Genomic DNA, 40,537 nt, shown 5'->3' with positions numbered 1-40,537 from the left:
GGGGTTTCCCCATGTGAGAGTAGGGCACCGCCGGGTTACCAAATAAAAATCTAAATATAAATCTATCTAAGACAGATAAAATTAAATTAAGTAAAAACAGAATTAAAATTAAAAAAATTAGATAAAGAAAAAATAACCCCAGTTGAAAAACTAGGGTTTTTGTTTTTTCCTAAAAATCAGAATATTTGAATTCTTTGTAAGGTTGTTGTATTGCTGTAAAAAATTTCTCTAGATTAACCATACTTTGATAGATAAATGTAATTATTCCTAAATCTATAAATATATTCTAATATTTTTAAAGTAATTAATAACCTATATGTATTTTGTTCGTACTCTTTACTATTTAGGACATTGCTATAAATTTATAACAGGATACATTGTAATTATGTTATAAAGGTACATTGCTTTTATATGAAAAGTTATATCAAATTATTAATAACTTGTTACATAATACTGGAGCTTTAACTTTCTTCTTAATAGTTTATTCTAATGATATTCTTATATTAGAAAAGTTAGTAAGACATAAGGTGTCGTTTTGAATAGTGATATTTGTGAAAACTAATGATATTAATCGGAAAGAAAGAAAAACAAGAATAAATATGCGTTGGCTTTGTTGTTAGACTAGACATTAAATTATATTTAAATTTTTAGGTGAGTTTAGTTTCTATTATGAATAGTAATAGGGTAAAGATAAAATATAATTTTAATACTCATCTATAATTTCAGATATTGTATTTATTTTGGATTTATTATTTAAATTTGCTCTTCAAAGAATACTAAAATTAGTATAGGGGATTATACCTATTATCTCTACATTCTTTAATGATGTATTTATCTTAATATATCTCCTATATTAAGATAAATTTTCTGTAAATTTTTTTCAAAAAAGTATATTTATGATTAATCTTGTATAATGGACATTATAGTTAGGTTTTGCTTAATTATAGTTATGATAAAGCCCGATTAGATTCAATCGGGCTATTTATTCTAAAATTTCTGAGATAGGCTAAATTTGATATTTCTACCTGTTCCAGAAGCCAATTCGCCTAGATAAGGGTTGTATGCTCGATTGAATAAATTATCCACTGTAATCTTAATATTCATACCTTTAATTTTTGCAGGGCTCCAAGAAAGGAATAGGTTATGTAGGCTATATCCTCTTGAAGCTGGCAATGACCAATATTTTGCTTCAGGGTCACCAGATAATGGTGATCGATCTTGTCTTCTTACAAACTCAGCACGCCAGCCAGCTGTAAAATTATATTTGGGAATATTAAAACCTAAAGCAGTAGTTGCTTTTCTAGGGGGTATTTCTGCAATCCATGTTGAGGTTTTACCCCATGGGTTTCTTGGTGAGGTGTCACGTTTTCCTTTTACATAAGAATATGTTATCTCACCAAATAAATAAGTAGATTGGTAATAAGCTTCTAACTCTGCACCTTGAATAACATAACCTGGCAAATTACGATAATTTCCAATGATTTTAGGACAAACATGATTGGTATCTGCAGCATTGCCTACACAATTAACTCCTCTGGTTTTAAATATTTCATTCTTGCCGCGATTGTAAAAATAAGTAGTTCTAAATTGAAAAACATCATTTTCCTGAAATAGATGATTGAGAGTAATAATTCCACCCACTCTCGTTTGATTAATCATTTCTTTTTCTAAATTTAAAGAGGTTGCTGTTACAGGCCCAGAAGATTGCTTATATTGCGTCTCATATTGTTCATCAATAACAGGTGCACGCCAAGTTCTACTAAAATTTGTAAATAAACTTAAATAATGGTTTACATCATACTTAAGACCTAAATAATAAGACCAGCCATTATAATTTTTCTGACTATAATTCTGCCCCACAGATATATCATTATATTGTGGTGCAAAATTTTTCTGCCCTATATTATTGATATGGTCATAACGCACTCCTGTGCTAAAAATTATATTCTTCCATGTTATTTGATCTTGTAAATAAAGTGCCTGTGTATATTGACGTCCAGAAGGCATATAATAAGGTTGAAAATAGCCATAATTATAGTCCTCTTTTTTCACTTTACTTTTATCGTACATTAAAGTATTTCTTGTGTTTTTTAACCATTGCAAACCAAATAGTAGTTCATGCCGAGTACTTTTGATATTAAAAGTACTTGTGTTATTTATATCAAAAGTAAGATCTGAATAAGTTATCCAGCTTTGATTACCGAGTGTACCCAGAAATACAGGAGGGGCTTTTTCGGGGCGAGTATCATTTTGTGTGGTTTTACTGTAGCTGAACTGAGTAGATAAGTTAATCCATGGGTTATTTTCAGGTAGATAGTTGTATTTTAATGTGTAATTTTTATCTTTTTGATCTCGATAAACCAGTTTACGTTTCCAAGCAATATCAGCACCATAACGCATTATATCACCCGAACTTGGTTTAGGTAGGATATCTCTTTTTGCTGCGAAAGGCTCCCAGCCTTTATGAATACCATAAACACTCGATAATGTGAGTAAATGCTCGGGTGAAATTTGCCAATTTACTTTTATTAATCCGGTTTTTTGATTATTTTTTGAAAAAAGAATTTTGCTATTATCGGGTCTTTTATAATCGCCAGCATTTCTTACAGAACCAAATAATAATAAATCAATATTTTTTTGTTCATTTTGTAAAACTAGTGCAGTACTATAAGTTTTTTGGTTATTATTGCTATTATTTCCATACTTTAAAAAACCACCTATTTTCTGGTTTTCTTGCAAGAAATCCCTAGCAGCCTTAGTTTCAAATTTTACTGTTCCAGCAAAACCACCATTACCATATTGAGGAGAATAATTTCCTTTGTCTACTGTTACTCTTCTTAATAATTCAGGCTCAATAAAAATAGAACCCTGTTGGTATTTTTCAAAACTTTTTGTAGCCCCATCTAACTGCACTCTAACATCTTCAGCGTCACCCATTCCATTAATATTTAATGTTTGCCCACCAGGACGAAATCCGCCAGCCATATTCACACCTGGTAAGATATTAATTAAGTTTGCTGCATTATCAGCTTGTTGTTGTTCGATATTTTTCTGTTTTAATACTGAACGACCAGGTAGTTTATTACTATCATCATTAGTGTTCACAATAATAGGTAATAACTCCTCTCTATTAGAATTAGAAGAATTTTGTTTTGCGGTTACATTTAGTTGAATACCTACAAGGGTAACTAATAAAAAGATACGTTTATTAATTAAAATATTCATATATACCCTTAAATCTTAATGATAATTATTTATATTTATTCTAAGTTTAACGATGATAAAAGCAAGATATTTTTACTTATATAAATTAATTGTAAGATGCAGATTTTTTATAGCCAAATACAACACTCTTTTCAAACAACAAGTCATCGAATTTTATATTCAAAATGGTAAAAATTATTCACTCATCAGTAAACATTTTCAACTTGACAGTAGAACATTGCGACATTGGATTAACCAGTTTAATCATAGTAGAATCAATTGGTTAGCTGTGTTGGGTAAGAAGCGAAATTACTCACTTAAATTTAAACTTAACGTGATACAAACGGTTAAAAACGGGCAATTTTTGTAGAAACTTCCTGTTTATACTTTTAGTTCTTCACTTTTTCTCACATTTTCGACAGCTTGATCAGTCTCAACACGTTGCATAAAAGCCGAAAGTTGTGTTAAGTGGCTGAAATCTATACCCACTGCTCGACACCAATTGAGCATAATGTAAAGATAGGCATCTGCAACGGAAATATCTTCTCCAAAATAAATGTGACTTTCTAAATGCTCATTTGCGACTGCAAGTTGATCTAAAATTTGCTCTACTGCTTGTTGGCGAATAGTGTGTGCAAGTGTTTCGTTATCTTTTGCATAGTTTGGCAAACGGAACAGAGGCACAAATGATTTATGCACATCGGAATTAAAAAATGCTAACCAGCGAGCTGCTTTGGCTTTATCACGTACGGTTTTGCTACCAAATAATTTTGAATTAGGATAAAGTTCATCTAAATAGTGCAAAATCGCTTGGTTCTGCGAAAGAACTAAATCGCCATCAACTAATACAGGTACTGCCCCGCGTGGATTCAATGATAAAAATTCAGGTGATTTAATTAACTCACGAGTGACAGGTTCAAATTCATAATCAGCATTTTCACGTATTTTTACCCACTCTAATGCCACATGTGGAACAAATGAACACGCACCAATTAAACCATATAATTTCATAAAATACTCCTGTTGGTTTATGATCTATTGATGGAATTATACTGTTTTATACGTGGAATATCTAACTTATTAAAATTGCTTCTTACTATTGTTTAATCGTAAAGTGAACTAATATTATAACAATTTAGATACTTTGATATGTTTTTTAGAGTAATGCTCTGGATATTGATGTCAATTGAAAGATAAATTTTCTATGTTATAGATATAATTTTATAATAGAATAAAGTTCCTAATTGGCTTGAATGCCAAAAAATTTAAAACAGTTATTGTAAGGCTTTGATAATAAAAAAGCGTGGAAATTTTAAAATCCACGCTTTTTTATCTTCTAGAAGGATTATTTTCCGATAACGTCTAATCCGCCCATATATGGACGTAGCTCTTCTGGCACGGTAATTGAACCATCGGCATTTTGATAGTTTTCAAGTACAGCCACTAAAGTACGACCAACCGCTAAGCCTGAACCATTTAATGTGTGCACTAAGCGAGTTTTCTTATCGCCTTTTGCTTTACAGCGAGCTTGCATACGGCGAGCTTGGAAATCCCACATATTTGAGCAAGAAGAAATTTCTCGATAAGTATTTTGTGCAGGCAGCCAAACTTCTAAATCGTAAGTTTTGCAAGAACCAAAGCCCATATCGCCTGTGCAAAGTAAAACTTTACGGTATGGTAAATTTAATAATTGCAATACTTTTTCCGCATGACCTGTTAATTCTTCAAGTGCTTCCATTGATTTATCTGGATCAACGATTTGTACCATTTCTACTTTATCAAATTGGTGCATACGAATTAAACCACGAGTATCACGACCGTAAGAGCCAGCTTCAGAACGGAAACATGGCGTATGTGCGGTCATTTTTATTGGTAATTCTGCTTCATCAATAATTACATCACGCACTAAATTAGTGACGGGCACTTCTGCGGTTGGAATTAATGCGTAAGGTTGTTCGCCTTCTAAGGCTAAAGTATGGAATAAATCTTCCCCGAATTTTGGTAATTGCCCTGTACCATAAAGTGTTGCGTGATTTACTAAATAAGGCACATAGGTTTCTAAATAGCCGTGTTGTTCAGTATGAAGATCTAACATGAATTGTGCCAATGCGCGGTGCATTTTAGCGATTTGACCTTTCATTACGGCAAAACGCGCACCAGCTAATTTAGCCCCAGCAGCAAAATCTAAGCCATTTGCTTCTTCACCCAAAGTGATATGATCTTTCACTTCAAAATCAAATGTATGCGGTGTACCCCAACGTAAGATTTCTTTATTTTCTGTGTCATCTTTGCCTAATGGCACTTCGTCTGCGGGTAGATTTGGAATACTTAATGCAATTTGATTGATTTCTGCAAGTACCGCATCTAATTGTGCTTTTGCTTCAGTCAATTGATTGCCCATATCATCCATTTCTGCCAATAATGGTGCGATATCTTCACCACGCACTTTAGCAGCACCAATGGCTTTGGAACGAGCATTACGTTCCGCTTGTAAGTTTTCGGTAGTGACTTGTAAGTTTTTGCGCTGATCTTCTAACGCGGTGAGTTTTTCCGTATCAAGCATAAAGTTGCGTTTTACTTTTAATTTTTCTGCGACTTCTGCTAAATTATTACGGAGTAAATTTGGATCGATCATAGAATTTCCTTACTTTTTTCGTTGAAATGAAAACAATCTTATTCTAGCGTGCTTTCTTCAAATAAACCAGTTTAAAAGCCAACGTATAAAAATAAAGAAAAATTGACCGCACTTTGTATTAGAATCCACGCCCCATTTAGTTAGTGGTGATGCTGATGCCGTTGATATGGTAAAAATTGAGCGTAAGGCGACAGATTCTGCGTATCATGAATTTACAAAAATTCTTACTTCATCCGCTCAATTAGTGGCTTTTTTAAATCAATCTGATTTTGTGAAAGCGAGAGCTAAAGTTGAAAATGAAACTGTTCAGCAAATTGCCTCACATTTTAAGTTTTCTCAAGAAAATAATCTTAATCAATTAATTCTATCCTCTTTTGATCGTAAAGAAGAGGATCAACTTTTTGTGGAATACATTCGTTATGTGAATAATCAAGCGCGCCAAACATTAAATAATGAATTGATTACAAAATGGAAATCGTTATTTGAAAAAAGAAAAATTACGGATTAAAGATGAGCTTTATGAATACCTCAAGAAAAAATCACAAGAATAGTAGAAAGCCGACAAATGTCGGCTTTTTTGTTGCACTGTTTTTAGTGTTACACCACAGGTTTTTGTCGATAAAACAATAAGCCTGGTAAAGCTAATCCAAATACTATTGCGCCTAGGATAAAACTGGTATTAATAAAGGAGCTAATCATCTGTTCAAATAAAGCATCAGAAAAGCCAAAATGATGAATTTGTACCATTGAAATCATTGCTTTATAAGCATGAACACCGGGGATCATGGGGATAATTGCGGCAACGGTGAAGGCTTTGGGATGGGCTAAATAACGATGGGAAAGATGCACGCCTAAAAATCCAATCACACAAGTGGCAAAGAATGTAGCAAATACAATAGGCATATTAATATGCAGTAATAATGTGCGTGTAACATGCCCAAGTGCGGCTAAAATTGCACAATATTTTAAGGCTTTGGGCGGCACATTAAATACTAAAGCAAAGCCCACCGCTGGAATCGCAGCACATAGCATATCATCGAGTAATTTCAAGATAAATATTGTGATGTCTGATAACATTTTAATGCCCCCAAGTTGTAATATGTAATAGGCTTAAAGCGAATACAATACCAAGACATGCGCCAAAAGTGAGAACAGTCGCAATCGTCCAACGGCCTAATCCCATATTCACATAACCTTTTAATATATCCGCCAAAGAATTAATCAGAGGAAACCCTGGCACAAGTAATAACACACTAGACGCTAAAGCAATTTGAGGATCGTTACCTAAGTTATATTTTAAGCTCACGCCAGAAATCAGAGAGGCGACGAAAGAGGTGATGGAAAAGACGATAAGGGGATTATAGTGCCGTTTAGAAAATTCTTGTCGCACAAACATGGCAATGGCGGCTGCCACAAAGGTAATGCTACAAATTATCCAGTCTCCGCCAGATAAATGGGCGAATGCTGCACAAGATAAGCCAATCATGAATACAACTAACCATCGGTTATATTTAAGCGGTTTTAATTGATCCAGTTTTCTTTGTACGATCTCTAACTCATACAAATGATGCTCAACGGCAATCACAATGCGTTGAACATCAGTAACCATTTGCATATTAATGCCTTTATCTGTATTTTTTCGTGCGGTAGTAATGCAATGATTATCTGATAAGGTCGTCAGCACAACTGCATTTGCCGTAAGCGCACATTCTACACTTTCTACGCCAAGTGCTACGCCTAAACGCTGTGCCATTTGCACCACCACGGTACTTTCTGCCCCATGTTGTAACAAGAGCAGTGCCGTTTGTACGCACACGCGAGTCACCGCCCGTTGATATTCGTGTTCCATATCTTTCTTCTCTATCAAAATATACCTAGAAAGAATTATAAAAATCTTTTCTAAAAAATGCGCAAAAAAAGAACCGCACTTATGATCCAAGTCAAAAGTGCGGTTCAATTTGGCGGAGTTTTTTATGATTAAAGTTTGACGACTTTCGCCTGTTTTATCATATTATCGCCCACTTCAAGAATAGTGATTAGCAAACCATCAATTTCGCAAATCGTGCCTTCATCGGGTATTTCCTCTAAGTGTTCTAAGATTAAACCATTAAAAGTACGAGCATCTTCTGTATCTAATTCCCAGTTAAACATTTTGTTGAGATCGCGTAGATTAGCGGAGCCATCGATAATCATTGAACCATCAGACTGTTGAATTACTTCTTTGTCAATGCTTGGGGCGGTGGAAGTGGTAAAATCCCCAACAATTTCTTCCAAAATATCTTCCAACGTCACAAGCCCTTTAATATCGCCGTATTCATCTACAACTAAGCCAATTCGCTCTTTATTTGTACGGAAATTTGCAAGTTGCGTTTTTAATGGCGTGCTTTCAGGAATGAAATACACTTCATCTGCGGCACGAATTAAGGTTTCTTTGGTAAATTCATTTTTTTCAAGCAGTAAGCGGAATGCTTCACGCACGCGCAAAATGCCAAGCACTTGTTCATCAAGGCTGCCTTTGTAAAGCACCACGCGGTTATGTGCAGCATGATTGAGCTGGCGCATAATAGCTCGCCAATCATCATCAATATTTATACCGCCGATTTCGTTGCGGGGAACCATAATGTCATCAACAGTGACTGTCTCCATATCCAAAATAGACAGCAACATTTGTGGATGTTGTTCATTTGGTGTTGCTTCGCCTGCTTCTGACACAATACTACGCAGTTCTTCACTACTAATTACTTGTTTTTGCATATCAAGTTTTAACCCTACTATTTGCATCAAGGATTTAGTAAAAATATTCATTAACCAAACGAGCGGATAAAAGATTTTAAGCAATGAAGTTAAAATATGACTTGAAAAAAAACTCACTTTTTCTGCGTGCATTGCAGCCACCGTTTTGGGGAATATTTCAGAAAATACAAGCATTACGAAAGTGAGCAAACCCGTTGCAATCGCCACGCCAGCATCGCCATATAAACGCATACCAATTACTGTTGCAATTGCAGATGCGCTGATATTCACAAGGTTATTAAAAATAAGAATAAAACTTAACAAAGTATCTGGCTTTTCTAGCAGTTTTTCCGCTTTTTTCGCGCCTTTATTGCCTTGTTCAGATAGAAAACGAAGACGATATTTATTGAGGGAGAGTAGTCCAGTTTCAGAACCAGAAAAATAGGCTGATAAAACTAAACAGATAATAAGAATAATAAATAAAGTACTAAGGGGAATGCTATCCAAGGGAAAATCCTTTTGTTCGTTAATCAACAAAAAGTGCGGTCATTTTTCACCGCACTTTTTACCTGTTATTTGATTTTGCTAAATCAAATAGCTGCTCAAATAGCCAAGAGTGGGCAGAATAATACCTGAAATTGGCTAAATAATCATTCTTTTTCCTTATCTCCTATGCTTTCTTCATGAAATTGCCTACTCAAAAATCCATTTTCATTTGAAATGATGAAAAACGCCTAAATTTCGGTATAATCAGCACAATTTTTTAAGAAAAACAGGATTGTTAGCCATGTTTGAGAATTTATCGGATCGCCTTTCCAAAACCTTACGTAATATCACAGGAAAAGGCCGTTTAACGGAAGATAATATTAAAGAAACCTTGCGCGAAGTGCGTATGGCATTACTTGAAGCCGATGTTGCCTTGCCTGTGGTGCGTGAATTTATCGCAAAAGTAAAAGAAAGCGCGCTTGGGGAAGAAGTCAATAAAAGTTTAACGCCAGGGCAAGAGTTCTTAAAAATCGTTCAGCGTGAGCTTGAAAAAGCCATGGGCGAAGCCAATGAAAGTTTAAATCTTGCAACCCAACCACCAGCAGTTATCTTAATGGCAGGTTTACAAGGTGCGGGTAAAACCACCAGCGTGGGTAAATTGGCAAAATTCTTGCGTGAACGCCATAAAAAGAAAGTGTTAGTGGTGTCTGCTGACGTATATCGCCCTGCTGCGATTAAGCAACTTGAAACCTTGGCTCAATCCGTTGGCGTGGATTTTTTTCCATCGGATGTTAAACAAAACCCCGTTGATATTGCTAAAGAGGCACTTGCTGATGCAAAACTGAAATTCTACGATGTGTTGATTGTGGATACGGCAGGTCGCCTACACGTTGATACAGAAATGATGGACGAAATCAAGCAAGTCCATGCTGCATTAAATCCAATCGAAACCCTTTTCACTGTTGATGCGATGACTGGTCAAGATGCGGCAAATACAGCAAAAGCCTTTAATGAAGCATTGCCTCTTACAGGGGTTATTTTGACGAAAGTGGACGGTGATGCGCGCGGTGGTGCGGCGTTATCGATTCGTCAAATCACAGGTAAACCAATTAAATTCTTGGGTGTGGGTGAGAAAACGGAGGCACTTGAGCCGTTCCATCCTGATCGTGTTGCTTCCCGTATTTTGGGCATGGGCGATGTGCTTTCATTGATTGAGGATCTTGAACGTTCTGTTGATCGTGAAAAAGCGGAAAAAATGGCGCAGAAATTCAAGAAAGGCGATGATTTCACTTTAGATGATTTCCGCGAACAGCTGATCGAAATGAAAAAAATGGGTGGCATGATGTCTATGCTTGAGAAATTACCAGGTGCAAAAAATTTGCCTGAGCACGTTAAAAATCAAGTGGATGACAAAATGTTTGTCAAAATGGAAGCGATCATTAACTCCATGACCCTAAAAGAACGTGCCAACCCAGATATTATCAAAGGATCTCGCCGTCGTCGTATTGCATTAGGTTCTGGCACTCAAGTGCAAGATGTCAATAAATTACTTAAACAATTCGATGAAATGCAACGTATGATGAAGAAAATGCGTAAAGGCGGCATGGCTAAAATGATGCGTGGAATGCAAGGCTTAATGGGCGGAGGCTTAGGCGGTTTAGGCGGAATGTTTAAACGATAATTTCAGAAGATAAAAGTGCGGTTAAAAAAGAAATATTTTTACCGCACTTTTGTGTTTTATGAATTATAGCTAATTTATAAATTATTCTAATTAACGACGTTGCTGTTATGGAAACTATATTTAATTTTCTCTTTTAAGTATGTGAAAAAATTAATTAATGTTTACGATGATATTAATTTAGATAGAAAAGGAGAGCCGAACGTTAATTTTTCAGGCAATCTTTTCTATCCAGCCAAAGCCCGTTGCAAACTTTGCGTCCAAGCGGTTCTAAATGCGGCATCTTTGGCAAAAAGTTTGTATAGCTCTAATTCATCCCTATGGCGTTCGCTCATCACATCGCGCAAAATGGCTTGGAAAGCCAATTCACGGGTATGAATATCCGGGTTATTTTGATATTTCTGCTCAAAGTCTTTATGGCTGCGGATGCGCTCGGTAATATTGATAAATTTTACCCGTTGCTCATCCGGCGTTGCGCTCCAATCTTGAAACCATCTTTCGTTAAATACACGAATAATTTCATCAATCGGATCTTTTTCTTTATCTTCACCATGCGTACCGCGCGGATTGGGGTTTTGCGGGTCAAGCTCTGTTTCTTCATCATCTAATTTAATGCTGTAATTCAGCTTGGTGCGCGCCAAGCCGTAAGAGCTTAAATCCACTGCATCTAAAATTTCATCAAATTCATCCATCGGGTCTTGTACTTTTAATTTGGGTACTAAGAATTTGAGGAACCAATAGAGCTTTTCCCAAGCGATATTTTCAAAATTGATGATGGAGGCCATTTGCCCGTAAATTTTTAAAAACTGTTTTGCCTTGATTTTAAAATCAACTTTTTCATTTCGATCCAAATCCAATTCCAATTCATCATCAAAACGTTGGACAGCCACATCAATCATACTGCTTAATTGCTGTGCGTCTTTATTGGCAAAATAGCCTTCAGTAAAATCGTTGACCTCCGCTTGTTCGTACACGCCGGTTTCATCCAACCGGTCTTTCAAATCATGCAAGACATTGACATCGGTTGCCTGCGACAACGAAGTAGAAGTATAAAACGGCTCAAATGCCTGCTGAATATCTTCAACGCTGTTAAAAAAGTCCAATACAAACAAATCTTCCGTGCGTTTACTCAACTTATTCGCACTGCGATTCAAACGAGATAAAGCCTGCACGCAAAGCACGCCGGAGAGTTTCTTATCCACATACATGGCACACAATTTCGGCTGATCGAAACCGGTCAGATATTTATTGGCGACCACCAGCAAACGATATTCATCTTGATCGAAATACTCTTTGGTTTCGCTTTCTGCAAAGCCGTTCATTTCCGCTTCGGTGTATTCGACACCGTCAACCACTTTACTGCCTGAAAACGCAATCGCAATTTTAAACGGATTACCCCGCCCGGCCAGCAAATGTTTTAACGCCTGAAAATAGCGGATGGCGGTTTCAATATTTTGCGTTACCACCATTCCCTTGGCTTTGCCTTTGAGTTTTTTACGGTTGAAAACTTGGTAAATAAAATGATCCAGCATTATCTCCGCTTTAGTATCAATCGTTTGTTGCGAACGCTCCACATAGGCTTTCAGACGGCTTTGAGCCTTTTTACTATCAAACTCCGGATTATCTTCAATCGACTTAGTGATCTCATAAAAACTTTTATAGGTGGTGTAATTGGCGATTACATCCAAAATAAAGCCTTCTTCAATCGCCTGCTTCATAGAATAAAGGTGGAACGGCTTAAACTTGCCATCCGCCTGTTTTTCGCCGAATTTTTCCAAAGTGCTGTTTTTCGGTGTGGCGGTGAAAGCAAAATACGACGCATTGCCGTGCATTTTGCGGGATTGCATGGTTTGTAAAATCAAATCTTGCACATCTTCAGCATCAAGGTCTTCCGTTTTGCCGATGGCCCGGTTCATATTGTCGTGTGCCGAACCTGATTGTGAGCTGTGTGCCTCATCAATAATCACCGCAAATTGTTTGTCGCCTAAATCAGCAATGCCATCGACAATAAACGGGAATTTTTGAATCGTGGTAATAATGATTTTTTTGCCCTGCTCAAGCGATTGGCGCAACTCTGCCGAACTCAACGCCGGCGCAACAATGTTTTTAACTTCTGAAAAATCTTTGATATTGTCGCGCAGTTGCTTATCCAACAAACGACGGTCGGTTACGACAATCACCGAATCAAAAATCGGGCGGTCTGCCTCTCTACCGTTTGCCGCCTTTTCATTGCGCGGATATGCCTCAATCAACTGATACGCCAGCCAAGTAATGGAATTAGACTTGCCCGAACCGGCAGAATGTTGAATCAAATAACGTTTACCCACGCCATGTTCACTGACATCAGCAATCAAACGGCGGACCACATCTAATTGGTGATAGCGAGGGAAAAAGAGGGTACGTTTATCCAACGGATCTTTGGTTGAACCGTCTAAGCGCATAAAATGCTGAATAATGTTGGCAAGGCTTGCTTTGCCGAACACCTCTTGCCATAAATACGCCGTGCGGTGTCCATTGGGATTGGGCGGATTACCCTTACCGCAGTTGTTGCCCAAGTTAAACGGCAAGAAAAACGTAGCAGGCCCCGCCAATTTGGTGGTCATATAAGCTTCTTCCGTATCTAAGGCAAAATGCGCCAAACAACGCCCGAAATGGAACAACGTTTGGCTTAAATCACGGTTGAGGTATTGTTTTTGCGCATCAATGGCTGTCTGACCTGTCCAATGGTTTTTCAGCTCAAGGGCAATAATCGGCAAGCCATTGGCAAACAGCACCATATCCACCGTTTCATTGCTTGAGGCAGAATAAGGCACTTGACGCATACAGCTAAACAAATTCTGTTCAAAACGCTGCTTGACCTTTTCGCCGCTGCTGGCAAGCGGAACGGGGTAGAGCAAATCAAAATGGGCGCTATCAATATCCAAGCCTTTTTTCAGCAGGTGCAACACGCCGTTTTTCTTTATTTGGCGGTCTAATCGCTCCAAAATTTTACGCTGCCAGTCGTTTGGGTTGAGTTGTTGAAAACGGGCAAGTTCTGCCTCTTGGCTGGTTTGCAGGAATTGCCAAAACAGACGTGTGTCGATGGCAAACTGCGCATCAAAATCCTGTGAAAATGCCAGTTTAAAACCATGATGGCGCGGCAGGTATTCAGCCTTCGGCTCGCCCAGCTTATTTTCCATGTTTTCACGCCAAGTGCCAGTTAAGGCTTTTTCGATGGCAATTTCTAAATCTTTTTCCTTAGTTCCTGAAACCATTTTTCACCCTTTTGTGAATTTTTTAAATTTATTCATTACGCCCAAGTTGTCGCGCCGATATTCAAAATCCATCGGATTTTTTGACCGCACTTTTCACACCTATACCCGCACCTTGCCGGTCACCACATCGTTAATCAACACGCTTTTATATTCTTTCAGCTTTTCAATATGGGCTGTTTTTAATGCGATTGCTCGATCAATTTTAGAGGTTTGTTTATCTAGGTAGTCGGCAATTTTTTGCTGTTCTAAATATGGAGGAATAGGTAGTAATAATTCTGCAAAATCAGAATAGCGAAAATCTGTTGAACGCTCTCTAATTCCTTTAGCTAAGGAGCTAATAAATCCTGATAATGCAAGATTTCTTAAGTAATAAGCGTAAAAATAGACATCGATTTTTTGTTTATCATGAGGCAAACAAACGGAATAAACTGGTGTTGCTTTACCATCTGAATCAGAAATACCAATTGCCCCTGCAAAAGCATCCATAGCGTGAATAACTAAATCACCTTTTCTAATTCCTTGGTAGCCGTGTTCTTTTAGCGCATTTGTAAATCCTTCAGTTCTTCGATTAGCTCTCAGAGTTACTTGCCCATCCCTAAAACAAGTAACAATTTGGTCTTCCTCATTCACTTTTCTTTCTATTTTCTTGAAAATGAATTTTGAACGTTGCACATCCCAATGCTCCGGCACTTGCCCTATCCATTCCACGCCGGAATCTTTTAACGGCACATCAGGGTTTAAGCCTCGGGTTACGGCATTTTGAATCAGGATCTGCTTGTGCTCTTTCAACAGGGCAATCTGCTTTTCCGCCAAATCCACCGCCTGATCGATTTTAGCGGTTTTATCGTCTAGGAATTGTGCGATTTTTTGTTGTTCGGAGAGAGGTGGAATAACCAAAATACTGTCTGAAATATGCCCATAGTTAATCGTTTGTCTTACACCTGAACCTAATAATTTCATATATGCAACATCGTATCTATGTAATAAATACGAAAAGTATTTTTTATTAATTATTTGTTTTTCTTTTAAAACAATGTAACCGGCACTTACAACAACGTCTATTTCTGATAAAGCAATTCTCAAACTAATTAGGTCATAATTTAAGTTTAAAGGATTTATTAAAAACTCGCCTTTTAACACCTCTTGATATGAACGTTTTGTTGCCTCTGTTACTTTATCATCCGATTTTTCAATAACTTTACCAAAACTAATGGCTCCACAATTAAGAGACAGGCTTTGCTTATGTTTTTTTTCAACAAATAATTGTTTCAAGCGTTTTAACTCCCAATGGCTCGGTACCTCCCCTAGCCAATCCACACCTGAATCTTTGTAACGCTCGTATCGTCTCATTTGCAAAAAATCCTTAAAATATGACCGCTCTTATTGATGCAATTTGTTGTCCGTTTAACTATAAAAAAACTTGCTTATTTCATGCCAAATCTTGCTTAAAAGATAAAAATCATTATTTTTCAGCAAGTTAAGCATTGTCAATTTCCTTGCTTAGCAAGCGATAAACCTTGCTTAATCTTTTCTAAAAGCATATTTGGCATTGGGGTCACGCTGTTTTACACTTTGTCTTTCAATAATACCTTGCTGAATAAAGGCATTTAAATACGCTCGGATCGAATTCTGATTGATTTTTGTATAGTCAACTAATTCTGACAATATCGCCGTACCATTTGTAAATAGATAAAGCAAAATGGCTTTTTGGGTGTCGTTGTAGTTTGTCCATTCTTTTTCAATCTGCAGCATAGTGGCTGTAGATACCGTTTTTTCATGTGCGGTAACACGGTTGCGCAATGTTAGATAAACATTGTTGTTTTGTTCTCTATATTCAGGCTTTGCCAATAATGATTTTTCCATTGACTCATAAATACGGGAAACGCCTTCATTAAGCTGACGGACATACCCAAGATCCTCTAAAACTCGTGCTATACGTGGATTCCGAGCGAATCGTTCCGTTTTAATATTTTCAATGGTGACTTGAGCAGGGAGAGGGCCACTATTACTAATTTCAAGACGATCGTCGAAATGTTTAATATAAATAACATTACCTTGAACATTGTAAGAACGATGACAAAGCGCATTTACAACACCTTCTAACCAAGCTTCTTCAGGATATTCCGGTACTTTGATAAATTTTCCCTGATTGACATCAAGAAAGTAATAATCCCTTAAAGAGGCTCTTAAAAAATAGGTCAGCTCCTCAATTAGCTTTGGAATATTATTTTCAAAACGTTGGTCTTTTATCACATTATGCTCAGTACCGACTTTCGCTACTGTACCTTCATAACGAACATAGCGGACTGATGCTGAAGGAATGTAACGTTCCGGCATGGTAGAAAAGAGTAAAATGGCTGATTTTTTAAACTGATAACAACCTTCCTTTTTGGTTAATAAATTTCGCTTGTATAATAAATCTAAGATATTATCGGAGGTAAAATTAACTTTCTTTTTATATAGCTCTAATAATTCTTGATCTAAATCTTCTTCATTAAAATCAGGAACTATTTCATCTTCAAATAGACGGATATTTTTATCATATTCAAGATTTTTGATTTGTTCTCTGGTGAGAGGGCCTCGATTACTATCTGCTACACGTAAGAACACATTTTCATTGTCTTTGCGACAATAAATACGCTCTAAATCTTGCTCTACGTGGAATAAGAAAACTAATTTTCCATCAACCAGAATTTCTTCCAGTCCAATCCGACAAGGCGGTGCAATAAAATCGAAAACCAATTTCCGATAATCATCTAATTTATCGCCAAGGCTATTCAAGTCTTGGATTTCGCCATTATCTGCCACACCAAAAGCCAAAACTCCGCCATCAGCATTGAGCATTCCAACTAATTCTTCAGCTATTTTAGTTGGCTTGATGTCTTTTTCTCCTAGTCCTTTGCGCTCAAAATATTGGTTTTCCGGCTGCATCTCTAAATAATTTTTTGTGATAATGCCGTTAATTTTAGAAAGCGGTTCTGTCATTATTATTCCTTGCTTATTTCATGCCAAATCTTGCTTAAAAGGTAAAATTCATTATTTTTCAATGTGTTATATATTTTGAATTTCCTTACTTAAGACCTATTAAAACTTGCTTAATAGTTTGTTTTTTATTAAGCCTCTAGAATTTCACTAATCAAGCCGTCAGCCTGTTTTTCTAACGCCAAAATATCTTGGGCAACTTCTGCAAGGCTGCGTAATGGTTTGTGGCGGTAGAAGTATTTGTTGAAGCTGATTTCATAGCCGATTTTTACGCTTTCCATATTCAGCCATGCTTCGCTGATGTGCGCTTGCACTTCGGCTTTGAAATAGTCGTGGATATTTTGTTTGAGCGGTATGGATTCGCTGTCGCGCAAGTCGCTGCTCGTTTCATATAGGATATATTCGCCTGCTTTGCCGGTGGCGTAATAGCCAAAGTCTGCCAGCTCGTCGGCTTGGCATTGGTAGCGTTGGCAAAGGGCGTCCAATTCGTTTGGTTTGAGCTTGAGTGTTTTGGCAATCACTTTGGCTGAATTTTCGTCGTACCAACTTACGGCATTGAAAACGGCCTTTTTCTCTGTGGCAGAAAGGGGGATTTTTTCGGCTTTCAGACGGCATTCCACGGCTTGTTTGAATTGGTTGAAATCGTCAAATTGTTGTTCGCCGAAATGTTCGAGCAAGGTTGATGCCGTCTGAAAAAGTGCGGCGGCTTTTTCCCAGGTTTTGACGTCCAGCAGCTTGGTCTTGTTTTTGTTGTTTAAGGCTATGCCCTGCGCTTCGCACCAAGCGGTAATTTCTTGCTCGGTTTGGGCTAAAAATCCGGCGTTGTAAATTTGTTCGCCATATTGCCGATAAAGATATTGCATCGGCTCAAACAAAGCCTTGTCAAACCGTAAAGGCGAGATATTTTCGGCGGTAAATTGGGCAGAACGGCGATCCGGGCGTTCGATGGTGACTTTGTAATAGCCGAAATCTTGATTGTCAAAAATCTGCGAAGCCAGGCCGACTGCTTCATTTTGGCTGTCGGTTTCGCGCGCTTTGGCAGTGAAATCAAGATAGTTTTGGGTAATTTCGGCGATATGTTCAGGTACAAATTCGCAGTTTTTATCGCCAAGGTTTTTACGCAATTTGCGGAATAAGAGGCTGGCATCAATGAGCTGAACTTTGCCTTTGCGTGCTTCAGGTTTGTTGTTGGACAGCAACCAAATATAAGTGGTAATACCTGTGTTATAAAACAGGTTGTTAGGCAGCTGTACGATGGCTTCGAGCAAATCTTTTTCAATAATATGGCGACGAATGTTGCTTTCTCCTGAACCTGCATCGCCGGTAAACAGGCTTGAGCCGTTATGCACGGAGGCCACTCGGCTGCCGATTTTGTTGTCATTCGGCGATTTCATTTTGCTGACCATTTCCATTAGGAATAGCAGCTGTCCATCGCTGGAGCGTGGGGTAGCATCAAGGGTTTCTACATTGCCCCAGTAATCTGGTAAGGTAACTTTAAAGCGACTGTCGATAACCTCATTGCCGTCTTTGATATAGGCTTGATCTTTGCTCCAGCTTTTGCCATATGGCGGGTTGGAAAGCATAAAGTCAAAGTGATTACCTTGGAAGCTATCTGTAGCAAGGGTTGAGCCGACTTTGATGTTTTCGGGATTATCACCTTTAATCATCATGTCAGATTTACAAATGGCATAGGTTTCATCATTGGTTTCTTTACCAAACAAAAAGATGGAACGCTCGCCTTGTGATTCAGATAGCGGATATTTTTGCTCAATAAAGTTTTGCGACTCGGTCAGCATGCCACCGCTGCCGCAAGCTGGGTCGTAAATCGTAATAATGGCCGGAATTTGGTCTTTGAGCGGATCAAAGACTAAATGCGTCATCAGCTCGATCACTTCGCGTGGGGTAAAGTGTTCGCCAGCTTCTTCGTTATTTTCTTCGTTAAATTTACGAATCAGTTCTTCAAATACATAGCCCATGCCCAGATTGGTCAGCGCTGGTAATTTGTTGCCCTCAGGGTCTTGTTGTTCTTTAGGGGTAAGATTGATATAGGGCGATACAAATTTTTCCAACACGCTCAGCAAAACATTTTTATGGGACATATGGCGGATTTGTTCACGCAGCTTGAAGCAGTTGATGATTTCATGAATGTTGGTGCTGAAACCATCAAGATATTCTTCAAAATTGGCCAGCATATACTGCGGCGTATTGCTGGCGGTTTGATAGAGGGATTTTAATGTCCATTTTGAGGTGTTATAAAAAACATGACCGGTAATTTTTTTAAGGGGAAGGTCATCCAATTCGGTGAATGCCAATTCTTCTTTTTGAAAACGCATTTCTTCCAATACGGCATCTTTGCTTGGCTCAAGTAAAGTATCCAAACGACGAAGCACAAACATCGGTAAAATCACATCACGATATTTACCGCGCACATACACATCGCGCAGACAATCGTCTGCAATACTCCAAATAAAAGAAACCAGTTTGTTATGAACAGAATGCTCCATATTTGTTCCCACTTAATATTATGAAATTTTTTGGGTATTGTTGCTTATTTTTAATGGGCATTCAATTTTTTCTTTTATTAAAGGAAGCTAATTGTTATTAGTTATGATTGTAGGATCTTATAGAGAAGAAAGCGTGCGGTAAAAAAGAAATATTTTTACCGCACTTTTGTATTTTATGCTGGATTATCTATATCTTTAAATTCTACGTCAAAGCCATATTCTTTCGCCAACCATTCGCCTAATGCCTTGATGCCATAGCGTTCTGTTGCGTGATGACCTGCAGAGAAGAAATGCAATCCTTGCTCACGGGCAGAATGGATTGTTTGTTCTGACACTTCCCCTGTAATAAATGCGTCGCAGCCTTGTTCTGCAGCAAGATCAATATAACCTTGTCCGCCACCAGTGCAGATGCCAATTTTTCGGATTAAGTGCGGTCCGTTTTCAATGCAAATTAACGGTTTTCGATTTAACACTTTTTCTATTTTTTCTGCAAAGTCTTTACCTGTCATCGGTTCTTTTAATTCGCCCCAAACAGGAATACTCACAGTGCCTTTTTCTAATGGTTGTAAATTTTCAATGTCGAGCAGTTTGGCTAATTGTGCATTGTTACCTAATTCTGGGTGCACATCTAATGGCAAATGATAGCCATATAAATTAATGTCGTTCACTAAAAGGGCTTTAATTCGCTTGCCTTTCATTCCTCGGATACAAGGGGTTTCACTTTTCCAAAAATAGCCATGATGAACTAAAATAGCATCAGCATTTTGGCTGATTGCGTAATCAATTAAAGCCTGACTCGCCGTTACGCCAGTAATGATTTTTTTGATTTCTGTTTTACCTTCGACTTGTAAGCCGTTGGGTGCATAGTCATTGATTTTATCAGAAGAAAGTTTTTGATTAATGAGTTGTTCAAGTTCGAGATTATTCATAATGGATCGTTGATTGGAAAAAGTCGGGATATGGTACAAAATTCCCAAAAAAATGGCTAGTGCGAAAGGAGTGGGGGAATGCACTAGCCAAGTTTCATTACTATTAAATTACTATCTAGTATCTAAAACAGAATTCATTATATATATAAATTTATAGCGATCAAGGGGAAATAAGAAATTTTTTATTTAAAGTGCGGTTTAAATTCCTTGTGTTTTTTACCGCACTTTTCCTCTTAAATTTCCCTTGAAATCTTTCTTTTTATTCTTATATCTGTGACGTTCAATTTTTATCTTTATGAAGGAAAAAATTATGTCACAAAATCAAGAAACTCGCGGCTTCCAATCTGAAGTCAAACAACTACTCCAATTAATGATTCATTCTTTGTACTCTAACAAAGAAATTTTCTTACGTGAATTGATTTCTAATGCTTCTGATGCGGCAGATAAATTACGCTTTAAAGCACTTTCCAACCCTGCTTTATATGAAGGCGATGGCGACTTGCGTGTGCGTGTTAGCTTTGATGCGGATAAAGGCACTATCACAATTAGCGATAACGGCATTGGTATGACTCGTGAGCAAGTCATCGATCATTTGGGGACGATTGCAAAATCAGGAACAAAAGAATTTTTAACCGCACTTGGCCAAGATCAAGCAAAAAATAGCCAGCTTATTGGGCAGTTTGGTGTGGGTTTTTATTCTGCTTTTATTGTGGCAGATAAAGTGACTGTAAAAACTAGAGCGGCTGGCGAAGAGGCGGATAAAGCTGTGCTTTGGGAATCTGCGGGCGAAGGCGAATATTCTGTGGCGGATATTGAGAAAAAATCTCGTGGTACAGATGTGATTTTACATTTACGTGAAGATGAAAAAGAATTTTTAAATGAATGGCGTTTGCGTGAAATTATTGGTAAATATTCTGACCATATTGGCTTGCCAGTGGAAATGCTGACGAAAGAATACGATGATGAGGGCAAAGAGTGCGGCGAAAAATGGGAAAAAATCAATAAATCTGATGCCCTTTGGACGCGTTCTAAAAATGATGTTTCCGATGAGGAATACAAAGCGTTTTACAAACACTTAAGCCATGATTTTGTTGATCCTGTGACTTGGGCGCATAACAAAGTGGAAGGAAATCAAGCATATACTAGTTTGCTTTATGTACCAGCTAAAGCACCTTGGGATTTATTTAATCGCGAACATAAACACGGCTTAAAACTTTATGTTCAACGTGTATTTATTATGGATGATGCTGAGCAATTTATGCCGAATTATCTACGTTTTATGCGTGGTTTAATCGATAGTAATGACTTGCCATTAAATGTATCTCGTGAAATTTTACAGGATAACAAAATTACGGCTGCACTACGCAAAGCATTAACTAAGCGTTCATTACAAATGCTAGAAAAATTAGCAAAAGATGATGCAGAAAAATATCTTAAATTCTGGAAAGAGTTTGGTTTAGTCTTAAAAGAAGGCCCTGCAGAAGATTTTGCTAACAAAGAAACTATCGCAAAGTTATTGCGTTTTGCTTCGACACATAATGATGGTAGTGAGCAAACTGTCTCTTTAGAAGATTACATCTTGCGTATGAAAGAGGGGCAAAAAGCTATCTATTACATTACAGCGGATAGTTATGTTGCAGCGAAAAATAGCCCACACTTGGAATTATTCAATAAAAAAGGCATTGAGGTTTTATTACTTTCCGATCGTATTGATGAATGGATGTTAAGCTATTTAACTGAATTTGACGGTAAACAATTACAAAGTATCACGAAAGCAGATTTGGATTTAGGCGATTTAGCGGATAAAGAATCTGAAACACAAAAACAACAAGATAAAGCCTTTGGTAGTTTTATTGAGCGTGTGAAAAACTTGCTTGGCGAACGTGTGAAAACGGTGCGTTTAACTCACAATTTAACGGATACACCAGCGGTGGTTTCTACGGATAACGATCAAATGACGACCCAAATGGCGAAATTGTTTGCAGCCGCAGGGCAACCTGTACCAGAAGTAAAATACACATTTGAACTGAATCCAGAACACTATTTAGTGAAAAAAGTGGCTGATATTGCAGATGAAACTGAATTTGCTGATTGGGTGGAACTGTTGCTTGAACAAGCTATGTTAGCAGAGCGCGGATCTTTGGAAAATCCAGCTGCGTTTATTAAACGTATCAATAAGTTGTTAGGTTAATTCATTTGAGATGAAGTAGTATAAGGGTTAAAATCCTCAGTCTGATTAGATTGAGGATTTTTCTTTTTTAGGTGAAATATGATTACAGTTTACGGCATTAAAAATTGCGATACAGTGAAGAAAGCGTTGAAATGGCTGGCGGATCACAATATCGAACACAAACTTCACGACTACCGTGTTGATGGGTTAGATTTGAATTTTTTAACCCAAGCGGAAACTCAATTTGGCTGGGATGTGTTAGTGAATAAACGCAGTACAACTTGGCGTAATTTGGATGAGCAAGTTAAAAATTCCCTTGATAAAACCACCGCACTTTCCGTGTTGGCTGAGAATCCAACTTTAATTAAACGCCCAATTATTTTACAAGATGAAAAGGCATTAATTGGCTTTAATGAAAAGGAATATCAGGCTGTTTTTGCTTAAAGTGCGGTTATTTTCTTAGGAGTTTTTATGAGAGAAAAAGTGGTTTCGTTGGCACAAGATTTAATTCGTCGCCCGTCTATTAGCCCGAATGACGAAGGCTGTCAGCAAATTATTGCCGAACGTTTAGAAAAGCTAGGTTTTCAAATTGAATGGATGCCTTTTAATGACACGTTGAATTTGTGGGCAAAACACGGAACGAGCGAGCCAGTTATTGCTTTTGCAGGTCATACGGATGTTGTGCCTACTGGCGATGAAAATCAATGGTCGTCTCCGCCGTTTTCTGCGGAGATTATTGATGGCATGCTTTATGGGCGTGGTGCGGCGGATATGAAAGGCTCCCTTGCAGCAATGATTGTGGCGGCAGAAGAATACGTAAAAGCAAATCCTAATCATAAAGGCACCATTGCATTATTGATTACCTCTGATGAAGAGGCTGCCGCAAAAGATGGAACTATACGCGTGGTTGAGACGTTAATGGCGCGTGATGAAAAAATTACTTATTGTATGGTTGGAGAGCCATCGAGTGCTAAAAACTTAGGCGATGTTGTCAAAAATGGTCGCCGCGGCTCAATTACAGGAAATCTCTATATTAAAGGTATTCAAGGACACGTAGCCTATCCGCATTTAGCTGAAAACCCAATCCATAAAGCAGCCCCATTCTTGCAAGAATTAACGACTTACCAATGGGATAAAGGCAATGAATTTTTCCCGCCAACAAGCCTACAAATTGCTAACATTCACGCGGGTACGGGAAGTAATAATGTAATTCCTGCTGAATTATATATTCAGTTTAATTTGCGTTATTGCACAGAAGTCACGGATGAAATCATTAAGCAAAAAGTCGCTGAAATGCTAGAAAAACACAATTTGAAATATCGTATTGAATGGAATTTATCAGGCAAACCCTTTTTAACAAAACCAGGTAAATTATTAGATTCGATAACCTCCGCTATTGAGGAAACCATAGGCATAACGCCAAAGGCTGAAACAGGTGGTGGCACGTCAGACGGTCGTTTTATTGCATTGATGGGCGCAGAAGTAGTGGAATTTGGTCCGTTAAATTCAACCATTCATAAAGTCAATGAATGTGTCAGTATAGAAGATCTTGGCAAGTGCGGTGAAATTTATCACAAAATGTTAGTGAATTTATTGGATAGCTAAAATGAAATTAACCCTAGAAATGCTTACAGGAAAGTCTCGTGAGCATTTAGTCAATTTACCCACAACTCATTCATCAAATCATTTTTTGCAAACACAAGCTATGCAAGCATTTCAAGCTTTGCAACAAAGTGCGGCAAAAAATGGCTTTAATTTACAGCCTGCGAGCAGTTTTCGTGATTTTGAACGCCAAAAACTTATTTGGAACAGTAAATTTAAGGGCGAGCGAAAAGTACACGATGATGCAGGAAAGGCATTAGATTTGAACCAATTAGATGACTGGCAAAAATGTCAGGCGATTTTACGTTGGTCTGCATTGCCGGGGGCGAGCCGTCATCATTGGGGAACGGAAGTGGATATTTTTGATCCTGATCTTTTGCCACAAGGGCAATCTTTACAACTGGAGCCTTGGGAATATGAAAAAGGCGGCTACTTCTTTGAATTGAGTGAATTTCTTGCCGAAAATTTACCGCACTTTGATTTTGCTTTGCCTTTTATGAATATGCAGTCCAATAAGAAAGTGGGGCGGGAGCCTTGGCATATCAGTTATTTGCCGTTAGCTGAATTGGCAAGCCAGCAATTTTCTCCAGAGATTTTGCAACAGGCGTGGAAAGGGGAAAATATTTTAGGCGCAGACTGTTTAATATCACATCTTGAACAAATTTTTTCCGAATATATTGTTTAAGAATAAGCCTTATCGTGAAGATAAGGCTTTATTGTTAAGCGTAAAAAAGCCCTTTTCTATGTAAATAAACAGGCAAATTATCGCCAATAGATAAATCGGGAGAAATAACGTTCTCAATCCATATTGCGTAGCCATTAATTTCAATTTGAATGGAGGTAATTTTTCCTTTAAATTCAATTTGTTTTATTTGTCCATTAAAAAGTGCGGTTGGATTTTCTGATGTTTTAAACAGGCTAAATTGTTCTGGACGAAGCAAAATCCTACCTTGATTTTGTGAGATTGATTTATTTTTTATAGGAATATTGCCTAATTGGCATTGAGCGGTATTTTCATCGAGTAGATTTGCAGGCAAAACAATACTTTCCCCCATAAATTTTGCTGTTTCAAGATGATTAGGCGACCAATAAAGGGTGCGTGGCGTATCGATTTGTAAAATTTTACCTTGCTGAATAATGGCGATTTTATCAGCGTAGCGTAAGGATTCATCACGGTCGTGAGTAACGAAAATTGCGGAAGCACCGCTTTGGCGAAGTGCTTGGAGCATCTCTTGGCGAATTTGTTGGCGAAGATGCTCGTCTAAGGCACTGAAAGGCTCGTCTAATAAAATCAGTTCTGGATTAGGGGCTAAAGCACGCGCCAATGCTACGCGTTGTTGTTGTCCGCCTGAAAGTTGATGTGGAAAGCGATCCGCCAGTTCAAAAATACCCGTTAGTTGCATTATTTGTTCAATCCGCGTTTTTTCTTCGCTATTTTTTCCTTTGCCGTTGCCTAATCCGTAAGCAATGTTGCGATAGACATTTAAGTGAGGAAAAAGTACGCCCTCTTGCACCACATAACCGAGATGACGTTGTTGCGTTGGAAGATTAAAATTCTCGCCAAAAATTAACCGCTCTTTTAGCCAAATTTCGCCAGTATTGGGGTGTTCAAATCCTGCAATGGCACGTAATAATGTAGTTTTGCCACAGCCTGAAGCACCAAGTAAAAAGAGGATTTCTCCGCGTTGTAAGCTGAATGAAATATCGTGCAGAACTTGTTGTTCATTAAAAAATTTATTGAGATTTTTAACGGTTAATAACGGATTATTTATCATTTTATTTAAACGCATATTTTTTCAATAAAAATACAGGAATACCCGAAAAAAGAACGAGCATTAACGCATAAGGGGTGGCGGCAGCATATTGCGCATCGCTGGTATGTTCCCACACAGCAATGGATAAGGTTTTAATATCATTTGATGTGAGCAAAAGCGTCGCGGTAAGCTCTTTCATTAAATTCAAAAAAACCAAAGCAAATGCGGCGGCCACACCTGGTAATATGGCTGGTAGCGTCAAGGTGCGAAAAATATAGAAAGGGCTTCGCCCAAGACTTTGTCCGACTTTTTCAATTTGATCGGAAAGTTGCTCTAAAGACGCTCTTAATGTAGTTTGTGCCATTGGCAAATAGAGCATAAAGTAGGCAATGATAATCACAAAAAAGGTTTGATATAGGTCGTTAGCGTAATGGATGGAAAAATAGACTAATGATAAGGCAATGACTAAGCCTGGCACAGCGTGTAATAGATATGGCAAGCGGTCGATCCAAATCGTTAAATAACTACGGTAACGAACAGCTGCCCAAACTAATGGCAAGGCACACATTACGGTAAGCAATGCGCCTAAGCCTGAAATGATAAATGAATTGCTGAATGCCGATAAAAATTCTGAAAAATCACCCGCACTTTCGAGTGAAGTTCCCACAATAAGCCAGTAAATTAACATAATCACAGGCACGCCAATGCTTAAAATGAATATGCTAGAGAAAAATCCGAAGGTTAAACATTGTTTTCCAAAGGAAAGTGTTTTTACGAGATAAGGACGCGTAACACCTTTTCCACTGTGGTAAAGGGTTTGTTTTCCACGAAAGAAAATTTCCCCAAAAACAATAAGTATACAAATCGCCATTAAAACGGCGGATAATAATGCAGCAGTGCTGTTGTTAAAAGACATTTCATATTCTTGGAAAATGGCAGTGGTAAAGGTTTGATAATTTAAAATTGACACTGCACCAAATTCGACCAACATATGTAAAGCAATTAGTAAGATACTACTACCAATGGCGGGTTTAAGTTGCGGGAAAATAGCATACCAAAAGGTATACACAGGGCTTTTACCAAGCGAAAGGCTTACTTCTTCAAGAGAACGATCAAGTCTTTTTAATATAGCGGAAACGGGCAAATAAGCCAAAGGAAATGAACTTAATGTCATAATACCAATTGTTCCCCAAAAACCCTCAACGCGGAATGTGAGGCTGATCCAAGTAAAACAACTTACAAAGGCGGGAATACAAAGGGGTAACGTCATCGCCACTTCAAAAAAAGCTTTACCGAAAAAGCGATAACGTTCAAGTAAAAAAGCACAAAGCGTGCCAAGTGAAATAGCTCCGATAGTTACACAAACCATTAAAAGCATTGTATTGCTTAATAATTCAGCCATTCGAGGGCGAAACAATAGCTCAACACTTCGCGTTAATCCCACTTCTGTCGCACGAAAAATGACATACAGAAACGGCAAACATAACGGAAGCCCGATTAAGATGATAAGTAAAGTGAGCCAGAATGGCGGTCTGCGAGGCAAAGTTAAATCCTTTTAGGAATGTGAACCTTTCAGTTCACGCACGCAAGCGGTTAATTTTGTTAGAGAATTGTAAACGCGTGCGTGAATTTTTTCAAATACACGCACGCAATATTTGGATTATTTCAATCCAGCTTCTTCAATTAATTTGATCGCATGTTCTTTATCTTGAGCTGTTGTTGCGGACACCACTGGTGCTTCTAATTTTTCATAAGGTTCAAGATTAAATGGCGAAACCACATCAGCACGTAACGGATATTCTGCACGCGCTGCCACTAATGCCTCTTGACCTTTTTTACTCGCTAAGAAATCAACAAATTTTTGTGCTTCAGCTTGATTTTTAGAAGCTTTCAATACTGCTGCACCTGAATAGCTAACTAACGCACCTGGATCTTGGTGGCGAACAAAATAAAGACGGCTTTTTAGGTTTTCCACGCCTTTTTCTTTTGCTAGGTTATACCAATAATAGTTATTGATTAACGCAGCAGGTACTTCGCCATTTTCAACCGCTTGTAATGCCACACTATTTTTAGCGTAAAGTTTTCCGTTCTCTTTTAAACCTTTTAACCAATTAAGCGCAACTTTGTCCCCTTTCATTTTGCTTAACGCAACAACTTGCTCTAAGAACGCGCCAGAAGTTGATACATAACCGATTTTGCCTTTCCATTTTGGTGTTGCATAATCAAGCACTGATTTTTCCATATCTTTTTCAGATAATTTAGTGTGATCGTAAACCACTACGCGAGAACGGCCACTTAATGCAATCCAGTCTTTTTTCGGTGCAAGTGGTACGCCTTTTTGTGCGGTTTGTTGAATGGTTTGTTCTGAAATTGGTGCTAAAAGCCCTGCTTCAGAAAGATCGGCAAAAGTCGCTGTTTGTTCAGTATAGAAAACATCGGCTGGTGTTTTATCGCCTTCTTCTTTTAATTGACCTGCAAGTTGCTCACTTTTCCCGCTATTTAGCGTAACTTTAATGCCTGTTTCCTGTTCAAAGGCTTTTGCCACAGCCGTAGCGGCTTCTTTGTGCTGACCATTATAAACGGTAATATCAGCAAAACTATTAGCAGAAAAAGCAAGTGCTGCCGCAAGGGTAGCAAGTTTGAAATGTTTAAATTGCATTGAAAAGCTCCTTATGTTGAGTGCAAATTATTCAGTTCAGCCTGAATTGTGGCTATTCTATGCCTAATTTTATTTAAATGCAAATAGTTCTCAATTTAAATTGATATTTAGATGAAAAACAAAACGGTACATTAAACGAACCATACATAGATTATAGGTTTACAGGCTGGATATAGCCTAATCTTGTTAATACATCACAAAGTGCATTAAACAACTCAGTGCAATCATAAGTTTCATCAATCAATTTATCATTGTTATTCATATCTTGATATTTATTTTGAATTAAATAGCCTTGTAATGCTGATTTCAACTCAGCTTTAGTTGTCGGTTTTTCCATTTGAGACATCATATAAAGATGCGGTTTATTCAAATCTTCTACGTCGCCGTTATACATATTTCCAGCACCAATATACTGATTTGCGCCTTCTACCAATGTTTTTACATATTGAGTAAAGCGTTTCGGTATGTAAGTTTTGTTATCTTCAAAGGAATAAATTGAATTGAAAAAAGCATTGAAGAAATAAGAGAAAAAGGCGGAACAATTATTCCGCCTTAATTTATTTAATCTATCATTTTAATAGTTATCATTTTTATCTATAATATAAAAACCAAGTTAATTACTAGGAGATAAAAATGGCAAAAGATGAAGTAGGGCATAATTTTCTTGCACGTTTGGGTAAAACGCGTTTGCGTCCAGGCGGTAAAAAAGCGACAGATTGGTTAATTGCTAATGGCGATTTTAGCCAAGATAAAAAAGTGTTAGAGGTTGCCTGTAATATGGGGACGACTGCAATTGGATTGGCGAAACAATTTGGTTGTCATATTGAAGGTGTTGATTTAGATGAAAATGCGTTAGCAAAAGCACAAGCAAATATTGAAGCAAATGGCTTGCAAGAAAAAATTCATGTACAGCGTGCGAATGCGATGAAGTTGCCTTTCGAGGATGAAAGTTTTGATATTGTCATCAATGAAGCGATGCTCACAATGTTACCCGTGGAAGCGAAGAAAAAAGCCATTGCAGAATATTTTCGAGTGTTAAAACCCAATGGTTTATTGCTTACTCACGATGTTATGCTGGTGGGGAATGATCATCAAACTATTCTAGAAAATATGCGCAAAGCGATTAATGTGACTGTCACGCCATTAACGAAAGATGGATGGAAAGGCATATTCCAAGAAAGTGGCTTTAGATATGTTGATACTTTCTCTGGTGAGATGACATTACTTTCTCCAAAAGGAATGATTTATGATGAAGGAATTTTCGGTACGTTAAAAATCATCCGTAATGCGATGAAAGCGGAAAATCGTGAGCAATTTAAAAGAATGTTCAAAACCTTTAATGATCCTGAACATAAATTACATTTTATTGCTGTATGTAGCCAAAAATAATATAAAAACGAACCGCACTTTGATTTGCACCTTAATGAGTAAGCTTATTTGTTTAGTTTTGGGGTGCAGATCATTTATATTAATTTATTTATACGATAGTTAAATTAATATTTAATTCTCTAATGCCATTCTGTGCAGATTCAACAAGATTTTTGTCGCAAATTATGTGATCAAAATTTGTTAGTGGACAAATATGGAATGTCGCCACTTTCTCATATTTTGATGAATCTGATACTAAAATTCGTTTTATTTTTTCTAGTTCACTTGCTGTATTTGGTGGTGATTTACCAGAAATTATTCAGGATTCTACTGCTGTAACGCCACAATCGACTTATGGTGCACAAAAAGCAATGAGTGAATTACTTATTAATGACTATACAAGAAAAGGTTTTGTTGATGGTCTCTGTGTTCGCCTGCTCACAATTTGTATCCGTCCAGGAAAACCAAATAAAGCGACTTCTTCCTTTGTAAGTAGCATTATTCGAGAACCTTTACATGGTGAAACTTCAATCTGCCCAGTTGCTGAAAAAATGGCGTTCAGTTTTATCAAATTTCTAGGTAAGAAAAAGGAAGAATGGGCATTAGCCATTACGGGCTATGTCGTGAGTATTCCTATTGTCTTACCGATTTTACTTATTTTCATCAAAGCTATTCTTGATTTGGGGAAATGATGGTTCTGTAATAGATCTCATTTTTCCACTAGGGATTTTGGCATTAATTATGGGATATGTTCAAGTTCAGAATAAAACATTATAGCGATAAAAACGCAGTGCGGGAGAATAGTCTCCCGTCTTTTCTTGCAGATAAAACAATATTTGACTAACTTTCTTTTTCTCAATATTTTATCTTCATTTATCTTCTTTATTACAAATATGCAACTTGACAAATACACTGCCAAAAAAATTGTTAAACGTGCAATGAAGATCATTCATCACTCTGTAAATGTAATGGATCACGACGGTGTGATCATTGCGTCGGGAAATTCAACGCGTTTGAATCAACGGCACACAGGAGCGGTGTTGGCGTTGCGGGAAAATCGTGTGGTAGAGATTGATCAAGCGTTGGCACAAAAATGGAATTTTGAAGCGCAACCAGGGATTAATTTACCGATTCATTATTTAGGCAAAAATATTGGAGTGGTGGGGATTTCTGGTGAGCCAACTCAGGTGAAACAATATGCCGAACTAGTGAAAATGACCGCAGAACTTATTGTGGAACAACAGGCTTTACTCGAACAAGAAAGCTGGCATCGTCGTTACAAAGAAGAATTTATTTTGCAATTATTACATTGCAATTTGAATTGGAAAAAGATGGAACAGCAGGCGAAATTTTTTTCTTTTGATTTAAATAAATCTCGTGTGGTTGTATTGATTAAGTTACTTAATCCAGCCCTGGATAATTTACAGCATCTGATCAATTATTTGGAACAGTCTGAATTTGCACAGGATGTGGCAATTTTGTCCCTTGATCAGGTTGTGGTCTTAAAGACTTGGCAAAACTCCACCGTACTTTCTGCTCAAATGAAAACGCTTTTACCTGCAGATTATTCAAAACAAGATTATAAAATTGCTGTAGGCGCTTGTCTAAATCTACCGCTTTTTGAGCAGCTTCCCTTGTCTTTTCAAAGTGCGCAAAGCACGCTTTCTTATGGATTAAAACATCATCCACGCAAAGGTATTTATGTGTTTGATGAGAATCGATTGCCTGTGTTACTTGCTGGATTATCCCATTCTTGGCAAGGGAACGAATTGATAAAACCCCTTTCTCCCCTTTTCTCAGAAGAAAATGCGATACTTTATAAAACCCTTCAACAATATTTTTTATCAAATTGTGATCTTTATCTCACTGCGGAAAAATTATTTGTTCACCCGAATACTTTGCGTTATCGATTGAACAAAATAGAGCAAATAACTGGCTTATTTTTCAATAAGATAGATGATAAATTAACGCTCTATCTCGGAACGTTGTTAGAACATTGAGGTTGTATAACTTTACAAAGTTTGATGATTTTTAACCGCACTTTTTGTTTGCTCTAATAAAGCATTTTCCCTATAAAACAGAAATAATCTCCTTGGTTTTAATTTTTATAGGAGAGAAAAAATGACAACAGTCTCAGCAATAGGTGCGTTGGTGGCTTTAATCGTTGCTATCTTCCTCATTTTGAAAAAAGTCTCACCAGCTTATGGTATGTTGGTGGGAGCTTTGGTTGGAGGCTTAATTGGTGGTGCGGATTTATCGCAAACAGTGAGCCTAATGATCGGTGGCGCACAGGGTATTACTACTGCGGTTATGCGTATCTTAGCTGCTGGTGTGTTGGCAGGCGTGCTGATTGAATCGGGTGCAGCAAATTCCATCGCGGAAACCATTACTAATAAATTGGGTGAAACTCGAGCTTTACTCGCCTTGGCACTAGCGACGATGATTTTAACTGCGGTGGGTGTGTTCGTGGATGTGGCAGTGATTACTGTTTCACCAATTGCTTTAGCGTTATCGCGTCGCAGCGATTTATCGAAAGCTGCAATTTTGCTCGCCATGATTGGCGGTGGTAAAGCTGGTAATATTATGTCGCCAAACCCAAATGCCATTGCGGCAGCAGATACTTTTCATTTGCCACTCACTTCCGTGATGATGGCTGGTATAATTCCCGCGCTATTTGGTTTGATTCTCACCTACTTCTTAGCAAAACGCTTAATCAACAAAGGTTCTAAAGTGACTGACAAAGAGGTAATCGTGCTTGAAACGCAAAATTTACCTTCATTTCTGACCGCACTTGTCGCACCTTTAGTGGCAATTTTGCTATTGGCACTTCGTCCATTGTTTGATATTAAAGTTGATCCATTAATTGCATTGCCGTTAGGTGGTTTGATTGGTGCGCTTTGTATGGGCAAACTTCGCAATATAAATAGTTATGCTATCAATGGATTGAGTAAAATGACACCCGTGGCAATTATGTTACTTGGTACAGGCGCGCTTGCTGGCATCATTGCTAATTCTGGTTTAAAAGAAGTATTGATTCAAGGTTTGGAACATTCAGGTTTGCCATCATACATTCTTGCACCAATTTCAGGGGTGTTGATGTCTTTAGCGACAGCTTCTACCACGGCAGGTACTGCGGTGGCATCCAATGTGTTCAGTAGTACCTTGTTAGAACTTGGTGTTAGCAGTCTTGCTGGTGCAGCAATGATTCATGCAGGGGCGACCGTATTTGATCATATGCCACATGGTTCTTTCTTCCATGCTACAGGCGGTAGTGTGAATATGGATATCAAAGAACGTTTAAAACTTATTCCTTATGAAAGTGCGGTCGGTTTGATGATGACCATCGTTTCTACCTTAATTTTTGGCGTATTTAAATTCTAGGAGTTGTTATGAAATTTGTGATTGCACCTGATTCTTTTAAAGAAAGTTTGACCGCACTTGAAGTCGCTACCGCCATTGAAACAGGCTTCAAACGTGTATTCCCCGATGCGGACTATGTAAAATTGCCAATGGCAGATGGGGGCGAAGGTACAGTTCAATCCCTTGTGGATGCCACGCAAGGCAAGCTCATTGAATGTGAAGTCACCGCGCCTTTGGGTGACAAAGTGAAAAGTTTCTTCGGTTTATCGGGAGATGGAAAAACCGCGATTATCGAAATGGCAGCAGCTTCTGGTTTACATCTTGTTCCGACTGAAAAACGCAATCCCTTGCTTACCACCAGTTACGGCACAGGGGAGTTGATTAAACTGGCATTAGATTTAGGCGTGGAGAGTTTCATTCTTGGCATTGGCGGTAGCGCAACCAACGATGGTGGTGTAGGAATGTTGCAAGCACTAGGGATGCAATGTTTAGATTCGCAAGATAAGCCTATCGGTTTTGGTGGAGCAGAGCTAGCAAATATTGTGAAGATTGACGTTCAACAATTAGATCCACGTTTGCAACAAGTTCACATTGAAGTAGCGTGCGATGTGAATAATCCGCTCTGTGGTGAATGTGGCGCATCTGCCATTTTTGGACCACAAAAAGGCGCAACGCCTGAAATGGTGAAACAACTTGATGCTGCACTTTCGCATTTTGCTGAAATTGCCGAACGCGATTGCGGTAAACAAATTCGTGATCAGGCTGGCGCAGGTGCTGCTGGTGGTATGGGTGGTGGCTTGCTATTATTACCAAGCGTACAACTGAAAGCAGGCATACAAATTGTGTTAGACCGGTTACATTTAATTGACTATGTAAAAGATGCTGATGTAGTGATTACGGGTGAAGGGCGAATAGATGCACAAAGTATTATGGGTAAAACGCCAATTGGTGTGGCGCGTACGGCAAAACAGTTCAATAAGCCAGTGATCGCCATCGCAGGGTGTTTGCGTGAAGATTATGATGTGGTGTTTGATCACGGTATTGATGCGGTGTTCCCTATTATTCACCAACTTGGCGATTTATCGGATATTCTCAAACAAGGCGAACAAAATTTAATTTCTACCGCTCAAAATGTGGCGAGAGTACTGGCATTTAAATTTCATTAAGAAATAAGGCTTGTTTTAAATTCGAGCCTTATTCCATGATTATTTATTTTGTGATGTTGAATAATTTCTCGCACCAAAAATCGCAGTGCCAATGCGTACCATTGTAGAACCGCATTTTATTGCGCTCGGCATATCATCCGTCATTCCCATAGAAAGTGTATCAATTTGTTGATTGGGTAAGGCTTGTTTAAGTTGTTCAAATAGGTCTGACATTTTTCTGAACACGGCTTCTTGTTCAGCAATTTTATCGGTTGGTGCGGGTATTGCCATTAAGCCACGTAGGCATAAGTGCGGTAAATTTTCGATGTGTTTTGCTAGTGTTAGCATTTCCTCAGGTTGAATACCTGATTTACTTTCTTCATCGCTGATATTAATCTGAATTAATACATTCAATGGAGCCTTGTTGGTCGGTCGTTGTTCATTTAAACGATCTGCAATTTTTGCTCGATCAAGCGTTTGCATCCAATCAAAATGTTCTGCAACGAGACGGGTTTTATTTGATTGTAATGGGCCGATAAAATGCCATTCAAGGTTTATATTTTGAGACTCAAAATATTGGATCTTTTCTACCCCCTCTTGCACGTAATTTTCCCCAAAAGCCGTTTGTCCCGCTTGATAAGCCGAAAGAATAGCAGAAATAGGTTTGGTCTTAGATACGGCAAGTAATTTTACGGTATTTTGATTGCGATTTTTTTCTTTACAAGCCGTTTCAATTTTTTGCTGAATTAGGTTGAGATTATGCTGGATATTCATAGGTTTTCCTTTATAAAAAAGTGCGGTTAGTTTACACGAAATTTATTGACTAAGAAAATTTCTGAAAAATTTGTCACTTTCTGTTTGACAAGCTCGGGAAATTTCGGTATTTCTTTACGCATTCATTTTTCAAGATAAAACACAATGAAAAATAACCGCACTTTATCCGTAATCATTAGCACGATTACCGCCATTATGATGACCATTATTATGATTAATGGTGCGGGTTAGTGCAGCAAAAACAAGATACAGAAAACCCGCGATTCAACTGAATAGCGGGTTTTTTTATAAATTTAAAAACACAATATCTAGGAGAACCAATTATGCGCGTACTTAAATTTGGCGGCACTTCGCTTGCAAATCCGGAACGTTTTTCCCAAGCGGCGAAATTGATCGAGCAAGCTCATTTAGAAGAGCAGGCTGCAGGTGTTTTATCAGCACCAGCCAAAATAACCAACCATCTCGTCGCCCTTTCTGAAAAAGCTGCATTAAATCAATCAACCGATACGCATTTCAACGAAGCAATCGAAATTTTCTATAACATCATTAATGGCTTACATGCCGAAAATAATCAATTCGACTTAAATGGCACCAAGGCACTTATTGATGCTGAATTTGCTCAAATCAAAGGATTATTAGAAGAAATTCGTCAGGCAGGAAAAGTAGAAGATGCAGTTAAAGCGACCATTGATTGCCGTGGGGAAAAACTTTCTATTGCAATGATGAAAGCTTGGTTTGAAGCACGTGGCTATAGCGTACATATTGTGGATCCAGTCAAGCAATTATTAGCAAAAGGCGGTTATCTTGAGTCTTCAGTTGAAATTGAAGAATCAACAAAACGTGTTGATGCAGCAAGTATTGCAAAAGATAAAGTGGTGCTGATGGCAGGTTTTACTGCGGGTAATGAAAAAGGCGAGTTGGTATTGCTCGGTCGTAATGGCTCAGACTATTCTGCCGCCTGTTTAGCCGCTTGTTTAGGCGCAAGTGTATGCGAAATTTGGACCGATGTGGACGGCGTTTATACTTGCGATCCGCGTTTAGTGCCTGATGCACGTTTATTACCAACGCTTTCTTATCGTGAAGCGATGGAACTCTCTTATTTCGGTGCGAAAGTGATTCATCCTCGTACGATTGGGCCATTGTTGCCACAAAATATTCCTTGTGTCATTAAAAATACAGGAAATCCTTCTGCGCCAGGTTCGATTATTGATGGCAATGTGAAATCAGAAAGTTTGCAAGTTAAAGGTATCACTAACTTAGACAATTTGGCGATGTTTAATGTGTCAGGCCCCGGTATGCAAGGTATGGTAGGCATGGCATCTCGCGTATTTTCAGCCATGTCAGGCGCAGGCATTTCAGTTATTTTAATTACTCAGTCTTCGTCTGAATATAGTATTAGTTTCTGTGTGCCTGTGAAATCTGCAGAAGTAGCGAAAACCGTACTAGAAACGGAGTTTGCTAATGAATTAAATGAACATCAATTAGAATCAATTGAAGTGATTAAAGATTTATCCATTATTTCTGTTGTGGGCGATGGAATGAAGCAAGCGAAAGGCATTGCTGCTCGTTTCTTCTCGGCATTAGCGCAGGCAAACATTAGCATTGTGGCGATTGCACAAGGATCTAGCGAACGTTCAATTTCTGCGGTTGTGCCGCAAAATAAAGCCATTGAAGCGGTGAAGGCTACCCATCAGGCGCTTTTCAATAATAAAAAAGTCGTGGATATGTTTTTAGTGGGCGTTGGTGGAGTAGGCGGAGAATTAATAGAGCAGGTAAAGCGTCAAAAGGAGTATCTAGCAAAGAAGAATGTTGAAATTCGAGTTTGTGCTATTGCGAATTCCAACCGTATGTTGCTTGATGAAAATGGATTAAATTTAGAGGATTGGAAAAACGATTTAGAAAATGCGACTCAGCCATCAGATTTTGATGTATTGCTTTCTTTCATTAAATTACATCATGTGGTGAATCCAGTATTTGTAGATTGTACTTCAGCCGAATCTGTAGCAGGGCTTTATGCTCGTGCGTTAAAAGAAGGTTTCCATGTGGTTACGCCAAACAAAAAAGCGAATACACGAGAATTAGTTTATTACAATGAGTTACGCCAAAATGCCCAAGCAAGCCAGCATAAATTTTTATATGAAACCAATGTAGGTGCGGGCTTGCCAGTTATTGAAAATCTCCAAAACTTACTTGCAGCAGGTGATGAGCTTGAATATTTTGAAGGGATTTTATCTGGCTCGCTTTCCTTTATTTTTGGTAAGTTGGAAGAAGGACTTTCTCTTTCAGAAGTAACCGCACTTGCGCGTGAAAAAGGCTTTACTGAGCCAGATCCTCGAGATGATCTTTCTGGACAAGATGTAGCGCGCAAATTATTAATTCTTGCTCGTGAAGCGGGAATTGAACTTGAACTTTCAGATGTTGAAGTTGAAGGTGTATTGCCGAAAGGCTTCTCTGAAGGAAAATCTGCAGATGAGTTTATGGCAATGTTGCCACAGCTTGACAAGGAGTTTAAAACTCGCGTTGCCACAGCTAAAGCAGAAGGCAAAGTATTGCGTTATGTTGGAAAAATTAGTGAAGGAAAATGCAAAGTATCCATCGTTGCGGTAGATCTGAATAATCCACTTTATAAAGTGAAAGATGGTGAAAATGCCTTGGCATTTTATACTCGTTATTATCAACCGATTCCACTTTTATTACGTGGTTATGGCGCAGGTAATGCAGTTACTGCGGCAGGTATCTTTGCAGATATTTTAAGAACATTACAACATTAATAAGGATTTCCAATGTTAAGAATTTACGCTCCTGCATCTAGCGCGAATATTAGCGTAGGTTTCGATACTTTAGGTGCTGCGATCTCTCCTATTGATGGTTCTTTGTTAGGCGATGTGGTTCAAATAGAATCTATTTCAAGTGGTTTTGAGTTAGAAAGTGCGGGCTATTTTGTTCGTAAATTACCGAAAGAACCACAAAAAAATATTGTTTACCAAGCTTATGTGCTATTTAGCGAGCAATTAAAATTACGCGGAGCAAATGTTAAACCTTTACGTTTAACGCTCGAAAAAAATATGCCTATTGGCTCTGGTTTAGGCTCTAGTGCTTGTTCTATTGTTGCTGCATTAGTGGCATTAAATCAGTTTCATAATGAACCTTTTTCGAAAATGGAATTGCTTGAAATGATGGGAGAATTGGAAGGTCGTATTTCTGGTTCAATCCATTATGATAACGTCGCACCTTGCTATCTTGGCGGTGTGCAATTTATGGTGCAATCGCTCGGCAATATTTGTCAAAAATTGCCATTTTTTGATAATTGGTATTGGGTGTTAGCCTATCCAGGGATTGAAGTTTCTACTGCTGAAGCTCGTGCAATTTTACCGAAAAGCTATACTCGACAAAACGTGATTGCCCATGGTCGTCATTTAGGTGGCTTTGTGCATGCTTGCCATACCCATCAGGAAAATCTTGCCGCGATTATGATGAAAGATGTCATTGCCGAGCCTTATCGTGAATCTCTGTTACCTAATTTTGCTGAAGTAAAACAAGCTACTCGAGACTTAGGCACACTTGCCACAGGTATTTCAGGCTCAGGGCCAACTATTTTCTCTATTGCCCCTGATTTACAAACTGCAATTAAACTTTCAAGTTATTTAGAAAGCCATTATTTACAAAATAATGAAGGTTTTGTGCATGTATGTAAAGTTGATAACGAAGGCACAAGAGAAATTAAATAAGTTAATTTAAATAGATGAAATCAGATTAAAAACGGATTAAATATGAATTTATACAATATCAAACACCCAGAAGAACAAGTCACTTTTTCTCAGGCTGTTCGTCAAGGTCTTGGGTGGGATCAAGGTCTATTCTTTCCAGAAGTTATTCCTAAACTTAATAACATTAATGAATTACTTGAATTGCCTCTTGTTGAGCGTAGTCAAAAAATTCTAGGTGCATTAATTGATGGCGAGTTACCACAAGCAACGTTAGATGCAATGGTAAAAAATGCGTTTACTTTCACTGCACCGTTAGAAAAAGTGGAAGATAATATTTATGCACTTGAATTATTTCACGGTCCAACGCTAGCATTTAAAGATTTTGGTGGGCGTTTTATGGCACAGGCACTTGCTGCGGTACGTGGCGATGGCAAAATTACTATTTTAACGGCAACCTCAGGCGATACTGGAGCCGCTGTAGCACATGCGTTTTATGGATTAGAAAATATTAATGTAGTTATCCTTTATCCAAAAGGCAAAATTAGCCCATTACAAGAAAAGCTATTCTGTACTTTAGGTGGGAATATTCGTACTGTTGCGATTAACGCTGATTTCGATGCGTGTCAGGCTTTGGTTAAGCAAGCCTTTGATGATGTTGAATTGCGCCAAGCTATCGGGCTGAACTCTGCAAATTCTATTAATATCAGCCGTTTATTAGCTCAAGTTTGTTATTACTTTGAGGCTGTCGCACAATTGCCAAAAGAAAAACGTGATAATGTCGTGGTTTCTGTGCCAAGTGGTAATTTTGGTAACTTAACGGCGGGATTAATTGCAAAAACCTTAGGCTTGCCGATAAAACGCTTTGTCGCCTCAACAAACGCAAATGATACTGTGCCACGTTATTTGAAATCGGGTAATTGGGATCCTAAAACGACAGTTGCAACCCTTTCTAATGCAATGGATGTAAGTCGCCCAAACAATTGGCCGAGAGTGGAAGAATTGTTTAAACGAAATGGTTGGGATTTAACTGATTTAGGTTCGGGGATGCTAAGTGATAGCGAAACAGAAGATACCTTAAAAGCGATGCAGTCGAAAGGTTATTTATGTGAACCTCACGGTGCGATAGCTTATCAGGTGTTGAAAGAGCAACTTAAAGCGAGTGAAACAGGAATCTTCTTGTGTACGGCGCATCCTGCGAAATTTAAAGAATCCGTAGAACGTATTCTTGGTATTCAGCTTCCATTACCTGAAACACTGGATAAACATAATCAGCTACCATTGCTTTCAGATGAAATGGATAATGATTTTGCACAACTACGGGCTTACTTATTGAAGTCATAAAGTGCGGTAAATTTTTATTGTGTTTTGGATAGCATCTGATTTTCAGGTGCTATTTTATTTTTAGAAAATAGGGTATAGAGATAAAAAAATAAGGATATATTAACTAATTAATTTTACATTAATAGAAAGAATAGCTATTTATCAATAAGACAGTGATTTGAAAAAGTAGTATTAAATTTAGGCAATAAAAAAATACCTTTTCGGTGATTACTTTATTTTTAAGTGGTGGGTCGTGAAGGATTCGAACCTTCG

At 38.1% G+C, this 40,537-nt stretch carries 29 protein-coding genes, 2 pseudogenes and 1 other annotated feature; of the genes and pseudogenes, 15 read left to right on the top strand and 16 right to left on the bottom strand.

Going from position 1 to position 40,537, the window contains the following annotated elements:
* Positions 1–987: 987 nt before the first annotated feature.
* Positions 988–3,225 (bottom strand): TonB-dependent hemoglobin/transferrin/lactoferrin family receptor, encoded by a 2,238-nt coding sequence (locus HMPREF2644_RS03035; RefSeq protein WP_011271889.1) that lies wholly within the window; start codon positions 3,223–3,225, stop codon positions 988–990.
* Positions 3,226–3,334: 109 nt separating this feature from the next.
* On the opposite strand from HMPREF2644_RS03035, the pseudogene HMPREF2644_RS03030 reads away from it, so the two are divergent.
* Positions 3,335–3,568, top strand: a pseudogene (locus HMPREF2644_RS03030) (helix-turn-helix domain-containing protein); the annotation flags it as partial.
* Positions 3,569–3,585: 17 nt separating this feature from the next.
* Here the strand turns inward: HMPREF2644_RS03030 and HMPREF2644_RS03025 are convergent.
* Together HMPREF2644_RS03025 and serS are read right to left on the bottom strand one after the other, a co-directional pair.
* Entirely contained in the window at positions 3,586–4,215 is a 630-nt protein-coding gene (locus HMPREF2644_RS03025) for a glutathione S-transferase family protein (RefSeq protein ID WP_005654237.1), read from the bottom strand.
* A 334-nt stretch (positions 4,216–4,549) separates the two neighbouring features.
* Positions 4,550–5,839 (bottom strand): serine--tRNA ligase, encoded by a 1,290-nt coding sequence (gene serS, locus HMPREF2644_RS03020; RefSeq protein WP_011271887.1) that lies wholly within the window; start codon positions 5,837–5,839, stop codon positions 4,550–4,552.
* Between the two features lie 166 nt (positions 5,840–6,005).
* Between serS and HMPREF2644_RS03015 the strand changes: the two genes are divergently transcribed.
* A complete protein-coding gene (locus HMPREF2644_RS03015; protein WP_011271886.1) occupies positions 6,006–6,347 on the top strand; it encodes a hypothetical protein in 342 nt (113 codons plus the stop codon).
* A gap of 89 nt (positions 6,348–6,436) precedes the next feature.
* Here the strand turns inward: HMPREF2644_RS03015 and HMPREF2644_RS03010 are convergent, their stop codons facing one another.
* From HMPREF2644_RS03010 to HMPREF2644_RS03000, 3 genes are all read right to left on the bottom strand, one after another.
* Positions 6,437–6,916 (bottom strand): threonine/serine exporter family protein, encoded by a 480-nt coding sequence (locus HMPREF2644_RS03010; RefSeq protein WP_011271885.1) that lies wholly within the window; start codon positions 6,914–6,916, stop codon positions 6,437–6,439.
* 1 nt (position 6,917) lies between these two features.
* Entirely contained in the window at positions 6,918–7,688 is a 771-nt protein-coding gene (locus HMPREF2644_RS03005) for a threonine/serine exporter family protein (RefSeq protein ID WP_013525480.1), read from the bottom strand.
* 128 nt (positions 7,689–7,816) lie between these two features.
* Positions 7,817–9,079: an HlyC/CorC family transporter gene (locus tag HMPREF2644_RS03000; protein ID WP_032828395.1), complete on the bottom strand. Its 1,263-nt coding sequence runs from the start codon at positions 9,077–9,079 to the stop codon at positions 7,817–7,819.
* A 280-nt stretch (positions 9,080–9,359) separates the two neighbouring features.
* On the opposite strand from HMPREF2644_RS03000, the gene ffh reads away from it, so the two are divergent.
* Positions 9,360–10,739 (top strand): signal recognition particle protein, encoded by a 1,380-nt coding sequence (gene ffh, locus HMPREF2644_RS02995; protein ID WP_011271882.1) that lies wholly within the window; start codon positions 9,360–9,362, stop codon positions 10,737–10,739.
* 224 nt (positions 10,740–10,963) lie between these two features.
* Here ffh and HMPREF2644_RS02990 read toward each other — a convergent pair whose 3' ends face one another.
* The 5 genes from HMPREF2644_RS02990 to HMPREF2644_RS02970 all read right to left on the bottom strand — a co-directional run bounded on the left by HMPREF2644_RS02990 (position 10,964) and on the right by HMPREF2644_RS02970 (position 20,405).
* The gene (locus HMPREF2644_RS02990; protein ID WP_011271881.1) at positions 10,964–13,990 is read right to left on the bottom strand and encodes a type I restriction endonuclease subunit R; all 3,027 of its coding nucleotides are present in this window, start codon (positions 13,988–13,990) and stop codon (positions 10,964–10,966) included.
* A 99-nt stretch (positions 13,991–14,089) separates the two neighbouring features.
* Positions 14,090–15,340, bottom strand: a complete 1,251-nt coding sequence (locus HMPREF2644_RS02985; RefSeq protein ID WP_011271880.1) for a restriction endonuclease subunit S — start codon at positions 15,338–15,340, stop codon at positions 14,090–14,092.
* A gap of 171 nt (positions 15,341–15,511) precedes the next feature.
* Complete coding sequence (locus HMPREF2644_RS02980) at positions 15,512–16,975, bottom strand: ATP-binding protein (RefSeq protein ID WP_005687643.1); 1,464 nt, start codon at positions 16,973–16,975, stop codon at positions 15,512–15,514.
* Between the two features lie 128 nt (positions 16,976–17,103).
* Complete coding sequence (locus tag HMPREF2644_RS02975) at positions 17,104–19,476, bottom strand: type I restriction-modification system subunit M (protein ID WP_011271878.1); 2,373 nt, start codon at positions 19,474–19,476, stop codon at positions 17,104–17,106.
* Between the two features lie 173 nt (positions 19,477–19,649).
* Positions 19,650–20,405, bottom strand: coding sequence for a Nif3-like dinuclear metal center hexameric protein (locus HMPREF2644_RS02970; protein WP_038440928.1), 756 nt, complete (start codon positions 20,403–20,405; stop codon positions 19,650–19,652).
* Between the two features lie 310 nt (positions 20,406–20,715).
* On the opposite strand from HMPREF2644_RS02970, the gene htpG reads away from it, so the two are divergent.
* From htpG to HMPREF2644_RS02950, 4 genes are all read left to right on the top strand, one after another.
* Positions 20,716–22,596 carry a molecular chaperone HtpG gene (htpG, locus tag HMPREF2644_RS02965; RefSeq protein WP_005687637.1) on the top strand — a complete coding sequence of 627 codons (1,881 nt, stop codon included), beginning with the start codon at positions 20,716–20,718 and terminating at the stop codon, positions 22,594–22,596.
* 78 nt (positions 22,597–22,674) lie between these two features.
* On the top strand, positions 22,675–23,019 hold the full coding sequence (locus HMPREF2644_RS02960) for an ArsC family reductase (RefSeq protein ID WP_005687634.1): 345 nt from the start codon (positions 22,675–22,677) through the stop codon (positions 23,017–23,019).
* A 27-nt stretch (positions 23,020–23,046) separates the two neighbouring features.
* The gene (gene dapE / locus HMPREF2644_RS02955) at positions 23,047–24,180 is read left to right on the top strand and encodes a succinyl-diaminopimelate desuccinylase (RefSeq protein ID WP_005687633.1); all 1,134 of its coding nucleotides are present in this window, start codon (positions 23,047–23,049) and stop codon (positions 24,178–24,180) included.
* Between the two features lies 1 nt (position 24,181).
* A complete protein-coding gene (locus HMPREF2644_RS02950; protein WP_005687632.1) occupies positions 24,182–24,862 on the top strand; it encodes a M15 family metallopeptidase in 681 nt (226 codons plus the stop codon).
* Between the two features lie 34 nt (positions 24,863–24,896).
* Here HMPREF2644_RS02950 and fbpC read toward each other — a convergent pair whose 3' ends face one another.
* From fbpC to HMPREF2644_RS02930, 4 genes and pseudogenes are all read right to left on the bottom strand, one after another.
* Positions 24,897–25,967: a heme ABC transporter ATP-binding protein FbpC gene (gene fbpC, locus HMPREF2644_RS02945; protein WP_032821670.1), complete on the bottom strand. Its 1,071-nt coding sequence runs from the start codon at positions 25,965–25,967 to the stop codon at positions 24,897–24,899.
* Complete coding sequence (locus HMPREF2644_RS02940) at positions 25,954–27,474, bottom strand: ABC transporter permease (RefSeq protein ID WP_070828218.1); 1,521 nt, start codon at positions 27,472–27,474, stop codon at positions 25,954–25,956. The genes fbpC and HMPREF2644_RS02940 overlap by 14 nt, the downstream gene beginning before the upstream one ends.
* Before the next feature lie 117 nt (positions 27,475–27,591).
* Positions 27,592–28,590 carry an iron ABC transporter substrate-binding protein gene (locus HMPREF2644_RS02935; protein WP_005667903.1) on the bottom strand — a complete coding sequence of 333 codons (999 nt, stop codon included), beginning with the start codon at positions 28,588–28,590 and terminating at the stop codon, positions 27,592–27,594.
* Positions 28,591–28,741: 151 nt separating this feature from the next.
* Positions 28,742–29,086, bottom strand: a pseudogene (locus HMPREF2644_RS02930) (methyltransferase); the annotation flags it as partial.
* 137 nt (positions 29,087–29,223) lie between these two features.
* Between HMPREF2644_RS02930 and HMPREF2644_RS02925 the strand changes: the two are divergent.
* The 5 genes from HMPREF2644_RS02925 (at position 29,224) to HMPREF2644_RS02905 (ending at position 34,484) form a co-directional block, all read left to right on the top strand.
* Positions 29,224–29,979 (top strand): class I SAM-dependent methyltransferase, encoded by a 756-nt coding sequence (locus HMPREF2644_RS02925; protein ID WP_005667899.1) that lies wholly within the window; start codon positions 29,224–29,226, stop codon positions 29,977–29,979.
* Positions 29,980–30,170: 191 nt separating this feature from the next.
* Entirely contained in the window at positions 30,171–30,650 is a 480-nt protein-coding gene (locus HMPREF2644_RS09505; RefSeq protein WP_370683924.1) for a GntT/GntP/DsdX family permease, read from the top strand.
* A gap of 201 nt (positions 30,651–30,851) precedes the next feature.
* Positions 30,852–31,958 carry a PucR family transcriptional regulator gene (locus HMPREF2644_RS02915; RefSeq protein WP_070828216.1) on the top strand — a complete coding sequence of 369 codons (1,107 nt, stop codon included), beginning with the start codon at positions 30,852–30,854 and terminating at the stop codon, positions 31,956–31,958.
* Between the two features lie 121 nt (positions 31,959–32,079).
* Positions 32,080–33,339, top strand: coding sequence for a GntP family permease (locus HMPREF2644_RS02910; RefSeq protein WP_005658366.1), 1,260 nt, complete (start codon positions 32,080–32,082; stop codon positions 33,337–33,339).
* An 8-nt stretch (positions 33,340–33,347) separates the two neighbouring features.
* A complete protein-coding gene (locus HMPREF2644_RS02905; protein ID WP_005658368.1) occupies positions 33,348–34,484 on the top strand; it encodes a glycerate kinase in 1,137 nt (378 codons plus the stop codon).
* Between the two features lie 39 nt (positions 34,485–34,523).
* On the opposite strand, the gene HMPREF2644_RS02900 is transcribed toward HMPREF2644_RS02905, so the two are convergent.
* Positions 34,524–35,237, bottom strand: a complete 714-nt coding sequence (locus HMPREF2644_RS02900) for a YggS family pyridoxal phosphate-dependent enzyme (protein ID WP_005658370.1) — start codon at positions 35,235–35,237, stop codon at positions 34,524–34,526.
* Positions 35,238–35,409: 172 nt separating this feature from the next.
* Positions 35,410–35,527: a sequence feature (Thr leader region), on the top strand.
* Positions 35,528–35,560: 33 nt separating this feature from the next.
* On the opposite strand from HMPREF2644_RS02900, the gene thrA reads away from it, so the two are divergent.
* The 3 genes from thrA to thrC are packed head-to-tail and all read left to right on the top strand — an operon-like array spanning position 35,561 to position 40,285.
* Positions 35,561–38,008 carry a bifunctional aspartate kinase/homoserine dehydrogenase I gene (gene thrA, locus HMPREF2644_RS02895; protein ID WP_070828215.1) on the top strand — a complete coding sequence of 816 codons (2,448 nt, stop codon included), beginning with the start codon at positions 35,561–35,563 and terminating at the stop codon, positions 38,006–38,008.
* A gap of 12 nt (positions 38,009–38,020) precedes the next feature.
* The gene (gene thrB / locus HMPREF2644_RS02890; protein ID WP_070828214.1) at positions 38,021–38,965 is read left to right on the top strand and encodes a homoserine kinase; all 945 of its coding nucleotides are present in this window, start codon (positions 38,021–38,023) and stop codon (positions 38,963–38,965) included.
* 42 nt (positions 38,966–39,007) lie between these two features.
* Positions 39,008–40,285: a threonine synthase gene (thrC, locus tag HMPREF2644_RS02885; protein ID WP_011271868.1), complete on the top strand. Its 1,278-nt coding sequence runs from the start codon at positions 39,008–39,010 to the stop codon at positions 40,283–40,285.
* Positions 40,286–40,537: the final 252 nt, after the last annotated feature.

The organism is Haemophilus sp. HMSC071C11, from assembly GCF_001837655.1.
Classification (GTDB): domain Bacteria; phylum Pseudomonadota; class Gammaproteobacteria; order Enterobacterales; family Pasteurellaceae; genus Haemophilus; species Haemophilus influenzae.
Note: the sequence above shows the minus strand (reverse complement) of the source record. Positions and strands in the feature narration are given on the sequence as shown.

Coding starts and splice junctions, on each gene's coding strand:
- HMPREF2644_RS02985 (WP_011271880.1), bottom strand. CDS start 15,340: ATGAGACGATACGAGCGTTACAAAGATTCAGGTGTGGATTGGCTAGGG.
- HMPREF2644_RS02910 (WP_005658366.1), top strand. CDS start 32,080: ATGACAACAGTCTCAGCAATAGGTGCGTTGGTGGCTTTAATCGTTGCT.
- HMPREF2644_RS03005 (WP_013525480.1), bottom strand. CDS start 7,688: ATGGAACACGAATATCAACGGGCGGTGACTCGCGTGTGCGTACAAACG.
- serS (WP_011271887.1), bottom strand. CDS start 5,839: ATGATCGATCCAAATTTACTCCGTAATAATTTAGCAGAAGTCGCAGAA.
- ffh (WP_011271882.1), top strand. CDS start 9,360: ATGTTTGAGAATTTATCGGATCGCCTTTCCAAAACCTTACGTAATATC.
- HMPREF2644_RS02905 (WP_005658368.1), top strand. CDS start 33,348: ATGAAATTTGTGATTGCACCTGATTCTTTTAAAGAAAGTTTGACCGCA.
- HMPREF2644_RS03035 (WP_011271889.1), bottom strand. CDS start 3,225: ATGAATATTTTAATTAATAAACGTATCTTTTTATTAGTTACCCTTGTA.
- HMPREF2644_RS02935 (WP_005667903.1), bottom strand. CDS start 28,590: ATGCAATTTAAACATTTCAAACTTGCTACCCTTGCGGCAGCACTTGCT.
- HMPREF2644_RS02925 (WP_005667899.1), top strand. CDS start 29,224: ATGGCAAAAGATGAAGTAGGGCATAATTTTCTTGCACGTTTGGGTAAA.
- HMPREF2644_RS03010 (WP_011271885.1), bottom strand. CDS start 6,916: ATGTTATCAGACATCACAATATTTATCTTGAAATTACTCGATGATATG.
- HMPREF2644_RS03015 (WP_011271886.1), top strand. CDS start 6,006: ATGGTAAAAATTGAGCGTAAGGCGACAGATTCTGCGTATCATGAATTT.
- HMPREF2644_RS02980 (WP_005687643.1), bottom strand. CDS start 16,975: ATGACAGAACCGCTTTCTAAAATTAACGGCATTATCACAAAAAATTAT.
- htpG (WP_005687637.1), top strand. CDS start 20,716: ATGTCACAAAATCAAGAAACTCGCGGCTTCCAATCTGAAGTCAAACAA.
- dapE (WP_005687633.1), top strand. CDS start 23,047: ATGAGAGAAAAAGTGGTTTCGTTGGCACAAGATTTAATTCGTCGCCCG.
- HMPREF2644_RS02990 (WP_011271881.1), bottom strand. CDS start 13,990: ATGGTTTCAGGAACTAAGGAAAAAGATTTAGAAATTGCCATCGAAAAA.
- HMPREF2644_RS02970 (WP_038440928.1), bottom strand. CDS start 20,405: ATGAATAATCTCGAACTTGAACAACTCATTAATCAAAAACTTTCTTCT.
- thrB (WP_070828214.1), top strand. CDS start 38,021: ATGTTAAGAATTTACGCTCCTGCATCTAGCGCGAATATTAGCGTAGGT.
- HMPREF2644_RS03025 (WP_005654237.1), bottom strand. CDS start 4,215: ATGAAATTATATGGTTTAATTGGTGCGTGTTCATTTGTTCCACATGTG.
- HMPREF2644_RS02950 (WP_005687632.1), top strand. CDS start 24,182: ATGAAATTAACCCTAGAAATGCTTACAGGAAAGTCTCGTGAGCATTTA.
- thrC (WP_011271868.1), top strand. CDS start 39,008: ATGAATTTATACAATATCAAACACCCAGAAGAACAAGTCACTTTTTCT.
- fbpC (WP_032821670.1), bottom strand. CDS start 25,967: ATGCGTTTAAATAAAATGATAAATAATCCGTTATTAACCGTTAAAAAT.
- HMPREF2644_RS02915 (WP_070828216.1), top strand. CDS start 30,852: ATGCAACTTGACAAATACACTGCCAAAAAAATTGTTAAACGTGCAATG.
- HMPREF2644_RS02960 (WP_005687634.1), top strand. CDS start 22,675: ATGATTACAGTTTACGGCATTAAAAATTGCGATACAGTGAAGAAAGCG.
- HMPREF2644_RS02975 (WP_011271878.1), bottom strand. CDS start 19,476: ATGGAGCATTCTGTTCATAACAAACTGGTTTCTTTTATTTGGAGTATT.
- HMPREF2644_RS02900 (WP_005658370.1), bottom strand. CDS start 35,237: ATGAATATCCAGCATAATCTCAACCTAATTCAGCAAAAAATTGAAACG.
- thrA (WP_070828215.1), top strand. CDS start 35,561: ATGCGCGTACTTAAATTTGGCGGCACTTCGCTTGCAAATCCGGAACGT.